Source organism: Mesorhizobium temperatum (assembly GCF_002284575.1).
GTDB classification, from domain to species: domain Bacteria; phylum Pseudomonadota; class Alphaproteobacteria; order Rhizobiales; family Rhizobiaceae; genus Mesorhizobium; species Mesorhizobium temperatum.
Genome location: NZ_NPKJ01000073.1, coordinates 113,796 through 169,737 on the forward strand (window position 1 = coordinate 113,796; position 55,942 = coordinate 169,737).

The following is a 55,942-nucleotide window of genomic DNA, read 5'->3' on the forward strand; positions in this document are numbered from 1 at the left end:
GTGGCATCGAAACGACGAACGAGGTTTTCGGAAATCGACATCGTCCTCCAATTTTTTTTCAACGGTTGAGGCGCAGGGCGCGGACGTTCGCAAACCTATCGAGTCATCTCCGCCGGTCGCCGCCCCTCCCCGCTTGATCCCATCTCCCGCTCAGCCGCGACCAGCATCTCCACAACATCGTCACCTTGGGCGCGCGGAAGCGCGCGGCGGGGTAGACTGTGTAGATGCCTCCGGAGGGCAGCTGCCAGTCCGGCAGGATCTGGACGAGCCGCCCCGCGGCCAGTTCTTCCCGCACCAGGAAATCCGGCAGCACCGACAGCCCGGCGCCGGCGCGGAATGGCGGGGCATTTCCGTTGTGAGCGCTGGGGTTCGGCCTACTATCTTGGTTCACCCTTGGTTCACCGCGCCTCAGCGCGGCGACAACCTAGTTCAGCCTCATTGCTTGAAGCAGTTCTCACGATGCCATTGCAAAAAGCGAGGGTGCGGACGTTCGAACTGTCGGCGAGGCGGAAGTGCGCGGCCGGTCTTGTTTATAAATGCCTGCACGCTGTCGAGGTCATTGACCTGTCGTGAGATTAGGATTGCCAAGTCATCGGATAGGCTGATCAATCCGCGATCGAACATCCAATGCGCTGTACCGGAAAGTGCGATCCCATTGTTGATCACATCAGGCCCGCTCGCCTCGACCGGTCGAATATGCGCGGCGGAAACCTCGGCCCGACCGCCGCCATTTATCAACTTGAGTCCTGTAATCGCGCACCGCTCATCATAGGCGCGCAAGACGATGCGACGGAAAATGCGGTCCCGTACGATTCGCGATCCGATGTAGTTTACGCGATCACGGCTCTGCTCGAATTCGAATGGCGCCTGCTCATCCTGAAAACCAGCAGATGCTTCGACCTCATCAACGCGCGGCAGCAACAACTCATTCGTGTCCAGGCCCAGATCGATGATGCGGTTGAAATCGACTGGGCTGATTGGGCGGACGGCCGATTGGGCGCGACCGGAAATCCGTCCTTGGTCGTTGAGCAAGCCTCGTTCAACGAGACCATCAGGTCCGTTAAATGGAACAGGATTGACGAAATCGAGGTAGGTTCCGGGCTCGATCAGAGCGAGGTACATATCAGGCGCCACAGGATCGGGAATGATCTGTTGGACTTTGGCTACGGCGTAATAGCCACGGGTATCGTTTATCTTGCTGGGCTCGTAATAGATGATCCAGTGGCTGACGCATGCTTCGACGCGGCTTAGATACGAGCGGGGAAACTGGTACTGCACTGCGGGACGGTCATTGTAGATCGAATCTGAGCGGTGAATGAAGATCCCGAATCCCATGATCTTCCTGCAATGCGCTCTTTGGGAATATCTGCCTCAGATGTAACAACAAAATCCGATCTTGGGAGATTCGTCCAGACCGGAGAAGCTTTTCCCCAATGATATCGGTCCTTTGGAGGCGAATAGGGAAAGCCCCCTACAATGCGCCGGTATTTTTCCCAGAGCATGTCACAAAAGGCCAGCGCCATCCGTCCTCTGACAGAAGGAGAACCCCCATGCGAAAGCTCATCGTCACCGAATTCATCAGCGTCGATGGCATCGCCGAGGTCGAGAAGCTGCCCGGTGTGACCTGGAACGATGAAATGCAAAGGTTCAAGGAAGACGAGCTTGCCGACAGCGGCGCCATGCTGTTGGGGCGCACGACCTATGAGATTTTTGCCGGCTCGTGGCCCAACGAAACCGGAGACTTCGCCGACCGGTTCAACGCGCTGCCGAAATATGTCGCGTCAACGAGCTTGAAGGAGCTCGACTGGAAACCGGCCGAGTTGCTGAAGGGCGCGCTGCCTGATGCGGTCAGGGAACTGAAGCAAGGCAGCGGCGGCAACATCTATGTGCATGGCAGCCTAAGCATCGCCCAGCAGCTGCTGAGCCACGGCCTTGTCGACCGCATCAGGCTGCTCAGTTATCCCGGCGCCGTCGGCCAGGGCAAGCCGCTGTTCTCGCCCGGCGAGCAAGTGCCGCTCGAGCTGATCTCGGCCACGCAATTCAGCAACGGCGTGGTGGCGCTTGAGTATGCGCCGGTTGTGGGGAAGTCGTGAGACGCGTAACGGTGCAATGTACGATTTCGTTGATGACTTGACGGGACAGCGCCCCCCTCTGCCCTGCCCCCTTTGCCACCACTTGGCATCTCCCCCACAAGAGGGGAGATCGGCAGTTCGGGCCTTGGCGCTCATCTTGCAACGCTGGTGATTGGCGAAGGCGCCGATGATAGCCAATCTCCCCCCCCCCCGTGAGGGGGAGATACCCGGCAGGGCAGAGGGGTCGGTTCGATCGGGCGCGACCTCCTCTCTTGCGACAGTGGAGGTTGGCGCACTACGCGAGACAACCCCCTCTGGCCTGCCGGCCATCTCCCCCTCAAGGGGGGAGATCGGCAGCTTCGGCCTCGGCGCGTCAAGCTCGCCCGTTTCGGCCATCAGCGCCTCGCCCCAACCTTACCGCTCTCGCCCTCCCCGCCTGACGCCACCTTCTGCTCAGCCGCAACCAGCATCTCAACAAACCTCGTCACCTTGGGCGGCCGGAATCGCGCGGCGGGGTAGACTGTGTAGATGCCTCCGGAGAGCAGCTGCCACTCGGGCAGGATCTGGACGAGCCGCCCTGCGGCCAGCTCATCCCGCACCAAAAAGTCCGGCAGCACCGACAGACCGGCGCCGGCTGCCGCCAGCACGGCCGGGGTCGCGTCGATGGCGATCGTTGCCTGCATGCGCACGGCTTGGTGCTCGGCGTCGCCGCGCGAAAATTGCCATAGCAGCGGTTCGCGCAGCGCCATGTTGGCGACGAAGGGCAGGCCGGCCAGGTCTTGCGGTTCGCCGGCCTTGAAGCGGCCGGCAAACTCGGCGCCGCACACCATGAACTGCCTGAAAGTGCCGATCCGCCGCGCCTGCAGGCTGGAATCGGCTAGCCAGCCAACGCGGATCGCCACGTCCATTCCACCGGAAGCCAGGTCGATCGTCTCGTCGCCCAGCGTCAGTTCGACCCGGCAGGCGGGATAGCGTGCGCTGAAGGCGGTGACCACCGGCACCGTGCCGGTCGGCTCGGCGGCCGCCTGCGCGAGCTCGTCGCTGGAGCGCTTCGCCTCGACCGTTGCCGAGCCAGCCCATGAAGCCGGGAGACCACTTTGCAACGAGGCCTGGGCTCTGGCTTGAAACGAGAACAAGCCGCCCCAATTCCCTCCAGCAAAGTCAGCTTGTATTCGGAGGGCGCCGATGGACGTCTTTTCCCCTAAGGCCGGGTTCCTTTCCGCTAGAATTGGGCTTCTCGCTCTCGTCTCGGTCGCGGCGGCCGCCTCTGGCGTCGCTCTCGCCCTCGGACCCGCGCGGGCTGAGGTTCTCGCCCGCGCTCCCGCCGCGCGAAATGGCGGTCTGCGGCAACGTACTGTTCGTCGGAACCAAACGCTCCTCGGTCTACGCGGTGCCGGTGTCCGGCGGCCGCGCCCGGCGGGTTGCCTCCGGATTCTCCGCTCCGAATGGAGTCGCATGCTCACGCGGTCGTTTGTTCGTAGCTTCGAGGGACCGCGTGACCGCGTTCGACATCGGGCCGGGGGGCGCTCTGAGCGGCAGGCGCGACATTCGCCGAGGGCTGCCGAATTCGGGAGCCCACAGTCTTCGCTATATTGCCGTCGGCCCCGATTCCCGGCTCTATGTCTCGTTCGGATCGCCTTGCAACATTTGTTTGCCGCGTGGACTGCAAAGCACGATCGTCAGCATGAACCAGGACGGGTCCGATCTTCGGCGCGTCGCTTGGGGCGTTCGCAATTCGGTCGGCTTCGACTGGCGCGGCGGCACCATGTTCTTCACTGACAACGGCGCCGACCGAATGGGCGACGATATCCCGCCGGACGAACTGAACGAGCTTCGGCCGGGCGGCTTTTATGGCTTTCCCTACTCCGGGGGCCGAATTCGGCTTAAAGGGTTCCGGGACGCACGGCCGCCCGCGCAGCAGATTCCGCCCGTCTTCGAATTTCAAGCGCATGTCGCAACCCTCGGAATCCATTTCTTCCGCAGCCTCGGCGGCGACGCTCTGGTCGCCGAGCACGGCAGTTGGAACAGGTCAGTTCCAGTGGGGCGTCAGGTCGTGCGCGTGCGCTTCAAGGGCGGCCGGCCGGTCTCGGTGACGACTTTCCTCAGAGGCGTCGGCCGGCCCGTGGATGTCAAGGAAGCGCCGGACGGTTCCGTGCTCGTATCCGACGACGCCGGAGGCGCGATTTACGTCTTCAGGCAATGACGCCCGACGTTTCCTTTCAGGCGAAGCGCTTCAGGTTGGCGGATTGGTTTGGCGGTTGAGCGCTTCGAAGTGGTCGGATTGAAGTTGCCGAGCCTGCGGCGGACTTTAAGAGGCTGCGTAGGGCCTAGCACCGGTCCCGCATCGCGCTTTATGCGACTTTGACAATGGTCCGTCTGACGAACGGTCTTCCGCTTTGCGTTTCGAAAGGCGCAGTTCCGCCCCTTCCAGACCCATCTACAGCAATGAAGTAACGGCCGCGTTGGGTCAGGAGCATTGGTCCCTGCAAACGTAGTCTTCGGGCAAGCGATTGAGAGTCGGTAGGTCCTGAATAGGATCAGTACCGGCGCGGGGAACACCAGGGCGGCGCAGACGGCATCTCAAATCAGCAGTAGCTGGAGCTTCAGCAATAAGCGGTTAGCCCGGCCAATCGAAACTTTGGGCAGCTCGGACCATTGCCGCCGTCGAGGCGAGTCCCTATCGCCCCTCCGACTTGGTCTTGAGCGAAGAACATCCCGCTAAAGACGCGCGCGACCTGTTCTACCGCGCGCCTTCTCGTCCCTCCCCGACCGGCCCCATCGTCTGCTCAGCCGCAACAAGCATCTCAATAAACCTCGTCACCTTGGGCGGGCGGAAGCGCGCGGCGGGGTAGACCGTGTAGATGCCTCCGGAGGGCAGCTGCCACTCGGGCAGGATCTGAACGAGCCGCCCGGCGGCGAGCTCGTCCCGCACCAGGAAATCCGGCAGCACCGACAGGCCGGCGCCGGCGCGGACGGCCGCGAGCACTGCCGGCGTCGCGTCGATGGCGATCGTTGCCTGCATGCGCACGGCGCGGTGCTCGTCGTCGCCGCGCGAAAACTGCCACAGCAGCGGTTCGCGCAGCGCCATGTTGGCGACGAAGGGCAGTCTGGCCAAGTCTTGCGGTTCGGCAGCCGTGAACCGCCCGGCAAACTCGGCGCCGCACACCATGAATTGCCGGAAAGTGCCGATCCGCCGCGCCTGCAGGCTGGAATCGGCCAGCCAGCCGACGCGGATCGCCAGGTCCATCCCCCCGGAAGCCAGGTCGATCGTCTCGTCACCCAGCGTCAGCTCCACCCGGCAGGCGGGATAGCGCGCGCTGAAGGCGGTGACCACCGGCACCACCGCCGACGTGCCGTAGTCGTTGGGCGCCGCGATGCGCAGCGTGCCGGTCGGCTCGGTGGCCGCTTGCGCGAGCTCGTCGAAGGCATCCTCGGCCTGCTGCAGGACTTGCAGGCAGCGGGCATGGAATGTCCGGCCCGCCTCGGTCGGATGGACGCGCCGCGTCGTGCGGATCAGCAGCGTCGTTCCGACATCGCGCTCCAGCCGCGCCACCTGCTGGCTGACGACCGCCTTGGTGATGCCCAGCCGCTCGGCGGCCCGCGTGAACGAGCCGGCGTCGACCACCGCGGCGAAATAGGCCAGCCGGTTCAGGTTCATGCGTGGTCCATGGCAGGTGCGACCTTATTGTCAGTCAATGGCTTACATTACGTCTATTTTGTCGGCCTTCAATACGCATTCCGCTTTTGCCATCTTCCAGACATCGAGGCTGCGCGGGAGATGCGCCGCCCCGAATTCCGCATTCGAGCCCCAGGAGACATCCATGTTCACACGGAGAGCCATCATGAAAACCACCCTCGCCGCCGGCACCGCCGCCGTCTTCGCTCCCGCCGGGTTTGGCCATGCGGCCGCAGGGCTTTCCTGGAAACATTTTCCGGCCGGGGAAAACGGCTTCTTTCGCGCGCCCCGGTGCTGATCACCGGCGCCTCCGAGGCTCTGCTGATCGACGGCGGTTTCACCTACTCCGACGGCCGGGCCGTGGCCGACGCGATCAAGGCGACGGGCAAGACGCTCACCACCATCTATGTCAGCCAGTCCGACCCGGACTATTATTTCGGCCTCAAGCCGATCAAGGAGGCTTTCCCGCAGGCACGGGTGATCGCCGCAGCCGAGACGGTGGCCGCCATCAACGGCAGCGTCGACAAGAAAATCGCGGTTTGGGGGCCGCAGCTCAAGGAGAACGGCCCGCAGGCGCTCGCCGATGTCGTCATCCCCGAGACGTTCGACGGCAAGACGCTCACCGTCGATGGCGAGACCATCGAGATCGTCGACGCGGAAGGCCTCGCCAACCGGCGCTATCTCTCGGTGCCGTCGCTGAATGCGGTGTTCGGCGGGGTGATGATTTTTTCCGGCGTGCATGTCTGGACCGCCGACACGCCAACCAAGGAACAGCGCGCCGCCTGGCTCGCCAATCTCGAAAAGATCGTCGCCGCCAAACCTGAAATCGTCGTGCCCGGCCACATGACGCCGCAGGCCGCCACCGACCTTTCGGGCGTCGAGCACACCAAAACCTACCTTATTGCCTTCGAGGAAGAACTGGCCAAGGCCAAGGACGCGGCCGCGCTCAAGGGCGCCATGGAAGCCCGCTTCCCCGGCCTCGGCATGGGCGTGGCGCTCGACATCGGCTCCAAGGTCGCCACCGGCGAGATGAAGTGGGGCTGAGGGCACGACCTGGGTTCCTCGCCCCCACCGAAAGGTGGGGGAGAGGTGGCCGCGAAGCGGCCGGAGAGGGGGCTTTCGTAAGGCGCAGTCCCCCTCTCCGTCTCGGCTTCGCCGAGCCACCTCTCCCCACTTTCGTGGGGCGAGGAACCCAAGCTGGAATGAAGCCGCGCCGCCCTCACCCAACATCTGCCCGGTAGGGAATCGCTTCAGACAACCATTCCGGAGTAGACCTATCAAGACCTGGGTTCCTCGCCCACCGCGAAGCGGGGGAGAGGTGGCCGCGAAGCGGCCGGAGAGGGGGCTTTCGTAAGGCGCAGTCCCCCTCTCCGTCTCGGCTTCGCCGAGCCACCTCTCCCCCACTTTCGTGGGGGCGAGGAACCCAAGCTGGAATGAAGCCGCGCCGCCCCTCACCCCACATTCTGAATCCGCCCCCAGGTGCTCTTGGTTCCCCAGATGCCGGAGCGCAGCGCTTCGAGCTGCACGATCTGGCTGTGGTCGACGAACAGGTTGACCTCGTTGCCGTAGTTCTTGACGTANCCGCCCCTCACCCCACATTCTGAATCCGCCCCCAGGTGCTCTTGGTTCCCCAGATGCCGGAGCGCAGCGCTTCGAGCTGCACGATCTGGCTGTGGTCGACGAACAGGTTGACCTCGTTGCCGTAGTTCTTGACGTACCATTCGAAGACCGCCGGGTCGGCGGCTTCGAACATCACCGCCTCCAGGCCGAGCTCGTTGATGATGCGGGCCACCACGTCGGTGCGCCAGGACGTCACGTTTTCGGTGATCCCTTCACTTTCGATCATGATGATGTCGGCACCGGCATCGAGGGCACGCCGGGCCTGTGCGACCAGCCAGCCGGCATCCCTGGTGCCTTCGGCTTCGAGCTCCCTGGCCGACGTGTCGCCACCGGCCCCGAACTGGATGCCGAGCTCCGGCTTGGCCTTGAGCCCGGCCTTTTTCACCGTGTCGACCAGGCGCAGCAGCGCCTCCGTCGGCAGGCTGATGAAGCCGGTGGAGATCTCGATCACGTCGAACCCGAGCGCCTTGGCTTCTTCGATGTAGCGGTCGACGGCGTCTGGGCCGAAGCGGAGGACATTCTCGATCCAGCCGCCGGTCGACACATAGGCATCGTGATCATGCGCCAGCCTGTTGATCGATTTCACCGTTTCGGGCGGCATCAGGGCGAATGATCCGCCGGCAAACTTGATGCCGTCGATCCAGTTGCCCATGATTTCCAGGACGTCGGCCAGATGGCGCGGCCCATAGGCGCTGTAGTAGGGCCCGCGAATCTCGGTCAGGCCGGTCTTGCGCGGCTTGGAAGAGCGCGCGGCGCGCGGGATGAAGGAGAAGGCTGTGTCGGTCATTTTTTTGGGGCCTCGGCGGGCGATCTCTCCTGCGTTAACATCGGTTCTCCTGCGTTAACGACTGGGCGCGCGATCCGATCCGCGCAAATTGGGCTGGGAACCCTCAGGCTCACCGGGTGTTGGCACGGAGGAGATCCGAGAGCGATGCCGCAGATTGCAAGCAATGCAACCGAACGGCCCGTCCGAAGCAGCGCAAAACTGTTCCTGTGCGGCGACGTCATGCTCGGGCGCGGCATCGACCAGATCCTCGCCAGTCCGGGCGATCCGCACCTTAGCGAGCGCTATGTCAAATCGGCGACGACCTATGTCGAGCTTGCCGAACGCATCAATGGCCCGATCCCGAGAAAGGTCGACGATGCGTATGTCTGGGGCGATGCGCTCGCCGAACTGGACCGTGAAGCGCCGGACGCGCGGATCATCAATCTCGAGACCAGCATTGCCACCAGCCTGTCGTTGGCGCCCAAGGGGATCAATTACAAAATGAACCCGGCAAACATCGGCTGCCTGGCGGCGGCGCGGGTAGACTGCTGCGTACTCGCCAACAACCATGTGCTCGACTGGGATGAGCCTGGCCTGGTCGAAACCCTCGATACGCTCCGGCTTGCCGGCCTCGCCTATGCCGGGGCCGGGCTTGACGCGGATGAGGCGGCGGCGCCTGCCGTCATTGAACTGGCCGGCGGCGGCCGCGTGCTCGTCTTCGGCTTTGCGCTCGAGACGAGCGGCGTTCCAGCTTCATGGGCAGCCGGGGCTTACAAGCCAGGCGTCAATTTGCTGGCGGATGTCTCGGCCCGGTCGCTCGCGCAGATCGCCCGATCCGTCGAGGCCATAAAACAGCCTGGCGACCTCGCGGTGGCCTCGATCCACTGGGGCGGCAACTGGGGCTACCAAGTCCCGGCGGAAGAACGCGCGCTTGCCCATGCTCTCATCGATGTTGCAGGTTTCGACGTCGTGCATGGGCACTCCTCCCACCATCCCAAGCCGATAGAAGTCCACAACGGCCGGCTGATCCTTTATGGATGCGGCGACTTCCTCACCGACTATGAGGGGATAACAGGGTACGAAACCTTTCGCGGTGAGCTTGCGCTGATGTACCTGCCGCGGCTCGCGATACCGGACGGTACGCTTGTTTCGCTCGACCTCGTGCCGTTCCAGCTCGCCAGGTTCCGGCTAAACCGCGCCCTGCGCGAAGATGCCGCCTGGCTCGCGGCCATGCTTGAGCGCGAGTGCTCGCCTTTCGGCACGCATGTGGCGCTAGGGAATGATCACCGTCTCGCCGTTCTTTGGTGAAGCGCCTGCGGTCAGCAGGCAATGGCACTAATTTTCAAGCCTCTCAGGCCGTCCTCGGCCAAGCGCACCGTCGGCGCGGGCCTGCAGGTAGGCGTAGATGTCGTCGATGTAAGGAGCAACGTTAGGGTCGTCGGCGAAGCCCTGCATCACCGAAGGGCCGCTGCGCACGCCGTCGCGAACATTGCGCCGGAAGACCTCGAGGTCGGGCAGCCGGTCGACAAGGGCCGAGGCGAAGGTCGAGCCCATGCCGTCGGGGCCATGGCAATGATTGCAGCTGCCATGATAGCGGCGGAAGCCGTTGTAGGTTCGCGCATCGACCTTGCCGCCGACAATCTCGTAGAACTTGCCCGCAGCCAGCTCAGCTTGGGAAGACGCGCCGAAGCCGGCGGCAAGGGTAAAGGCGACGACAGACGGGAGGACGAGCCACAGGGACATCGTCTGTCGCCCACGTTGCAGGCTCATCCAGCGCCGCCGCAACGCGCCCGCCCCCGGATCACGCAACCATCGATCACACTACCCTCGCTCACTCGACCCCCCAATCACTCGACTTGGGATCAGTCAACGGCGGCCTTCGGAGAAGAAACCACGATCCCGTCTATCGCCTGCGGGCTGACGACAAGCTTGCCGCCGACACGCGATATCTCGATGATCTGGTCCGACTCTCCCAGCTTGCCCGGCACGGAGACCGCGACTATCTGGTTCTCGGTGAGTGTCGCCACGAAACGCACTGGCAAGCCAGCCTCGCCCTGCGCGATTGTGGTGACCACCCGATAGCCGTCCTCCTGAGGCGTATAATAGACGACCCCAAGGAAGCCGGCGAGATCGATGCTTTCGGCCTTCATGGCTCCAAGCTCGCCGGCATGCGCGGGCATCGCCGCCATGCAAAGTGCTGCAAAAGCAATGTACCTGTACATAATACTGCTCCATCCCGAATTGTCCGAGCCGAGCCCGGCTTAACGTTTCAGCAATAGGCGGTCGCGCGCCGTGATAGTTGGCGCACGCAGGCAGAATTCTTGATTATTCCCCCGGCTGCATCGCAGTGGCTAAGGTCCGCGAGCCGAGAACGCGCTGAACCCCACTGGTTGTCACAGTTAAGTGTGACGTTCTTCTGAAGCGCGAGTATTTCACCGCCCGGCTGCTTGCGCATCCCCTGTTTGGGGGAGATAATCGGAATTTAAGCGATCGCTAAAATTTGGAGGGGCGAGAGCACCTGTGAGAGCGCGCGGCGTTCCGCGTCGGACGCGCTGTCGACATGCGGGGGGCCGTCGATGGCCAAGGCATTGTCGCATCATGATCTGTCGAAGCTGATCGGCTCGATCTACGATTGCGCACTCGACCCGGGGCGATGGGAGCACGCGCTGGCTGGGATCAGGGATGCGCTCAACGCCCAGACTGCGGTCCTGCACCTTGACGACCTCGCCAACGATCGGCTGCTGATCTACAGGACCGTGGGAATAGAGCCATACTGGCTGGAGCAACAGGCGAAATATATCCCCGAGATTCACGCCCGGCTGCTCGAGGATCTCTCGACATGGCCTTCGCTCGATGTGCCGCATGTGGTCTCGCGTCATACCCCTCAAACCTATCAGGAGACCTCCCGATATTTTCAGGAGTGCCTGAAGCCGCAAGGCCTGGTCGACGTCATGTCGTTCTTCCTGATCCACACCCCTACCCGCCTTGCCGGCTTCGCCGTTGCCCGACACAAGCGGCAAGGCATTATCACCGAGCGCGAAATCAAGCTTGGCAGACTGTTGCTGCCGCATGTGCGCCGCTCGGTGATAATCAGCAACATGCTGGACATCGGCACTGTCGAGCGCGCAGGAATGGCCGAGGCGCTCGATGCGCTCACATGCGCCGTGGTCCTCACCAATGAACGTGGCGCCGTCCTGCACGCCAACCGCTCGGCCAAGCACATGCTGCGCAGCGGCGGCCCGATCCAGGATGTCCGGGGCATTCTGCAAGCGAAGATCCCGTCGGCTTCCAAGGAGCTTCACAGCGCCATCATGCTTGCGGCTCAGGATGAGGCCAGCATCGGCAAGACAGGGCTTGCCGTCCTCCTTAGCGAATCCGGCCTGCCACCCGTCTTCGCCCGCGTGCTGCCGATGGCCGGCGGCGACCTGCGCGCCGGCATGGAACCCGCGGCGGTAGCCGCGGTGTTCATCGGCAATGCACCGGACGAGCATGATGCCGCCGGAATGCTGGCGAGAGCCTTTGGGCTTACGATGGCCGAAACCCGCGTGCTCGCCAGCCTGGTGGCCGGGCACACCTTGGCCGAGACCGCCGCCAGCCTTCACATTGCCAACGCGACCGCCAAGACGCATCTCGACAATATCTTCCAGAAGACCGGCGCCTCCCGCCAGGCCGATCTGATGCGCCTTGTCATGCAGATCGTTCCGCCCGCGGGGCAGCCTGGCCCCTGAATCACACTCATTCAGCGTCTTGGATACAGGTATCCCACACCGCGGATCGTCTTGATCAGTTCCGGCTTGGCTGGGTCCCTTTCGAGCCGGCGGCGCAGCCGGGTGATGCGGCTGTCGATGCTGCGGTCGAACGGCTCGTCGCCCCTGGGCGGCGCAAGATCGAGCAATTCGTCGCGACCAATGACCTGGCCGGCCCGGGTGGCGAAGGCTGCCACCAGATCGAGCTCCATCGGCGTCAGCGGAATGGCTACGCCGTCGGCGTCGATGAGGTTTCTCGCGCGAGCGTCGAACACATAGGTTCCGAAGGCGAATTGCCCGGCCGGCAAAGCGTCGGCACCGTTCGACCCCTTCGGCATGCGTCTGCGCAGCACCGCGGCGATCCGCGCTTCCAGCTCGACCGGTGAAAACGGTTTTGCCAGATAGTCGTCGGCGCCGATCTCGAGGCCCGCCACCTTGTCGAACACCGAATCGGCACCGGTGAGCATAAGGATGCCGGTGTCGTGATGTTCACGCAGCCAGCGGGCCAGGCTAAAGCCGTTCTCGCCCGGCATGTTGAGGTCGAGAACGACAAGATTGGCCTTCGCCGCCGCGATCGCCTCGCGCAATTCGGCACCACCGGATGCCGTGCGAATGCGGTAGCCTTTCGCCTGCAAATAGTCGGCGATCATGAACGCTACGTCGGTTTCGTCGTCCACGATAATAATGTCGGCCATGCGTTCCCCCGCGGCGAGCGACGCTCCAAACCTACAGGGCACGTTCACCCCGGGTCAATCGGCCCCGGCTGCTGCCGATTTCGGACTGGTTCGACACAATTGAAACAATAGAAGCCGGGAAATCGGGCGTGCGGCATCATTGTGAAACATCCTTGCGGTTATGTTCAACGACGTCGGATGGCCGGGCAGGCCGGCTTGACAGGCCGCGGGCCGTTCAGTCCACTGGCCCGCACGGGAACAGCAACCGTCGTGACGGCGCATCCGTCTGTGGAGACCTCGCCGTGACGACCTCCTCGAAGCTGTCCAGGCATTACGCGTTGTTAATGGCGGCCAGCGTTTTGCCGCTGCTCGTGCTCGTCGCCGGCATCGGCTTCTATCAGTCCTACGCCCTGCAACAGTCGTTTTTTCCTTACGCGCTCATTTTTGTCGGGTCGCTTGTCTGCGTATTCGCTTTGCACGGAGTGCTTCTGAGGGAGATCGTCGATCCTGCGACCTCGCTCGTCGACCATATCCGCTCCGGCGCCACCGGCGAGCCCACCGACAACCGCGGGGCCGCCATCAAAAGCTCGGCGCTTTGGCAGCCCTGGATCGACATGGCCTCGAGCATCTTTGCCGAAAACCGCACGGCCCTTCGCGAACTGGCCGACAGCGAACAGCGCTACCGCAATGTTGTCGAGGCACAGACGGAATATATCATCCGGGTCGCGCCGGATGGGCGCATGAGCTTCGCCAATGACGCCTATTGCCGCCTTGTCGGCAAGACACGCGAAGAGTTGCTGAGCCCGGACTGGCACTATTTCAACTCGTTTTCCGCCGATTTCGGCAGCTTCGACGAGATCATCGGTCGAGTGACCCCCGAACGGCCTGTCTGCGAAGTGGAAGAGGCCGGCGCCCTGAGCGATGGCCGCGAGGTCCATATCCATTGGACCGATCGCGGCATCTTCGACGAAAGCGGCAAGCTCATCGAAATACAGTCCATCGGACGCGATGTTGCCGAACAGAAACTCGCCCGTCAGGCACTCGAAGCCAGCGAGCAGCGCTACCGCAGCGTGGTCGAGCTGCAGACCGAATTCGTCGTCCGGATGTCGCCGGAGGGTCATTTGAGCTTCGTCAACGACGCCTATTGCCGGGCGTGCCGGATGACGCGCGAAGAGCTTCTCGACCCGTCCTGGTGCGAACTCGATGTGCTGCCGCCCGACGAAAGGCGCAGGTTCCTGGATCACCTTGCCCGCCTGACCCCGCAGGCGCCGGATGCCAGCATGGAACTTCTCAATGCGATGCCGGATGGTGCGCGGCGATGGCTCGCCTGGAACGATCATGGCATTTTCGACAGCGACGGGCGCCTTGTCGAAGTGCAATCCGTCGGCCGCGATATCTCGGACCGCGTCCTGGCCGAGCAAGCCAGACTGGAAGCCGAGAAGCTGTTGGCCGAAAGGGAGGCGCAGTTTCGCGCCATCGCCGAAGGCGTGCCGCTGCCGATCACCATCTCGGCAATCGAAGGCCCCGAGATCCTGTTCGTCAACGAACCGGCGCGCAAGGTGCTCGGCATCGAGGTCGGCCAGATCGGAGCCGAAGCGACGTCGACCTGGGAAGATCTCTCACGGCGAGACGATCTCCTGCAGCTCTTGCTGAGGGATGGAATCGTCGACGCATTCGAAGCCGGCATGACCAATATGCAGGGGTCGAGAATCGATACGCTGGTTTCGGCGCGCCTGATCACGCAGGCTGGCCGTTCGGCCATGCTTGCCGCCGTCACCGACATCACCCGCCAGCGCGAGGCCGAGGCGGAGATCGCTAGCCAGCGCGAGACGCTGTACCAGTCGGAAAAACTCGCCGCTCTCGGTTCGCTGCTGGCCGGCGTGGCGCATGAACTCAACAATCCGCTGTCGGTCGTCATCGGCTACAGTTCGATGCTGAAGGAATTCTCGACGGACGAGGCGACCGTGGGGCGCGCCGACAAGATCCACGCGGCGGCCGAGCGATGCTCGCGCATCGTCCGGACCTTTCTGGCGATGGCCCGCAAGAAACCGCCGACACGGGGCGCCGTCGACATCAATGAAGTCGTCGTCGCTTCGCTGGAACTTGCCGCCTACAGCCTGCGCTCGGCCGGGATCGAGATCCGCACCGAACTGGCGGAACCGCTTCCCAATATCTGGGGCGACAGGGACCAGCTTCATCAGGTGGTCACCAACCTGGTGGTGAACGCGCAGCAGGCTTTGCTGCAGGTCCCGCACCCGCGGCGGCTGACCATTGTCACCACCGGAGAAGACGATGTCGTCGAGATCGTTGTCGCCGACAATGGCCCAGGCATGCCTGAGACGGTCCGCTCGCGTGCTTTTGAGCCTTTCTACACGACCAAAATGGCCGGTGAAGGCAGCGGGGTCGGGCTATCTGTCTGCCAGGGCATCGTGACTGCCCACGACGGCAGCATAGAACTGGATTCGACGGAGGGCGGCGGTGCACGGTTTACGATCCGGCTTCCGAGCGGCCGAGCCGAGACGCTCGCTCCGCCCGAAGCTGCCGGCAGGATGCCGCCTGCGACCTCGGCCGCACGAATTCTGGTGGTCGACGATGATGCCGACATTGCCTCAATGATCGCCGAAATATTGCGCCGCGATGGCCACGACGTCACCATCGCCGACGACGCGAATGCCGCCCTCAAGGCTGTGCGTGAGGAAGGAATCGGCCTTTTGATCAGCGACATACGCATGCCCGGCCTCGACGGCCCCGGCCTTTACCGCGCGCTGGAACAATTGCGCCCCGGGCTCACCCGCCGGCTGCTGTTCGTGACCGGCGACACGCTGGCACCCGAGATCGATCGCTTCATCGGCGAGACGGGCGCGCCGGTGATCGAGAAACCGCTCGATCCGCAAACCTTTCGCAGGCTCGTGCTGGAACGACTGAGCGCAATGGAAGAGGCCGAAGCGTGACAAAACAGAAATTGCTCATCGTCGACGACGAAGCGCCGTTGCGCGAGATGCTGTCGGATTACCTGCTCATGCACGGCTTCGATGTCCGATCCGTTCCGGATGGAGCGGGAATGCTGACCGAACTCGACCGCTTTAGCCCCAACCTGGTCATTCTCGACGTCAATCTCATCGGCGAAAGCGGCTATGACCTCGCCCGCGAAATTGCAAAGCAGAGCCGCGCCGGCATCCTGATGCTGACCGCCGTCGGTGACCTGCCGCATCGGCTCGAAGGTCTTGCCGCCGGCGCCGACGACTATATGGCCAAGCCGTTTGAGCCACGCGAACTTCTGGCGCGTGTCAGGAGCGTCATCCGGCGCCTGGGCGAGGAAGAGCGGACGCCTGAGAACCGCATCCGTTTCGGGGGCTGCGTCCTCGATATGGACGGCCGCACGATGGTCGACCTGGACGGCGCCGACGTGCAGTTGACGTCCATGGAATTCGACCTGTTATGCGTCTTCGCGCGCCATCCCCGGCAGGTATTGTCACGCGACCAGCTGTGCAGGCTGGCCCACAACCGCGATCTCGAGCCGGGCGACCGGAGCATCGACATCCGCATCACGCGACTGCGCAAGAAGTTCGAGACCGAACCCGACACTCCGACCGTCCTGGTGACGGTTCGCGGCGAAGGCTATGTCTACGAACCTGCTTACGATGAGGCACGGCGCCGCTAGATACGGAGCTTCAAAGAGGCTGAGCCGTCCAGCCGGTACGGTTCATGGCTTCGCCTTACGCGACCGGCTTGCGCGCTCGGCGAAATTCCCGTCGCAGGCTTCGAACAGTGTCCCGCACGACAGGAATGGTCCAGCGCGCTGTCATCGTCGCGATCAGCAGCCCGGCAACCGGGTCGATGAAGCGGGCTATCATCGTGCCTTCCCAAATCATGGCTGTTGCGAGCGACGCGGCAATGAGCAGGTTCGACGAGAGCTTGTCCGAGAAGAGGCAGATTTGTGCGCGGGCCAGCGCAGAAGCGGCAAGCCTGTTGCGGGCCTTCCATCGGCGCAGTATCCACAGGTTGATCACCGCGTAGGCCAGGTTCAAGTTCATGGCGAGAACAACGCCTTGGCCTTGGGGTTCGACACCGCCGGCCGCGATCCGCTGGACCGCGATGCTGGCGACGACAGCCATTGAAAGGCACATGCCCAGCGCAGCGAACGCATTGGCGAGCGTCTCAGCCAGGGCCGCCTGACGCTCGCGACCGGTGCCCTCGTTCCTGCGGCTGCCAGTCACGATCGCAACGGTGATCAGCACCAGCATGTCCATCAGTGTCAGTGCGAGATCGGCGCGGATGGTCAGCGACGTGGACGTCGCCGCCGCGTATGCCGTCAGCAGCAGGCCGGGGGTGCCCGCCAGCACCGCCAGACGTGCCGTTCGGGCAGCCGTCGCCTCGCCGTTCGATCGGTCATTGGTTTTTCGCAGAGGTTGCATCGCCAGAAATCTCCTTGTTTCTGGCGTCCCCAATGACGCGGGGATGTTGCGCGGATTTGCCGATTTGCCGGCTGAAGGTTTCCTTTGTGTCGCTGCGCCGGACGCACGCCGCGATTGTCACCATCTCACAGGCTACGCACGCGAGCCGTCATGCCAGCCGCATCACGACAAGGCGGACACGCTTGCATCAAGCCCACCGCCGGGATCGCAACAACTGAAACAATTCGGACGGATTTCGGCATTCGTCCGAAACAGACGGGAGCGAAAAGCCGCCCCATGGAGCGAACCCGAGAGGACGGCTCCGCTGAAAACGAAAAGGAAATCAAGATGAATCGCTTCAAGACTTACCTGGCTGCTGCCTCGGCAATGGCCTGCCTCGTCGCACCGGCCAGCGCCGGGGGCCCGGAAGGCGTGAACGGCAAATCGCTGAACGGCCTGGAGAAGAATTCGCTGACAAGCAATTCACTGACCAGCAACGGCCTCGGCGTCCTTGCGCTCAACGGCGTGCATGCCGATGGCATCGTTCTGGCGAAAAGCCTCGCTCCGGTCGGCAAGTCCATCATTGACCCGAACGACCGCTCCGTCGTTGACCCCAACGACCGCTCAATCGTTGACCCGAACGTCCGCGGTTTGCCGGCTGTCCAGAAGAACAATGTCCGGTCATCGACCGCTGGCAAGAAGAGCAACGGCCTTCCGTCCGGCCAGCACGGCACTGGCAGCGGCGCCGGGACCAACCATGACCGGCCGAGCCCCGCGCCGAGGCGCTGAGGCCCAGACCTCAGGCGTCCGTCGTCAATGGAACGGATGGCGTTGTGCTGTCCGTTCTCTTTGGCCGCGCCTCACTCGCAAGATATGCCGTCAGGAGCCAACAATGTCAGCCTACAGGAACCGCCTCGCCGATATCGGCCGCCGCGCATTGGTGGCCCTCGCTACTGCCATTTCCAGCATGGCCGCGGTGTCTCTTGCGAAGGCCGGGACCGGGCAAGCGATCAGCTCGATCTCCGTCGTCGGTACAAGATTCGAGGTTACGACGGCAGACGGCCGCGTTGTCACTCAAGAGGATCTCGTCGGCGCCGTTCTGACGATTGCTGACGGACAGGAACGGATGCCGTTGCGCATCGATGCGGTCGAGACCGATCCGAGAAATTCGGATGGCGGGATCATGCTCTACACCATGTCGACCCGCGACCCAGCTACCGGCGCATGGCGAAACATCTGCGAACCGGACATCGAGGGCCGGCGCATGGGCTTTCCGCTCGCCGGCACCTGGACGCAGGACGGCCGCCATTTGCCGTCCGACACGGCGTTCAGCATCACCTGCACCGGCGGGGCGCAGGCGAAATGCGTGCGCTTTGGATATCGGCCCTGGGAAAAGTCGCCGGACGGCACGCCGCTCTGGGATCATCATCAGGCATGCACCCGCATGATCCGCGCCGATTATTGCGGCGATGGCGTCGGTCACACCCGCAACGGCACGCCGATCGTCATCTACGATCGCAAGGGCATTCAACAGGACGAGGCCGCGCCTGATATGTCGTTCGAAGCGGCGTGGGATGCCGACGGTGCGCTTTGCGTCAGCCGCACGAGAATACCCGACGTGCTCACGATGGAGGGACTGGCGGCGATCTGCCCGGGCGTGCGGCAACAGCCGCGAACAGCGTGCGAAAGCCGTGCCGGGGCGCTGATCCTCAACCGTTCGATCGACCGGCGAACGGTTCAGGCCGCGACGGAATAGTCATGCCGCGGAAGGTCTGCTGGGCTTATCGGAGTGCGGAATGTTCCAGATGTTCAAACGCATGCGCTGGAGGCCGCCAGGCGTCAGACTTTCCGCGCCAACCCACCCACCTGCTTGGTGCGCTTGCTCGTGTCGACCTTGGCGCGCGCCTCCACCGCCTTCTCGATCTCCCGCTTCAGCTCGTCTTTGATATCAACCGTTTCGGCCATCAAGGCGTCGATCTTCATGAAATCGAGCACGCGGTATTTCGACACCGCCGGCCTGACCAGTATGTCCGGCTGGCATTGCCTCAGCTTGGCGGCGATGATCGACTGCATCATCAATTGCGTGGCGCCGAACATCAGGTCGACGGAGGTCGGGTATTTGCGCCCGCCTTTGGTCGGCGCGCCAACGACGTCGACGGCGATGATGATGTCGGCGTCGTGCTCGATCAAGTCGAACGGCACCGGATTGTAGATGCCGCCGTCGATCAACAGCCTGCCGTCGCGCATCACCGGGCGGAATACCGCGGGAATAGCCGCGGAGGCGGCAAGCGCCGAATGCAGGTCGCCGTCGCTAAGCACGGCGAGCTTATGGCCGAAGAAATCCGTCGCCGTCACCTTCAGCGGTATTTTCAGCTCGGCGAAGCTTTCGGGTATGGCGTCGGGCATGAATGCCTTGAGGATGCGCTCGACATTGAACTGGGTGACACCCAGCCCGCCCTGCAGCGCCTCGGCAAAAGTGCCTGGCCGCGCCCGCCACATGCGCGCCGCCACCTCGGCGCGGCGGCCGAGGATCGAGCGCATGTAGTCGTGAATGTCGCTGCCGGCCATGCCCGAAGCCATGCCGGCGCCCATGATGGCGCCGATCGACGAGCCTGATATCGCGACCGGCCTTATACCCAGCTCGTCCAGCGCCTCGATGACATGGATATGCGCCAGCCCGCGCGCGCCGCCGCCGCCGAAGGCGATGCCGAAGCTCGGGCTCATCCCTTGCCCCCCATTTGGGCTCATTCCTTCTTGGCCTCGCCGTGCTTCGGCCCGACGATCATGATGGCCGGCTCGGCGGAGAGCAGTTTATTTGCCGCCGCCTTGACCTGATCCAGCGTCACCGCGTTGATGAGGGCGGCGCGGCGCTGCATGTAGTCGATGCCGAGTTGGTCGAGTTGCAGTTCGAGCAGCGTCGCGGCGATCGCGCCGGAGGAGTTCAGATTGTTGATGGCATAGGCGCCGATCAAGTATTTCTTGGTCGCCGCCAGTTCCGCTTCGGTCGGCCCCTCCTGCGCCATGCGCTTCACCACCTCGCGCACGACAGCCAACGTCTCGGCCGCCCGGTCCGCGCGGGTCGCCGTGGTGATGGCAAGGGCGTTGGCGTGCTGGTGGTCGACCAGGTCGGAACTGGCGCTGTAGGCCAGGCCGCGTTTTTCGCGCACCTCGTCGAACAGCCGCGAGGTGAAGGCGGTGCCGCCGAGGATCTCGTTCATCAGCACGGCGGCGAAGAAATCCGGCGCACTCCGCTTGACGCCGGGATAGGCCAGTTGCAGCGAAGTCTGGGGCTGGTGGTAATTGACCTCGAGCTGCTGGTTGAGTTTCGGATCGACATCGGCGACGGGCGCGAGCGCCTGATGTTGCGGCAGGCCGCCGAAGACCATATCGAGCTTTTTCTTCAACGTCTCGGCATCGATGGCGCCGACCACCGCCACATGCAGGCCATCGCGGGCGACGTTCGCCCTGTGAAAGGCGATAAGATCGTCCGGCGTGATCGTGGCGATGCTTTGCCTGGTGCCTTCCTCGGGCCGTGCATAGGGATGAGTGCCGTATAGTGCCTCCAACCATTTGCGCTGGGCGAGCGTGTCGGGGTCAAGCTCGTTGGCGATGATGCCGGATAGCACCTGGGCGCGGATGCGGTCGATTGGCGCCTGGTCGAAACGCGGCTCGGTGACCGCCAGCCGCAACAGGTCGAACGCCGCGTCTCGCTGCTCGGCCAGCATGCGCATCGAGCCGTAGGTGCCGTCGCGCGCCGCCTCGAAGCTCAACTCGGCGCCGACGTCGTCCAGCTTTATCTGGAAGGCCTCGCTGTCGAGATTGCCGGCGCCCTCGTCGAACAGGCCGCTCATCAGATTGGCAAGCCCTTCCTTCCCGGCGGGATCCTGCGTCGCGCCGCCGTCGAAGACGAAGCGGATGGCGACCAGCGGCACGGAATAGTCCTCGACCAGCCAGGCGGTGATGCCCTTTGACGACGTCACCTCCTGGATGCTCATGGCCGCACGAGCGGAAAGCGCCGGCAGGACGAGGAAGAGCAAGGAGAGGAGCAGGGTGGCCAAAGGGGTGATGCCACGCTTCAGGACAGTCGCTTCGGACAAATGGTAGCTTCCAACTGATGTTCGAGACGAATAGCTGTCGGAGTCAGCGCCGCCCCTCATCGCCCTGCCGGGCACTTCTCCCCGTATAGTGACGGGGAGAAGGGAGCTGGCCGCACCATTGGCGCCTTTCTTGCAACGCTGGTGATTGGCGAAACCGCCGACGAGAGCGCCCCTCTCCCCGTCACTATACGGGGAGAGGATGCCGGCAGGCAGGTGAGGGGCAGCACCAACGCTCAAGTTCGTCATCGATCAATTCCCTGCCTGTGTCTGCGGCAAGAGATAGCCTGATGTCGAATGGTTGAGATTGAGATAGCGCGCGGCAACGTCCCTGACTTCGTCGGCGGTGACCTTGCGGATGCGGCCCGGCCATTCCTCGACGTCCCTGACGCTGCCGCCGGTGGCGAGCGTCGCGCCGTAAATGTTGGCCATCGAATCCTGCTTGTCACGGGCGAAGATCATCGAGCGGACGAAACGATCCTTGGCCTTCTCCAACTCGCCTGATGTGACGCCGTCCTTGGCGATGCGGGCGACCTCGACCTCGACCGCCGCCTGGACATCGGCCAGCTTGGCGTCGCCGCGCGGCGCGCCATAGACGGTGAAGTTGGTGGCATCGAGCATGGTGCCCTGGAAGAAGGCGCCGGCCTCGGCGGCGATGCCCTGCTTGACGACAAGCTGCTGGTGGAGCCGGCTGCGGCTACCGCCGCCGAGGATCTCCGCCAGCAGGTCCAGCGCTTCGGCTTCGCCCGGCTTTGCAGTGTGATAGGAGGGAACCACCCACTGCGTCGAAAAGTTCGGCACGCTGACACGCGCATCAGTGAGCGTCACCGTGCGCCTGGTGTTCTGCTCGGGTTCGACCGGACGGATGCGCGGCGGCAGGTCTGGACCACGCGCAATCTTGCCATAGGTCTTTTCGGCCAGCGCCTTGACCACCTCCGGGTCGACATCGCCGGCCACCACCAGCACGGCGTTGTTGGGCGTGTAATATTTGTCGTAGAAAGCCTTGGCGTCGGCGCGGTTCAGCATCTCCATCTCCTGCATCCAGCCGATCACCGGAATGCGATAGGGCTGGTTCTGCCAGAGCGTGGCGTCGACCTCCTCGCCGAGCACCGCCTGCGGGTTGCTGTCGATGCGCGAGCGGCGTTCCTCGAGGATCACGTCGCGCTCGGTGGCGATGACGTTGTCGTTGAGGATGAGATTGCGCATGCGATCGGCCTCGAAATCCATCATCTGCTCGAGCGCCTGCGGCACCACCGTCTCGTAAAAGGCGGTGTAGTCATAAGAGGTGAAAGCGTTGTTCGAACCGCCGATGGCGGAGACGGCGTGGTCGAATGCGCCGGCCGCCTGATTGGTCGTCGCCTTGAACATCAGATGCTCGAAGAAATGGGCGATGCCGGACTTGCCTGGCGGCTCATCCGCGCTGCCGATCTTGTACCACACCATATGAGTGACGATCGGCGCCCGGTGATCGGGGATGACGACGACCTCCATGCCGTTGTCGAGCAGGAAATTCGTCACCTTGCCGTCGTCCGGCTTGTTGTCGGCCAGAACCGGGCCGGTCATTACGAGAGCCAGCGCCAAGAGCGTTCCGCGCAGCCATTCAGCCTGAGATGTCATCAATGGCTCCGGTTGTCATGGGGTGGGACGATAAGCGGGGGTGTTGCCACAGGCAAATTGATTTGTTCGTCATTTTCGAGGCGCTCGGTTCCTCGCCCCCGCGAAGCGGGGGAGAGGTGGCTCGGCGCAGCCGAGACGGAGAGGGGGTCTGCGCCGACAAACCGAGGAGGAGCTGACTTGAACGTCTCGAATGGTGGAGGGTCGCACAACCGTCCCCCTCTCCGGCCGCTTCGCGGCCACCTCTCCCCAATGAAGGATTGGGGGCGAGGAAGCGCCAATCGCCGCCGCGCTCACCCAACCTCGATAAACCGGATGACCGTCTCGCCATAGCTGCGCTCGTCGACAACCGAAAAGCCGGGCCCTGGCTCGAACGGCGCCACTGCCGCCTCCTCGACGACGCAGAGCGCGCCGGGGGCGAGCCAGCCGCCGGCCTTGGCCGAGCGCAAGGCACGCTGGCCCAGGCCCTTGCCATAGGGCGGATCGGCGAACACCAGGCCGAACGCGGCCATCGTGCCCGCCTCGCCCAGAGCCGTAGCGTCGCGACGGAATATCTTGGTACGCCCGGTGAGGCCGAAGGCCTCGACATTGGTGCGGATCAGGCCGCGCCCTTCCGCTGATTCTTCGATGAAGACGCCATAAGATGCCCCGCGTGACAGCGCCTCGAGGCCGAGCGCGCCGGTGCCGGCGAACAGGTCGAGCACGCGGGCGCCGACCAGCGTATCGGGAAAGCGATGCGCCAGCACGTTGAAGACAGCCTCGCGGGTGCGGTCGGTGGTCGGGCGGATGGCGCTTGAGCGGGGCGTCGCCAGCGGACGCCCGCGAAACTCACCGCCGACGATCCGCATTGCCTCCCCTTGATCCTCCAGGGCCACTGCGCGGCCGGTCGCTGCCCTTGGCACCGTCACCCTCGGCACCACGCGGCTTGCCGAACGGCTTTGCGCCTCCGGGCCTGGCGGGCTTGCCATAAGACGGCTTGAACGAGGCCTTGCGTTCCTTGGATTCGGCCGCCTTGGCGGCATCAGCGTCCGCCCTGCCCTTGCCGATCGGTCGTGCGCCTGGCGCCATCCAGACATTGGCCTTGCGCTGGCCCGGCGGCTCGATCGGGCGCTGCTCGCGTTCGGACTTTTTCCCGCCGCCCGGTTTGCCGCCAAAGCCGCCCGGCCTGCTACGTTCAGATTTGGGGCCGCGATCGCCAAAGCCGCCGCGTTCGGGGCCGCTGCGTTCAGATTTCGGGCCACGCTCACCAAAGCTCTTTTCCGGCCCAAAGCTTCTGCCGGGACTTGTCGACAGCTTGCCCAGCGCCTCGTCGCGGCTGCCTTCGCGGCGTTTGCGGTTCTTGATCAGCCCGCCTTCGCCGATCGGGCGGCGTTCGCCGTCGCGGGTGAATTTCGGCCGCTCCGGTTCCTCTTCCCGCACCGCTTCGCGCCGCACCGGCCTGTTGGAAAACGGCTTGGTGATCTCAGCATCGAAATTGGCGCCGGACTCCTCGACCAGGCGTTCGCCGAGTTGGTCGCGCAGCACCCGGCCCTTGATCTCCAGCACATGGCCCTCGGGCAGGTCGTCGAGCTGGAACGGTCCGTAGGAAATGCGGATCAGCCGTGTCACCTCGAGGCCAAGCGAACCAAGTATGTTCCTGACCTCGCGGTTCTTGCCCTCGCGCAGGCCGAGCGTCAGCCAGGCGTTGGTGCCTTGCTCGCGGTCGAGCGTCGCCTCGATGGCGCCATAGAAGACGCCGTCGACGGCGATGCCTTCGCGCAGGCCGGCGAGCGCACTTTCCTCGACCTTGCCGTGGACGCGCACGCGGTAGCGCCTGAGCCAGCCGGTCGCCGGCAGTTCGAGCACGCGCGCCAGCCCGCCATCGTTGGTGAGCAGCAGCAGGCCTTCGGTGTTGATGTCGAGCCGGCCGATGGTCATCAGCCGCGGCAGGTCAGCCGGCAGCACGTCGAAGACGGTCTTGCGGCCCTCGGGATCACGGTTGGTGGTGACGACGCCGGCCGGCTTGTGGAACAGGAACAACCGGGTGCGCTCGATCGGCGGGATCTCCATGCCGTCGAGATGGATGATGTCGCCGGGCATCACATTGAAGGCGGGCGAGGACAGCACCCTTCCATTGACCTTGACGCGGCCGGCCGCGATCAGCTCCTCGGCATCGCGGCGCGAAGCAAGGCCGGCGCGGGCCAGCCGCTTGGCGATGCGCTCACCAGCCTCTTCCGTCGCTTCGGCGGGACGCGGGCGCGGCTTGAAGCCGCCGCCCGATGCCCCCTGGGGCCGATCACCGGCAAAATCGCGCTTGGGACGATCACCGAAGTCGCGCTTGGGGCGATCGCTGAAGTCTCCCTTGGGACGGTCGAAGCGCCTTTCGCCGCGCTCGCCTTCGGCAGCCGCCGGCCGGTCGCCGCGCGGCGCGTAGGGCTTGCGCGGAGCTTCGCGTTTCTTGTAAGGCTTGCCTTCCGGACGCGGCCCTTTGCTGAACGGCCTGTCGCCGGCTTTGAAGTCGCGCTTCGGCCGCTCGCCGTCGGCTGCCATCGGCCGGTCGCCGCGTGGCGCATAGGGTTTTCGGGGGCCCTCGCGCTTTTCATAAGGCTTGCCTTCAGGGCGCGGCCCCTTGCTGATCGGCCGGTCGCCACTCTTGAAGTCGCGCGTCGGCCGCTCGCCGTCAGCCGGCATCGGGCGGTCGCCGCGCGGGGCGTATGGCTTGCGCGGCCCCTCACGCTTTTCATAGGGCTTGCCTTCAGGGCGCGGCCCCTTGCTGATCGACCGGTCGCCGCTTTTGAAGTCACGCTTCGGCCGCTCGCCGTCAGCCGCCATCGGGCGGTCGCCGCGCGGCGCGTAAGGTTTTTTCGCGCCGAAGGACGGCTTACCGCCTTTGCCGGCAGCGGCATCACGACCACGCGGGCCCGACGGTTTCGGGCCGCTCTTGCGCGGGAATTTCTTGTTTTTGTCGTCCATGTGGCCTTTGCTCGTTTGGGCGGGTAGATAACAGGATCACGCCTCAGTAGCGAGGAGATAATAGGAATGGAAACCGCTTGAAGCGGCCGGATTTCATGGCGCTGGCGCTGAAGGAGGCCGAATCCGCCGCCCTGCGTGGCGAAGTGCCGGTCGGCGCGGTCATCGCCAGCGGCGATACGGTCGTTGCCAGTGCCGGCAACCGCACCCGCGAGCTTTCCGACCCCACCGCCCATGCCGAGATGCTGGCGATCCGCGAGGCCTGCCGCAAGCTGTCGAGCGAGCGGCTCACCGGCCACGATCTCTATGTGACGCTGGAGCCCTGCGCCATGTGCGCCGGCGCCATTTCCTTCGCCAGGTTGCGCCGGCTCTATTTCGGCGCCGCCGACGAGAAGGGCGGCGCCGTGGTCAACGGCGTGCGCTTTTTCGCCTCACCGACCTGCCACCATGTTCCAGACATCTATCCAGGCATGGCCGAGAGCGACGCGGCGCTGCTTCTGAAGGATTTTTTCAAGGAGCGGCGCGAACTGTAGCGTCGCCAGCTTTCCCTAGCGCCGGCAGCTTACCACGGCAGCCAGTCGAACATGCCGCCGCTCTTGTTCTTGGCGGCCGCTTCCTTCTTGAGGCGGCGTGCTTTCTTGTACTCGTCCTCGCCAAGGTCGTCCACCGGCGCGGTGGTGGCAGCGGCGCGGTATTGCACCGGCGGCTCGCTCAGATATCTGCGGGTGTTCGGGTCGCCCTGCTTGCCTTCGGCGAGGCGGCGCTTGACCTCGGCGGCGCGGCCCTTGTCCGAATCCGCCGGAGTCCAGGCCGGCGGATGACTGGAAGCCGACTGCGCCATCGCAGCCTTGATCGCCGACGGATCCGTCTGGACGTCATCGACGATCTGCGCCTGGTAGGACGGATCGTCCTGATGGAGCGTGGCCTCGGCACGCAGGCGCGCGCGGCGTTGCTCGGGCGATTCCGGCCAATCGGCGCTTGCCGTCGCGATGCTGTCCTGCGGCGGCGGCAGTTCCTTCTGACCCGGCGCCGGCTTCACCAGTTCGGGGCGCGGCTTGTAGTCGATCTTTTCCTTGTTCTTCGGCATGACTGAAAAAGCGCTGGTGAGATCGCCGGCAAGCTGGGCGGAGGCGGTCTTGTCGGTCCCGTAAGTCGGCGAGCCCATGCAGCCGGTCAGGGCCAAGCCGGATACGACAAGCGGCGCCAGCAGCGCAACGCGCGCGCAAGTTCTTTCGGTCATGCCAAAAAGTCCCACTCTAGACAGCCTCTCGATCGCCACCGGCCAAAGGTCCGGTCCCCATCGCCTATGCTCTTCCGACGGAAATCCGGCGACAATTTGTCGTCCGGAGTTTCGCGTGTTTACCTCAACCACTCGTTAAGGGCAACGAGCGGGGGCTGATCAGCCGCCCGCCGTGGCATTTGTGCACCGCCTTATATACGACCAAGCGCCTTCAATTCATGCAGAACCGCCGCGTCCCGCGCCGAAACGTCGGGGAATTCCCTGTCCTGCCCGACATCGGCCGTGTAGCGCCATGAGCGCGCGCATTTGACCAGGCCACGGTCCTCGGCCTTCTCGACCACCACGGCGACGCCCTTGACGTCGTCCAGCGCGAAGGCACCAGAAGGCGCGTCGCCATGCGCAATGACCAGATCGCTGGTGATCGCCATTTCGGCCATGTCGACGTCTGAAATCGCTGCTTCGAGCGCCGCATCATCGAGTGTGACGACCGGCACCGCTTCCAGCGACGAGCCGATGACCTTCTGGGCGCGTGCGATCTCCAGCGCGCCGGTGACGACGCGGCGGACCTGGCGCACCTTGCGCCATTTTTCCGCCAACACCTCATTCTTCCAGTCGACGGGGATTTGCGGGAACTGGTCAAGATGCACCGAGACGGCGTCCGGATGACGGTCGAGCCAGGCCTCCTCCATGGTGAAGGGCAGCATCGGCGCCAGCCATTTCACCAGGCAGTCGAACAGATGGCGCACCACCTGCACGGACGCCTTGCGCTTCACGCTGGAGGGCGCTTCGCAGTAGAGCGCGTCCTTGCGGATGTCGAAATAGAAGGCCGACAGTTCGACCACCATGAAGTCGAGCAGCGTGCGGGTGATGCGCTTGAACTCGAAGGCGTCATAGCCGGCGCGGACGACTTCATCGAGTTCGGAGAGCCGGTGCAGCATCAGCCGCTCCAGCTCCGGCATCTTATCCAGCGGCACTTCCTCGCCGTCGTCATGAGCAAGCGTGCCCAGCATCCAGCGGATGGTGTTGCGCAGCTTGCGGTAGGCGTCGATATTGGTCTGCAGCACGTTCTTGCCGAGCCGCTGGTCTTCCCAATAATCGGTCGTCACCACCCATAGCCGCAGGATATCGGCGCCCGACTGCTTGATGACGTCCTGCGGCACGACTGTATTGCCGAGCGACTTCGACATTTTCCGCCCCTCCTCGTCCATGGTGAAACCATGGGTGACGACGGTGTCGTAAGGCGCCCTGCCCCTGGTGCCGCAGCTTTCGAGCAGCGAGGAGTGGAACCAGCCGCGATGCTGGTCGGAGCCTTCGAGGTAAAGGTCGGCCGGCCATTTCAGGTCCGGGCGATCCTCGAGAGTAAAGACATGGCTCGAGCCGGAATCGAACCAGACGTCGAGGATGTCCATCACCTGCTGCCATTTCGAGGCATCGTGGTTGCCGAGGAAACGCTCCTTGGCGCCGGCCGCGAACCAGGCGTCGGCGCCCTCCTTCTCGAAGGCGTCCATGATGCGCTGGTTGACCGCCTCGTCGTTCAACACATTGCCGTCGGCATCGGCGAAGACCGCGATCGGCACGCCCCAGGCGCGCTGGCGCGACAGCACCCAGTCGGGGCGCTCCTCGATCATGGCGCGGATGCGGTTCTGGCCGGCGGCCGGCACGAAGCGGGTGTCGTCGATCGCCTTCAAGGCACGGCTGCGCAGCGTCGTGCCGTCGCCGAGCTCTTTGTCCATATAGACGAACCATTGCGGCGTGTTGCGGACGATGATCGGCTTCTTCGACCGCCAGGAATGCGGATAGGAATGCTTCCACCGGCCGCGCGCGAACAGCGCGTTGCGCTTGATCAACTCGTCGATGACCGCGTGGTTGGCATTGCCCTTCTTGCCGTTGTCGTCGATGACGCGCGTCGCTCCGCCCTCGCGGTCCGGGCCAAAGCCCGGCGCGTCCTTGGTGAAGAAGCCGGCATCGTCGACGGTGAACGGGATCGCGGTATCGATGCCGCGCTGGCGAAGGTCCGACGCGGCATCCATCCAGGCGTCAAAATCCTCGCGGCCGTGGCCCGGCGCGGTGTGGACGAAACCGGTACCGGCATCGTCGGTGACGTGCTCGCCGGCGAGCATCGGCACGGGAAATTCGTAGCCGCCGTTCAAACCGTTGAAGGGATGAGAAAGCGTAAGGCTTCCAAGCTCTTCGGCCGAAACGTTACGGAGACGATTCATCGTCACTTTGGCTTTGACCGCAGCCTCTTCGGCCAGCGCGTCGGCAAAGATCAGCTTTTCGCCAGGTTGCGGGCCGAAAGCATTCTCTGCTGCCATGACCTCGTAAAGACCATAGTTGATGCGGGGCGAATAGTTCACGGCGCGGTTGCCGGGGATAGTCCACGGAGTGGTCGTCCAGATGACGACGTGGGCCTCCAGCAAGTCCAGTGACGTCTGCGTCAGCTTTGGATCCAAGGCTGGTTGCCCATCTTCGACGCTGGTGACTTGCCGGGCAAGGCTGACAACCGGAAACTTCGCCCAGATCGTGTCGCTCTCATAGTCCTGGTATTCGACTTCGGCTTCAGCCAGCGCGGTGCGCTCGACAACGCTCCACATCACCGGCTTGGAGCCGCGATAGAGCTGGCCCGACATGGCGAATTTCAACAGTTCGCCGGCGATGCGCGCCTCGGCGTGGAACGCCATCGTCGTATAGGGATTGTCGAAGTCGCCAACGACACCCAGCCGCTGGAATTCTGCGCCCTGCACCTTGATCCAGTGCGCGGCGAACTCGCGGCATTCCTTACGGAACTCGTTGACCGGGACCTCGTCCTTGTTCTTGCCTTTGGCGCGGTATTGCTCCTCGATTTTCCATTCGATCGGCAGGCCGTGACAATCCCAGCCGGGCACGTAGTTCGAGTCATAGCCGCGCATCTGGAACGAGCGCGTGATGACGTCCTTGAGGATCTTGTTCAGCGCATGGCCGATATGGATGTTGCCATTGGCGTAGGGCGGGCCGTCATGCAGCACGTATTTTTCGCGGCCAGCGGCGTTGTCGCGCAGCTTGCGGTAGAGGTCCATATCCTGCCAGCGCTTGACCAGCAGCGGCTCTTTCTCGGGCAAGCCGGCGCGCATCGGGAAATCCGTCTGCGGCAGATAGAGCGTTTTGGAATAGTCGATCGTTTCAACAGTGTCGGTCATTGGAGTATCGGTCATTGGTCTGCCATATGCATTGCCCGGCGGCAAAGGAGCCCGGGCGTTGAACTATCATGATCTGGAAAAAGCGCGAGAGGCCGCGCGCAAAATTCCCGGCGGCTCCGGCGGCGCTCAAGCCGCCCGAAACACCGGGCCTGTAATTCGTATCGCAAGCGCGAAAAGGCGCGAAAAGCTCGTCATGGCTGGGCTTTTAACCGAGACGGCCGATATTGAAAAGCCCGAACTCTCGGTGCCTTCCCTGCAGCTTGTGAGGTCACAATGCATCCGGCCGATACGCGATTGCCGGGCCAAGGGCCACTCACATCGAGAAATCGAAGCGATAGGTCGTCGACACGCCGATCATGAACTGATCTCTTGAGCCGCGCTCCTTGACCAGGCTGGAATCGGCCGCCGGGCCCATCAGGCGCGAATATTCGCCGAACAGGCTGGCCGTCATCGGCTCGGTCACTTTCCAGGTCACCGCGCCGCCGAGGCCCGCCGACTTCACGCCGCCGCCCGGACGGTACTGGCTGAGGCCCGAAGCCACGGCTTCCTCGGCGTTGACGCCGTAATAGGCGTCGAAATAGTCCGACGAGGCGAACGAAACGCGCGGCCCGCCCGAAATTCTGACGTCCTGCGTCACATCATAGAAGGCGTCGGCGGCGATATCGGCGACAAAGCCGCTATGGGCGCGAATGCCATGCCGCAGTTCGGCGCGGGCGCGCAACCAGTCAAAAGGATAGAATTCGAAGAAGCCGCCGGCCTCGCCACCCCAGCGCACCGGGTCGAGGCCTTTCAGCTCGTCGGCGTCGTCGCCATCGCGCGAAAACAGCAATTTTCCGGCCAGTCCGGCGCGGAGGCCGCCTTCGTCGATCAACCCCAGCGAGATGTTGTCGTTGCGCGAGGTGAAGCGGGCCGCAGGACCGGCCTTGCCGAGCGAGATGATCGGCGAGGCGCTGAGCAGGTACTTCTTGCCGCCCTCGAAATTCGGCGCGACCATGCCGGTGGCGCCGACCGTCAAATACCAGTCGCCGGACAGCCAGCCCAAGGCGCCCTCACCGGCTTCGGCGGCACCGGGCGCGCCCAGCATGAAGCTGGCCAAGACCGCCTGAAACACCCTGACAGAACGCATCGTCACTCCATACGCACGAAACACCGGCGGGAACAACCAGCCTGGCCAAGAGCCATGGCGCCGGTTCAGTAAACTTTGATTTAAATTCGAAACGCTGCCCCGCTTTTTTGGCGTGCTTCCGGCGCGAGCTGCTCGCTGGACGGGCAAGGCCTTCGGCGCTACCTTCCAAATCGGCAAGTTGCCAGGCGACGATGGAGATGGCGGCAATGACCCTGCAGGGCGATGCTTTAAAGGATGCAATCGGTCAGACGCGGGCGAAATGGGGATGGTTCGTCGGGCTCGGCGTGCTGCTGCTGATCCTCGGCGGCATCGCCTTCGGCAATCTGTTCATCGCCACGGTCGCCTCGGTCTACGTCGTCGGCTGGCTGATGCTGATGGCCGGTGTCATCGAGATCATGCATGCCTTCGGTGTGAAGACATGGAACCGGTTCTTCTTTTGGCTGCTCAGCGGTCTTCTCTATGCCGTCGCCGGGTTCTTTGCCTTCTACAATCCGCTGCTGGCCTCGGCGGTGCTGACCTTCCTGCTGGCGGTCGCCCTTCTCGCTTCAGGCGTGCTCAGGGCCTGGGTCGGGTACAAGCACAGACCGGAAAAAGGCTGGGGCTGGCTGGTGGCGGCCGGCATCATCAGCGCACTGGCAGGCCTGGTCATCGCCATGGGCTGGCCAGTCAACAGCGTATGGGTGCTGGGGCTGTTTCTCGCCGTCGACCTGATCTTCCAGGGCTGGGCCTTCATTGCGGTCGGCCTGGCGCTGAAAAAGTAGGTCCTTGTTTTAGCATGATCTTGTCCGAAAACCGGTTCCCACTTTTCGGGATCATGCTTAGAAAGCAATGGCCGCGTCGAGATCGGAAAGCGGGCTGACGCCGGCAAGCAGCGCCCTCGCCTCGACTTCGTCGCGCTTCATCTGCACGACCAGCGCGTCGAGCCCGTCGAACTTCACCTCGGCGCGCAGGAAACCAAAGAAGGACACCGCGCATATCTCGCCGTAGAGATCGCCGGAAAAATCGAAAACGAAAGTTTCCAGAAGCGGTGCGCCGTTGTCATCGACGGTCGGGCGGCGGCCGAAGCTGGCAACACCATCATGAAGCGTGCCGTCGGCGCGGCGGAAGCGGACGGCGTAAATCCCTTCCTTCAGAGTGGCTTCCGGCGAAAGCCTCATATTGGCGGTTGGAAAGCCGAGCGTCCGGCCAAGCTGCTGGCCGCCGATCACCTCGCTTTCGACCGTGAAGCGGTAGCCGAGCAGGCCGGCTGCCTCGGCCACCGCGCCTTCGCACAGCAGCGCGCGGATCCGGCTCGACGACACCACCTCGGCGCCCTCGTCGCGAAACGCGTCAACCAGGGTGACGCCGAAGCCGTGGCGTTCGCCGGCCGCCATCAGATAGGCCGGGCCGCCTTGCCTGTCCTTGCCGAAGTGGAAGTCGAAGCCGGTCACGGCGTGAATGATGCCGAGATTCCTGTCCAGCACGTCGGTCACGAACGCTTCCGCCGACAGGGCGGCGAAGTCGCGCGTGAACGGCTGTTCGACGAGTGCGGCAAAGCCTAGATACGACAACAGCCGTGCCTTCATCGGTGGTGGCGTCAGCACGAACAGCGGTATCGCAGGCCGGAACACCTTTCTCGGATGCGGCTCGAAGGTCAGCACCAGAGCCGGCACGCCGCGCCGGCGGGCCTCGGCAAGCGCGCGCTCGAGCACCGCCTGGTGGCCGCGGTGCACACCGTCGAAATTGCCGATCGCCACCACGCCACCCCGCAAATGGGCCGGCAGCGGCGAGATTGCAGAAACGCGTTCGAAGGCTTCCGTCATCGAGCGACCCTACTGCAGTCTCGGAATGACCGCGACCGGCCAGTAGCCGTGCCTTTCCAGAAAGGCAATTAGCCTGGCCGGATCCGGTTGTAGCGGATCGCCGTAGTCGCGGGCATGGATGCCGCCCGACACATAGAGCACATCGAAGCCGTTGTCGGCAGCACCCTTGATGTCGGTCATCATGCCGTCGCCGATGGCCAGCACGTCCGAGCGCTCGACCGGATGGCCGAGCAGGTCGGCGATCTCCTTCATCGCGACGTCATAGACCGGGGCATAAGGTTTTCCGGCGATCAGCGTCCGCCCGCCGAGCTGGGCATAGTCGCGGGCCAAGGCCCCGGCGCACCAGATCATCCGCTCGCCGCGCTCGACCACGATGTCGGGATTGGCGCAGATGAAAGGCAGGTTCCTGGCGCGTAGCCGTCGCAGAAGATCGGCGTAGTCCTCCGGCTTCTCGACCTCGTCGTCGAACAGCCCGGTGCAGACCACACCGGATGCCTCGAACTCCTCGACCAACTCGACGTCAAGACCGTCATAGAGCGTGAAATCGCGATCGGCGCCGATATGGAAGATCCTTCGCGGGCCCTCGATGATCAGGTCGCGGGTCACGTCACCGGAGGTGACGACGCGGTCGTAGGCCGCAGAGGGCACGCCGATCGCATTCATCTGCCCCACCACATCGGCGCTGCGGCGTGGCGAATTGGTGATCAGCACCACAGGTATCTTGGCTTCGCGTGCGGTCGCCAGCGCCAGAGCCGCGGCCGGAAAATGCCGTTCGCCATTGTGGACCACGCCCCAGACATCGCACAGAATGGCAGAATAGGCTGCCGACAAATCCGCGAGCGAGCCGATGATATCGGGCGAATCCGCCATTTCGTTTCCCAGGTCATGATGGTTGCGAGCGCCGCCGCCGACGATCCGCAGCGACCGGACCGCATTAACCGAAGCTCTTGACCCTGTCACCAGCTTTCGCCGCGTTCAGCATCGCCGCCCCGAAATGAAGGCATGATCGCACGGCACAAAAATTCTCGTTTTCCAGAGCTTTAGCCGATTCTGGGGGGCTTCGCGGCGGTCCCGATCGCGGGCGGCATTGCCTCCAGCGGCGGCGTGGTTAACGAGCTTTGAAAAAGTGTGTCGGACTTGGACATAGTTTAGCAATCTGAAATTCAAGGATTGGTGGCATCACTCGCCGACAAGGGGTTCTGGCGGGGTGCTGAAGGCAATGATCCGAAAATTCGGTAGGGACCGGCGTGGCAACTATACGCTGATGACGGTCATCACCATGGTGCCGCTCATGGGCGGCCTGGCGCTCAGCGTCGACTACTCGGAACTGCTCCGCCAGAAGAGCGCTACGTTGAATGCCCTGGACGGCGCCGGCCTCGCTACCGCTCATAAGATCGTGTCCGGCGCAACCGACGACGCCGCGAAGGCCTATGCCAAGACTTTCTTTGAAGCCAATCTCGGCCCCGTCGATCCGGCCAATACGTTGCTTACCGTCACCCTGCCCAACAGCAATGCGGGTGGCGGCACGTTGAAGCTCTGCAGCAGCCTGACGTATCGCCCCTATTTTCTGCCGGCTGCCGCCATGCTGACGGGCGGTACAACCTTCACGGCGTGCTCGGAAATCCGCCTCAAGAACACGCTGGAAGTAGCCCTTGTGCTCGACAATTCCGGTTCGATGAACGACCTTGGTTCCGGCACCGGCGCGAAGCGAATAGACCTGCTGAAGACAGCCGCCAAGCAGCTTGTCGATACGCTGGCGCTGCAGGCACAACAGATGAAGCAAGTCAGCAAACCGGTGCAGTTCTCCCTCGTGCCGTTCGCTGCTTCGGTCAATGTCGGTCCCACCCATGACCAAGATAGCTGGATGGACCAGGACGGCATCTCCCCGATCCAGCACGAGGATTTCGACTGGACGATGATGACCCCCGCCAACGATCCGGACAAATACGCCGAAAAGTTCAACGGCGTCTGGTACAAGCGCGGCATCGGCTGGGGCGACACCCAGGATCAACCACTGACCCGCTTCAGCCTCTACGCCGACATCACCGTCGAGTCCGGCCGCGAAGAAGTGCCCAACACCAAGCAATATATCTGCGAAGAATACAGGAGAAACGGCACTTGCCGGACCGGCCACTGGACAACCCCGGAATATATCTACACCACCAGCCGCTATGCGAGCTGGCAGGGTTGCGTGGAGGCGAGGCCGCACCCGTATAACAACGACGACACCACCCCGAACACCGCCACGCCTGCGACGCTGTTCGTGCCGATGTTTGCACCGGACGAGGCTGGCACCCTCTGGCTCGATTTCAACCGCGACGGTGTCAACGACGTCGGCAGCACGTTGTATAATTACGGCAACAACTGGTGGGCTGACTGGCCCTATTACGCCGACAGTCCAACCGCTTCCCAGCGGCAGTCGGACATGCGCAAATATTTCCTGGTCAAGCCCTACGGCTCGACGTCGGCCGCCTCGGGCGATGGCCCGAATGCGTCCTGCACGACCAACCCGATTACGACGCTCAAGGACGTGAGCCAGCTTGCCGAGAAAGAGGAGATCAAGAGCGCCATCGACGCCATGGCGCCGAACGGCAACACCAACGTGCCGGAAGGTCTTGCCTGGGGCTGGCGGACGGTATCGAGCAACGAACCTTTCACCGAGGGCCGGCCGAACACTGAAAGGGGCAACGACAAAGTGGTGATCGTGCTGACTGACGGCGCCAATACCTACAGCGCCGTCAGCGACAGCGGCTATGCCAACAACAGGTCGACCTATGCCGCTTACGGCTACACCGGTCTGACATATCCGGGGTCTGGAAGCGTGACGCGCCTGTTCATGAACACGAGCACCGACATCGGCAAGACCACCTACACCGGCGCCAACTACACCGCCGCGCTGGACGAGCAGATGCAGACCCTTTGCGCCAACGCGAAGAATTCGAACATTCTCGTCATGACCGTCGCGCTCGACCTGTCGACCAGCGATGCCGGTGACAAGAAAGCACTCGACGCGCTGAAGGCATGCTCGTCGGACTCGCGCTTCCGCATGGATCCCACCGATCCGACCAAACCGGCCAAGCTGTTCTGGAACGCGACCGGGGCGACGCTGTCGGACAATTTCAAGGAAATCGCCAATGAATTGTCGAACCTGCGCATCGTCGGCTGAAGGCGATGGGACTGGTGACTTGAGGGAGAGGCTGGCGCCAAGGATCGCTGACCTAATCGTCCTTCCGGCTGACAGCGGCGCTGGCGCAAAGGCTCCTGCCCTCATGCTCTTGCGGTGATGAAAGCATATGGTGAGTGTTCTCACCGCCATCCGGAGATGCACCTGTGCCCGAAGCCACCAACCATCTCGCCTTCGCGCTGGTCTGCCTCGGCATGGTGCTGACGCCTGGCCCGAACATGATCTATTTGATCTCGCGGTCGCTGTCACAGGGACCGAAGGCCGGCCTGATCTCGCTCGGTGGCGTGGCGCTCGGCTTTGTCTTCTACGTGTTGTCGGCGGCATTCGGCATCACCGCGCTGCTGCTTGCCGTGCCTTACGCCTATGATGCGCTGCGCTTTGCCGGCGCGCTCTACCTTTTGTGGCTTGCCTGGCAGGCAGTGAGGCCAGGCGGACGCTCGCCGTTCCAGGTCCGGGAACTGCCGAAGGACAGGCCGCGCAAATTGTTCGCCATGGGCCTGATGACCAATCTGCTCAACCCGAAGGTGGCGGTGCTTTATCTGTCGCTGCTGCCGCAGTTCATCAGCCCCGGCAAGGGTCATGTGCTGGCGCAGCTTCTGGTGCTCGGCACCACGCAGATCGCGATCAGCCTCACCGTCAACGCGATCATCGCGGTTACGGCCGGCTCGATCGCCGTCTTCCTCGCCGGCCGGCCGCTATGGCTGGTGATCCAGCGCTGGATGATGGGCACGGTGCTGACCGCACTGGCCCTGAAGATGGCGACCGACGCGCAGCGTTAGTGCTGCTCGAGCCTACATCGGCCGCCGGTCCTGCTGCGCCCGCTCCGGTTCGACCACCCTGCGATAGAGATGCCACGTCGCATGGCCAAGCACCGGCATGACGACGGCGAGCCCGGCAAACACCGGGATCGAGCCGATGACCAGCAGCACCGCGACGATCAGGCCCCACAGCGCCATCTGCAGCGGGTTTGTCATCACCGCCCTTGCCGATGTCTCGATTGCCGAGACCGCGCCGACATCGCGGTCGAGCAGCAGTGGGAAAGCGACGACGGTGGTCGCCAGCACGATCGCGGCGAAGACGAAACCGGCCGCATTGCCGAGCAGGATCAGCGTCCAGCCTTTGGGCGTCGTCAGCACCTCGCGCACAAAGCCGCCGATCGAGGCGGGCGGCTGATTGCCGAACAGGCCGGTGTAGATCGATTGCGCCGTGTACAGCCAGAGCAGGAACAGGGCCACCAGCATAGCGCCGATGACCGCGATCGCCGGCAGTGCCGGCGAGTGGCGCACGTCGAGCGCGTGCCACCAGGACGTGTCCATGCCGAGCTCGCGGCGGCGGCTGATCTCGTAGAGACCAATCGCGGCGAAGGGTCCAAGCAGAGCGAAGCCGGACATCAGGGGATAGAGGAGCTGGATGGCGTTGGAGCCGGATGTCGTCCACCGCGCCAGGATCAATCCGACCACCGGGTAGATCAGGCACAGGAACACGTAATGCGATGGCTTTGCCCAGAAATCCTCGACGCCGAGCCGCAGCACATCCATCAGGTCCGCCGTGGTGATGCGCCGCACCCTGGGCTGCACGTGCATTCCACGCGCGTCCGACATGACATGAAAGCTGGCCATAACCATTCTCCCGCGGGTCGGGGCGGTCACCGCCAGGATGGCCGCCCATAGCTGCCACTTCTCGTACAAGAACTATGATAGTTGATTTAGGGGTGATTGTCGCCAAGTCGATGGTCGCGATGGTAAATCCGGCTATAGATTTCCGACGCCGCCATCGACGAGCAGTTCCGTGCCGACGACGAAGCTCGACTCATCCGATGCCAGAAACACCGCCGCCTTGGCGAGTTCCCAGGGTTTGCCCATACGGCCAATCGGCACCAGCGCGCGTATCCGATCGCCCAGCGCCTTCTCTTCTGCTTCGGGCAGACCCAGCTTGCCCAGGGCCGGCGTCTCGGTTGGGCCGGGGCTGAGGCCATTGACGCGAATACCGCGCTCGATCATTTCCCCCGAGAGGGTGCGCGCCAATGACAGGAGGCCTGCCTTGCTGGCGGCGTAGGCGCTGCTCTGGGGCAGGCCGATATGGGCACTCACCGAGCCGCACAGGATGATCGACGACGGGTTGGAAAACATCGGCAAGGGCCTGGATCAGAAAGAACGGCCCCTTCAGATTGGTCTGTATCAGGCGGTCGTAGACCGCCTGATCCCAATCCTGCAGCGGCTGGTGCACCACATCGCCGGCATTGATGTTGAGTATATCGAGCCGAGGCCAGCACTGCGCAAGCTCGGCGGCAAGCGCACGCTGATCGGCGAGGTTGCCGGCATCATTCCTGATCACCTGCGCCGATCCGCCCAGTTCGCGCTGCGCAGCTTCTAGCCCGGACGGGCTCCTGCCAGTGATTGCCACGGTAGCGCCCTCGGCCAGAAACTGGCGCGCGGTTTCGAGACCGATGCCACTGGTTGCCCCGGTAATGAGGGCATATTTGCCTTTCAAGCGACCCATGATTTGCCTTCCCAAAGAGATGAGAACGGCATTGTCGACACGATAGTATGCTTTGTATAGTAGGCACCGAATGGGTACTAAAGGAAATAATTTCATGGCACAGGCAAAAGCCATCGAGGCGCCGCCAGTCGAAGGCGGAAATAACGCGACCGATCGTTGCCCGATGATCGATTTCGTCAATCTGGTTTCGGGGAAATGGGCCATTCCCATTCTTTATCGCCTGATCGTCACCGGTTGTCCGATCCGCTTCGGCGAACTCCAGCGGGCCGTCGCGCCGATTACGCAAAAGGAGCTCACGCGGCAGCTGCGCCTGTTCGAACATCGCGGTCTGGTCTATCGGAAGGTCTATGCCGAGATGCCGCCTCGCGTGGAGTATGAGATAACGCCGATGGGCAGAACCTTGCGTGGCACGCTGGATTCGCTTGCCGACTGGATGCGTGTCAACGCATCCCACCTGATCACCTGACCGATCGTGGACGGATTGTTTGCCCTGCCCGGCCAAAGCCGCGGGCGGTCACCGCGCGGCGCCACACTGCGGCGCCGCGCAGCTGAGATGCGTGACAAAAACTAGGCCGCGAAGCGATCGATCACCTCGGCCAGCGGGACGTGGCCGAGGCAGGCGCCCGAACCAGCTGGGTTTTCACCATCCTCGATAGCCTGTGCGTAGCGTACGGACGGATCGGCTTCGATCCTGCCGCGCAAGGCGGCCAGTTTGGGGTAAGCCGCCCCGTCGACCGCCTGGTGGAATTCCGCCCAACGTGCCACGCCAATCAGCGTGGTGTCGGCAAGCGTCAGGCGATCGCCGACCAGAAAGGCGGTGTCGACGATCATCGCCTCAAGCCGGTCATGGCGCTCGGTAACGGCCTTGCGGCCAAAGTCACGCAAGGTCGCCAGCAGGACCGGCTCGGCCGATTCCATTTCATATGCAGCCCAGAGCGGGGTGAAAGCGGCGGTGAAACCGGTGTTCACGAAAGCCATCAGCTGATGCATCCGGTCAGCTTCCGGCGAGCGAGGATCGAAGCTGATGCGACGTTGCGTGTCGCGGGCTTCGAGCCAAGCGGCAATCGCCATGGTCTCGGTGAGCACCCTGCCTTCGTCGGTGATCAACACCGGCGTTTCCTGACGGCCGTTGATGCTGGCATAGGCGTCGTTCTTCATTTCGGTGAGCATGTCGACCCGACACAGGCGGTAGGGCTGTCCGGCGCGTTCAAAAGCAGCGACTAGCCCCATCGAACTTCCCGCCGGGACACCGTAGAGGAGGATAGGTTCCATTTCTTTGTCTCTTCCATGTTTAGGGATCACGCTGCGCAGCGAAGCTTGACCCTAAACGCTGGTCGTCCCATGTAAATTACGCACTATTCTGTAACCAGGGACCCGCCATGAAAGATGTCGTCTCACGCTGCCCGATCGAAGAGACCATGCGTGTGCTCAGCGGTCGCTGGCCGACCTTGCTGCTCTACTATCTCAAGGACGGGACCAAGCGCTTCAGCGACCTGAGGCGTGACAACCCGACCGTGTCGCACCGCATTCTGGCGCTGGAACTGCGCAAGCTGGAGGAAGCCGGGATCGTGCGTCGAACGGCGTATGCCGGCTATCCGCTACGCGTGGACTATGATCTCACGGCAGCGGGTCTCAAGCTTGTGCCGCTCATCGACGCCCTGGGCGACTGGTGGGAAGATACCGAGGACGATCGGGCCGGCGGGGTCTCATCGACGGCGGAAACTAAGTTCGTGAAGGCGGCCTAGCCGGTGGTAAAAATCTGACGCTTGCAACCATAGGCTGTGCAACCGCTTGGGTCGGATCTGCCGTCCGGGCCGGATACCGGATGCGCGCGCAGCGCCAGAAGCCATCATTGCCGAGCAGATACTCTAACGTCGCGTTCGGGGCCGGAAGTTGACTGGCAGCTTCTGGCGTCGGAAAGTGGATAGCGGACATCCAGCCCGGTGGGACTAGGGTCTCAGACTGGCCCGAAGCGGACGATGTCCTTAACGTCGAAGGCAGCCCCAAATGCTGCCGCTCGCAGTGTGCTCAGCGTAGAATGAATGTGCAAAAAGCTGGGAATCAGCCGCCGATCCATTGAAGCACGGCCACCTCGTGCGGTGTGAGATCCGGATGCCAGAGGTCGACTATCAGCACCACGCGGCGACGTGCGCTGTCGTTCCAGACGCTATGGATGAAACTGTCGTCGAATACGGCGCAGCGCCCCTCCTGCCAGTGCCCGTCGACTCCCCCAACTGACATGCCGCATTCGGTAGGTACCTCAAGCCCGAGGTGCAAGCGCAAGCGGGTATTAGTGGCCCCTCGATGGGGGGCGATGCGCGTGCCCGGATCCAGGCAGGAGAAGTAGGCCACGCCGGCACCGCCGATTTCTTGGCGATGGGTTTCAAGCACTGCTGCGGTAGTGGGGCAGAGGTTGCATACCTCGTCCCGTCGTACCCCATTCTTTTCCAAGAAAAGCACACTCCAGCGGCCGGTGCGAGCAATGTCCTCGGCCTCGTCGCAAAAGAGTTCGGGGCGAAGTGCCGCGAACTCCAGAGCGATGGCGCGAGCCGAGTTTTCGAGTGCGCAAGCGATGGGAAATCGCTCTGCCGAGTGCCAGGGGCGCGCAGTGAGGCCGGGGTACATGCTGACGCCGACCCGCGTCTCTGAGTCAGAAGCCTGACGCGCGAGGTAGGCTCGGAAGCGCGGGGGAAGCGCGGGCTTGTCCGCTCCGATATTGTACCGCGCAGCAGCGTCAGGCGTGGCCAGGTTGGCCAGCGCCAAAACGAGATCGCGCGGGGACGCCGTCACTGCATCGAGCGCCGTGGCGAGCGTCGGCCCTTCATTGCGTCGCGACGCAAGACACTCGGCGAGACCCACCCATTCCGAGAGTTTCAGACGCTTATCCCAAGGTGTGCCCCATTTTTGCATCAGCATCGCGCCCTCCGCAGCAGCAATCCTTGCCGCCGCGGCTTCGCCGGCAACGAGGTAAAGCGCGCCCAGCCAAATCAGCGGCTCGCCAACCCATGGTAAATACCGCGAGGCGAGTTCAAGCCACTCGACGGCCGCTGCCCGGTCCCGCGCCACGAAGCGCAGCGCGGTGTCGTATGCTTCGAGTCCCACCTCTTCCGCATCGGTCGAAACGGTCGCTCGGCAATGATCGAGGACCGGTGGTACTACCTCGGCCCGGCGCGCCGCCAAGACGGCGAGCTGCGAGGCAGAGGCGAGCCAGTAAGTTGGCCCGGCATCGCTCATGCAGGCCTGATCGGCCACATTGGCGAGGTAGATTACCAGAAGGTCGCCGATGTCGTGCGAACTCAGTTTCAGCGCGGGACCGCCCCGTCGATCGGGGAGGCTAAGGGTCTGGCGTCCGCTGGGCGGACCCGACCCAAGCGTCTGGAAAAGCTCGTCACGCGACAGGCCGCCGAACTGGTGAACCAGCTGCTCGGCTTCTGCCCCGATGAGGCCGCGGACCACATTGCGTTCGGAGGGACGAAACATCGCGCCCGCGAAGGCATCGGTCGAATAGGCGTTGTGGAGAAGACCCGCGAGACATACCCGCTCCGGCTGCCCCCAACCTATCAATACGTCATACGTGCCCGTAAGGTGCCCTAGCACCGTGCCCCGCCCATGGCCTTCGCGGCCGGCTCCGCGTTCCGCCAACACCTGCAGGATCGGCTCTAGCTCGTGGGCTATCGGGCGAAATGCGTTACCGGACTGGAGGGCTGTGGTCATGATCCGGTGCTCCTCTTTCAAAATCAATCTCATTGTGCCGGTTTGCGCTCGCGGGCGGCGGTGGCGTGGATGAATTCGAGCACATCCATCCCCGTCTCAATGGTGTGCAGTCCACTGACCGCGATGATTTTCTCGTGGTGAGGCTTGAGAGGTATCCGGTCGATCAATTCGAAGAGGTCACGCCGGTGGTGTATGTCGAGGACCTCATGGCGCGAGATCGACCGGAACGCCGCTGGGGGGTAGCCCGTCGCCTCGGCCAGTCGGAGGGCAAAACCGGAAGGCGGATGATATGCCTCTATCGCCGCGATATGGCCAAGAAGCGCAACCGGATGGAAGTGACGAATCCAATAATACTGCGCGCCGACCATTGCCGCGACCGCTGGCGGCGGGATCTGATCTAGGGCCTCTGCCGGATCGTGCCCGGTCGCTGCCAAGTCCTCCAGAAGCCAGCCGTCGTGGCCGGCTTCTTCCTTCATGTGGTGAGCGTAGTAGGCAAGCAGCTCGGCGGTAAGCGGGGTCGTCTCGTCGCGTGCCCGCGCCTCGGCAAGCGCCGCTTCCATCAGCGGTACGGCCGATCGCACGACCGCGTGCATCACTCTGAGGTAGACCGGATAGACGTCCCGCACATCCGGGCCGCTCCAGAGTTTGCGCGCATAGGCCACGAAGGCGCCGTGAACGAGATCAAGCTTGGCTGAAAGGTGCGCGCTGGCCGTCCGACTCGTCACGGAACATCCTCCGTCTGAAGCTCGGCCATCGCCGCCACGAGCCGATCGGGCCGGCCGGCGTCAGGCATGCGGGCCAATACCTTCCAGCAAAGCTCGCAATTCGTGCCGAACTTTTCCTCCGCCAGGTCGCGCAGCTGAGGATGCTGGGTCAGGCCTCCAAAGCCGGTCTCGCCGATAACCCGAAGCAGCGGGTCGCCATGGAACGCGCCGACGGCTGCGGCTAGATCGCCAGCAGAGTCCACCCGCCGGCGCAGACGGGCCGGTCCGAACCCCATGATGACGCTTTCATTGCAGCAGGCACTTACAGTGCCGTCGTAGCGCACCATCGGGTTTCGCACGAGCGTGCAGGGTCCAAAGCTAGCGCCGGCGGTCCGCGCTTCGCGACTGAAGGTCAAGGCGCCGCGGCCGTTGGTGAGCGGCGCAATCAAGTTTACCTCGGCCGTGCGGCGCCAGTCAGGGCCAAGGGCCTCGGTTAGCAGTCTGTCGATGCGCGCTGCCGTCTCGGCGTCGTCGAGCCCCTGGATCACCAACCAGGGGCCCGCTGCCACTATTGCCCTTACGGCGCGGACAAACTGAGCGTCGGTGATCTGGCTCCCGTGAAAGGCGTCGGTGCTAAGGTAGACGCAGGCGCAGCGGTCGAGGACTTCCCGGATCCAGCCCGGCCCGGGGGTTTGGCGAGCCCAGACGCCGCTTGTGAACACCACGATCCGCTTGCCCGCTCCGCTCAGACGACGGCAGGCCAGCGTCAACCCCCGGCGCTCCACGAAGGGCTCTCCCCCGGAGATGCCAACAACGTCGAACCCACTGTCTCTCGCGATCCAGCCCACGATCTCCTCGAACAGCGCGAAATCCCGGATCGTTGGGCTGTCCGCGCGCGAGTCGACCGAGCAATGCCGACAGCCGACCGGGCACCGGTCGGTCAGGAAGAGGAGGATCGATCGGCGGCGCGCATGGCGGATGCGCTCGATCTCGAGATGCGTCAGCCGCGCATCAGTGCTCGGTGCCATCACGGTCATGCCGGTTCCCCCAGATGTGCCAATTCGGCATAGCGCGCGATGCCATGGCGACGGATGAATGCGTCCGCGCCTCCGTCGGCCAGCAGGGCTTGAACTTCCGCTTCGAGAATCCTGGTCGTAGGCCGCTGCATCAAGGCCTCAAGCGGTGGACCGGCGGCGTGGTTCTTGGAGAGTGCCATGCAGGTGCCGCAGTATCCGTCGCAACTCGAGGGCGTATTCCCCACCCGGCGCGCCGTCACCTCGGGTCCGTATAGACGGATCGCTCGCAGCACGTTCGATTGGAGCGAGCGCTCGCGTATGGTCTGCCAATCGTCGGTCGCAGCATGGCCTAGGATCAGGTGGCCGGGGCGTTCGTCGAGCGCGTCGTCATTACCGCAGGCGGCGATACAACCGTCGAACCCCACAACCGGCCAGGCGGCCATGGCGCAGGGATTGGCATCTTGGGCGCTCGTCTCCCCGCCGCGCGCTGCCCGGTCGTTCGGCAACCATGCGCGTGCGCGCCCGAAATAAGAAAGTGCGTTCACGAGCATCGGCACCGCCGTACCAAAGCGTGCCCGCACATCGCCGATCAGACGCTCCAGGTAGGGATCGTCGGCGTCGGTGCCAACGAGGTGGAGGCTCACATCCTTCCCCCTGGCGAGCACCTGTTCCAGCATGTCAAAGACTCGAGCCCTAGGCACTTCGCGCTCATGGAAGACATCGAGGCTGACTGAAAAATGATCCACCGCGTCGATTGCTTTCAGAATTGACGGGGGAATGCGAGCGGCACCGGCGAAGAAAAGACCCGAAAGCACACTGGTCCGCGTGCCAACGCGTCGCGCGCGCTCAGCCAGCATGCGCACCAGCTCGGGTCGCAGTAGCGCCTCGCCACCAGAGAGTGCGAGAATTTCCGGTCGGCTATCGGGGCGGAACGTGCTGACGAAACGCTCGAATATCCATTCCGGAGCCTGCTCGCTGTCCATGCTCGATCTTGTGGAGCAATGTGCGCAATGTAGTGGACAGCGACGGGTAATGCCGATCGAGACACCCGCGGCAACAGTGGGTCGAAGATTGAGGATCTCAATAAGATGCACGCTCGTCCCCTGGATCGAGTGACGACTGAAATCTTATCGACGCATTCCTGCTGAATGTTGCGGACGCGCGCCGTAACCGCTGAGGAATCGAGCTGGCTCCCCGGGGCGTGCCCGCAACCTAAGATGGCCTAGATCTTACCAGACAAAGCCGCCCACGGTGTCAGCGGCGTTCTTCAGGTTTTCTGCCAGGCCCCGATTGAGCTTTTCCTTCACCGATTCCAGGACTGCAATCTCGTCGTCGTCGAGAAGCGCCACCTGAGCCTTCAGCTCATCGCTGAGTGCATCGATCTGAAGGCCACTCTTGCGGATGCGGAGGGTGCGTGCACTAGTGAGTTCTTTTGATGCGGGCATGTAACTTCTCCGTTAATTAGAAGTTCACCAACAACTCAGTCCATATTCAAGCCGATCATGTTGCGCATAACTCGAAGTTGACCGCAAGTTATTTGTCGTTACTCGGAGAAAGTGACGGTTAATTTTCTTATTACGACTAACGCGAAGTTGTTATGATCGTCGCAATTTGAAACACTCTTGACATATTCCGGGATAACGCTGGCCGCTACCTCTTCACCGCCAGGCGCGACTTGCGGCGACGGTGCCACTCGACAAGAACTCTATGCGAGGATTTACAGGCGATTGATCTGTGGGGCGTCCACTAAGGGCAATTGGCGACCGCTGGAACATCGCGATGGCCTTGGCGGGAATCCTGTTTGGTGACGTCACCGAAACGATCAATGCATGAACCATACGACGTGATCACGCCATCGGCGTAGCCGGCCGGCATCCGAGGGACTCTTGACTGGAGCTGTCAAGAAGCAGTGGACGAGCTCGCCGCTAGGCGCAGACGGCAAGGCCGCTTATGGCGCAACGGAGACCTACAGCGTGTCCCCCATGATGTCCGCTTCGGGAAGCGGCAAAGACTCTCTCAATGGCCGACATGCGGCGCGAAACAGTCATTCGCGCACACCGGTGGAGGTCACCGATGGGTCAATCTGGTATTCCGTCTCGGTACGACGCGTCAGATTTCCCACTAGGGCGACGAACCGCAAATTTGTGTGAGCGAGATTTTTGAGCGCCTGCCCGGCAAAAGCCATCATCTCCGCCATGTCAGTCGGGCATGACCGTTGCCAAAATCGAAAATTCCGATGCCCGATCAAACTTTAACAGGCGAATGCTATTTAGGGCTGCCGGCCTTGCCGCACTGGTCGGGCTTGCCGCTTGCGCCACCGTGCTGCCCACCGGCGAAGGCGCCGGTGTCTCTGCCTCCGCCGCCGGCACACTGGCGGGCATCCGCGCCTCAGCCGGTCTTGGACCGCTTGTCGCCGACCCTCAGCTCGAACAGGCAGCCCTGCAGCAGTCCGGCTATATGGCGCGCGGCGGCCGCATGACCCACTCCACCGGCTGGGGCAAGGGATTTGCCTCGCGCGTCAAGGGCAACGGCATTAGCGATGCTGCCGCTGAAAACATCGCCGAGGGCCGTTTCGATCAGCAGAAGCTGTTCGACATCTGGATGCATTCGGCCGGCCACCGCCGCAACATGCTCGACCCGCGCTTCACCCGCTTCGGCCTGGCCTATGTCCGCGATGGCCGCGACAGCTCGCTGCGCTACTGGAGCCTTGTTCTGGGCAAGTAGGAGGCGTGACCGGTACGTCGACGAGTCGTCAGTCCATATGCGCGGCGGGCGCCCCGCCGGTGGTCGGACCAGCCTTTGGCTTGCGCAGCAGAAAAACGAACGGGATGGCAATCAGCGTCATCATCATCAGCAGCTTGAAGTCATTGACGTAAGAGATCATCATCGCTTGGATATTGACCATGCCGTCCACTTGGGAAAGCGCCGTCGGATCGCCGCCCGCCGCTGCCGGTGACGCCGCCCAGAGGTTGGAATTGAACGGATTGATGTAGGCCGAGAGCTCGGCATGATTGACCTGCGTGTTGCGTACCAGCAGAACCGTCACCACCGATACGCCGATCGACGAGCCAAGATTGCGCACCAGGCTGAATAACGCCGTGGCATCGGTGCGGAAGCGTGCATCCAGCGTGGCGAAGGCCACGGTCGACAGCGGCACGAACACCATTCCCATTCCAAGGCCCTGGATGACGCCGGAGCTGAGGATGAGCCAGTTGTCCATCTGCGGTGAAAAGCTAGACATGGTGTAGAGCGATTGCGCGGTCAGCAGGAAGCCGATGACGACGAGGATTCGGGCATCGACCTTGTGCATGATGCGGCCGACGACGAGCATGGCAATCATCGTGCCGACGCCGCGTGGTCCTAAGACGATGCCAATGGTGAGGGTCGGATAGCCGAAGATGGTCGACAGCATTGGCGGCAGCAGCGCCATGCTCGCCAGAATGAGCACGCCCATGACAAAGATGAACGCCAGTCCGGTGACAAAATTGCGGTCGAGGAATATCTTCGGGTCGATGAAGGGCTGCTCCGCCTTCAAGGTGTGAATGATGAACACCCAGAAGCCGGTGATGGAAAGACCGAGTTCGATCCATATCTCGACCGAGGAAAACCAGTCGACCTCGCCGCCACGATCAAGCATCAGCTGAAGCGCGCCGACACCAAGCGAGAGCATGGCGAAGCCGAAGAAATCGAAGCTGCGTATCCGCCTTGCAACGGCCGGCAAGTAGGCGGCCATGCCGAGGAAGGCGATGATGCCGACCGGCAGGTTGATGAAGAACACCCAGCGCCAGTTGAAATTCTCGGTCAACCAGCCACCCAGAGTCGGGCCGAGGATCGGTCCCAGCATGATGCCGGCGCCCCAGATAGCCATCGCCTGGCCGTGGCGTTCCCTCGGATTGATGTCGAGCAGGAAGGTCTGCGACAGCGGCACGATCGCCGCGCCGAATACGCCTTGCATGAGACGGAACAGCACCATGGTTTCAAGGCTCCATGCCAGACCGCACAGCATGGAGAAGATGGTAAAACCGACCACCGCCGTCAGGAACAGCTCCTTGCGGCCAAAGCGGTCGGCCAGCCAGCCGGTCACCGGCGTCATGATCGCTGCGGCAACGATGTAGGAGGTCAAAACCCAGTTGATATTGTCGGGGGAGGCGCCGAGGTCGCCGGTCATGGTCGGCAGCGCGACGTTGGCGATCGTGGTGTCGAGCGCCTGCATGATCGTCGCCAGCATCAGTGCCACGGTGATCAGGCCGCGATGCGGCACTTCGCGAAAGGGTTCTGGCGTGCTCATGATGTGGAACTTCCGGCAGGTAACAAGAACGTGTAACCAGAGCGACGTGCGTCCATTTGGACGCAAAAAGTACGCTCTAGTACTTTGAGTCTGCGCATCGTGCTTTCCGAAAATCGATTCCGATTTTCGGGCCGATGCGCCAGGCTTCCGGGCGGCGAGGCCTTCGGTGTGGAGAGACCCTCATCACGGTGGGACGCGAAATCGATGTGGGGGTTATATCGACCGAGCGTCTCGATAACGGCGCCTGCCGCCCGGAAACCTGAGGGCCGAAGGGGCCTGCGTCGGTTGTTCAGGCTTCGATCTGGCCGCGACGCAGCCCGGTCCGAACCCCAACCCTCACCGCATCCCCGATCGGACCAATCCTGTCAGCTGCGTTCCTCTCCCTGCGCGGCCTGCATTCTACTTGTTGCGTCTCAGACCTCATCATCCAATGGAACGAGGTGGTCTATAGCGCCTCACCTGCCGTGGCGTGGCCGAATATGCTCGGAAAGCCGCGGGAAACGCCGGTGTCCACCGTGACCGTCGCGCTCATGCCGGTGCGCAGCACCATCTTGGCGTCGGCATCGGCCAGCTGCAGGCGCACCGGAATGCGCTGGGTGACCTTGACCCAGTTGCCGGTGGCGTTCTGGGCGGGCAACAGCGAGAACTCGGCTCCGGTGCCGGCGCCGATCGCCTCGACCGTGGCTTCGAACGTCTTGCCCGGATAGGTGTCGACGACAATTTCGGCCTTCTGGCCGGGCTTCATATGGGTGAGCTGGGTTTCCTTGAAATTGGCATCGATCCAGGTATCGCCGGTCTCGACCAGCGAAAACAGCGGCGTACCCGAGCCGACATATTGGCCGACCTTGAACGAGGCAGCCTGGCTAATGATGCCGTCGGCCGGCGCCGTGACCGTGGTCTGCGCCAAATCGTAGGCAGCCTTGTCGCGCGCGGCGAGCGCCGCCATCACGGTCGGATGCTTGTCGGTCTCGATATCGGGATTGCCGCCAAGGCCCGCCTTGGCGCTGAGGATGCCCTGCTCGGCCACGGCCAATTGCTGCTTGGCCTTGTCGAGATCGTTCCTGGCCTCGTCCAGCGACGACTCGGCGTTGATGCCCTTGCGGGCAAGGTCGGCGGCCCGGTCGTATTGCGACTGCGCGTAGTCGACCTGGCTGGCGTCGGACTTCTCCTGCGCTACCGCCTGGCTAAAGGCCGCGCGCAGCTGCTCGACATTGAGGCGCGCGCCGGCCACCGCCGCATCGGCCTGGGCAAGTGCGATCCGGTAGGGCTCGGGATCAATGGCGAACAGCACGTCGCCCTGCTTGACAGACTGGTTGTCGAAAATGTCGACCTGAACGATGCGGCCCGCCGTATCGGCGGCTATCGAGACCTTGGCCTGCTGCAGATTGGCGTTCTCGGTTTCCTGATAGCGGCCGCCGGTCACCCAGACGTAGCTGCCGCCGGCGATCAGTGCCACGGGGAGCGCAAACATCAAAAGGAAGCGGCCGGCACGGCGCTTCTTCTTCGGCGCCACCGCCGCCGGTTCTACCTGCGGAGCGACCGTAACCGGAGTTGCCGCCGGCTGCGCGGGAGCTTCCATCTCCAGCTTGGTCGCATTCTCATCTACCTTGGCTACCGCGTTCATGCTGCTGCGCCTTCTGTACTCTCGGCTTTTTCGCCGGACGCCGTCTCGCCGTCCGCCAGGTTTTTGGCCATCGCCTCCAGTGCCTTGATCAGGACACGGCGATCTTGCGGCGACACGCCGGTCAGCGATTCTTCATAGACTTCGCCAGCAAGGCTCTTGATCTCGGCGTAGGCCTCGCTCGCCTTGGCGGTCGGGAAGATCATGCGAACGCGGCGGTCGGCGGCGTCGGCACGGCGCTCGATCCAGCCGCTCTCCTCCATGCGGTCGACCAGGCGCGACACGCTGATCGGCTCGATCTCGAGAAGTTCGGCGAGCCGCGCTTGCGTGATGCCTTCTTCCTTGGCGACGCGGACCATGAGCCGCCATTGCGCCGAGGAAAGCCCGAGCCCGCTGGCCCTCTCCTCGAAGCGCTTGCGCATCAGGCGCTGCACGTCGTGGATCAAAAAGCCCAATCTGTCGATGCCGTCGGAAACCATAAGCGGCACATATTATAAGCGTGCTTATCATTCAAGATGCCGCATTGTGCCAGAAGCCTGCAAGTGTGCATGGCAGCCATGCAGCGGCGATCATGGTTAGCGATTCATGGATGGCAATGAAGCAAACCCCGCGTTCCCTTGACTTCTGTTTTGTACCGACGCCGGACTCATCCAATGGAACCGATAGTCATGCTTGAACCAGTGCTTACACCACCGATCTCATCCAGTTGGAAAAGGCCTCGATGTGCGGCTGCAGGGGGTGATCAGGTACGCATACGAGATAGAAGCCGTAGCCGGGGAGAGAGAGATCGTGTGCCTTGACCAGCGCTCCACTTTTGAGTTCGCGGCTAACGACCACGTCGCTGCAGATAGCGATCCCCTGTCCCGCCGCGACCGCGTCGATGGCATGCAATTCTTCGCGAAAGCTCAGGTCCCATGCTTTGTTGGTATCCGGGATGCCGGGATCGACAGAGCGTGCCATCGCCAGCCATCGCGACCAGGTCGGTGCTTCGCGATCACGGTTCATCCAATCAAAATGGATGAGCGGATATTGCAGCAAATCGGCGGCCCGCTCGATCTGCAGGGGCCCCTTCGCGAGCAATTGCGGGCTGCATACCGGAAAGAACCTGTCCCGAAAGATTTCTTGAGCAGCAAGGTCAGGAGGCATCCTGCGTGCATAACGGATAGCAACATCGGCATTGCCGGCGCGCAGGTCCAGCACCGAGTCGGTTCCGATAATCTCCAGCGGAATTTCCGGATGCTCTTCCCGCCATTTTGGCAGGCGCGGCACCAGCCATCGGCTGGCAAATGCATTCGGGCTCGTCACCCGCAGCGGGCGTTGGCCGACGCCGGCCGAAGCTGATGCAATTGCGGTGGCAAAGGCGTCGAAACCGTTCCGAACTACCGGGAACAGCCGTTCGCCCACGTCCGTAAGCACAAGCGGTCGCGGGCGCCGCCGAAACAAGGGTTGTCCGCAGATGCCCTCAAGCAATCGAATCTGGTGGCTGATAGCCGTGGGCGTCACACCAAGTTCGATTGCAGCCTCCCTGAAACTCATTCGCCTGGCGGCAGCCTCGAAGGCGCGAAGAGATCCGAGCGGCGGAAGTTTTCTCATTCATCCAGTCTAGATGAATCCAGCTCATCTAGCGACTGAGATATTCGACTTTGCGGCGAATGAAGGCCCATGAGATCATGGAGCCTAGCCTGTCCCCGGATCACGAAGGGAGTCCCTCAATGAGCATGCTCAAGCTTGCGGAGAATTCCGGGACCGAGCCAGCTCTGCAGGCATCGGACATCACGCGCCTCAGGCAGACAATTCGCGGGGATTTGATCCTTCCGGATGATCCTGGCTATGACCTGGCACGCAGAGTTTGGAATGGAATGGTCGACAAACGACCGGCAACGGTGATCTATTGCGTCGAACCTCAAGACGTCGTCACAGCCGTCAGCTTTGCCAAGTCGCAAAACCTTCTCGTCGCCGTTCGCGGCGGTGGTCACAACGTCGCCGGCAGTTCGGTATGCGATGGCGGCGTGGTAATTGATGTGTCGCGCATGAAGCGGATCGAGGTCGACCCGGTCCGCCGGGTTGCGCGCGCAGAGGCCGGCTTGAACCTGGGAGAGTTCGACGCCGCCACGCAGGCCCATGGTCTCGCGACGACCATGGGCGTCAACGCCGATACCGGCATAGCCGGACTGACACTCGGTGGCGGGTTCGGCAAGCTTGGCCGCAAACATGGACTGAGCTGCGACAATCTCATAGCAGTCGAAATCGTGACGGCGGACGGACGGCTGCTCAAGGCAAACGCGGCGGAAAACGCGGATCTTTTCTGGGGCATACGGGGCGGCGGCGGCAACTTCGGGGTCGTTACAGCCTTCGAATACAGGCTTCATCCCGTGGGTCCCTTGCTCATCGCCGGCTCCATGCTGCACCGCTACGATCATGCCCGCGAAGCAATGCGGTTCTACCGCACGTTTTCAAGCAAGGCTCCGGATGAACTGAGCCTGGATGCAGCGCTTGTGACTGCGCCCTCAGGCGAACGCTTCTTCAGTATCTCGGCGTGTTACATCGGCCCGCTCGGCGAGGGCGAGCAAATTATCCAACCGTTGAGAGAACACGGCACGCCGGTAGAAGACCGGATTGCTGCGGTCTCGTATCTTCAGATCCAATCGGCTGGGGACAGCATCTTTCCGCGCGGACGGCGCTACTACTGGAAGGCGCAGTTCATGCGCGAAATTACAGATCAGGCGATCGATACGCTGCTCGCGGCTTACGCAACCGCGCCCAGCGAGTCGCTTCTTGTCCTGCAGCAGGTTGGCGGCGCAATCTCGCGTGTGCCGACAGCCGAAACCCCTTACGCAAACAGAGACGCGCTTTACGATTGCTTCCCGATCTCGATCTGGAATGATCCGGCCGATGACGAAGAGCACATCCGGTGGGCGCGTGGCTTATGGGACGCGATGAGACCGTTCTCGACCGGCGGCGTCTATGCCAACAATCTCGGCGAAGAGGGCACGGACCGGGTTCTGGCAGCTTACGGCGAGAATTACCCGAGGTTGGCTGCATTAAAAAACAAGTATGATCCTACCAATTTCTTCCGCTTGAATCAGAACATCAGGCCGACGATCTGAGCGATTTCCGCCGCGGCTTCGGGTCCGAAAGCGGACTTAGTACGTCGACTGGTAACCCGATCGACAAGCGACAAGCCTTGGGTTGGCAACACGCCCGGCTTCATCGACTACAACTCAATTCAATATGAGCATGAGCGTCGGCGGCGCTGACGATCATCATCGTTTCAATTTTGCGCGATGCGCAATTTCGATCAAAAAGACTGTGCAAGCAGACGGCACAATGATCTGGCCAATGCGAAGAGGAGCCATATGAACCCAACCGAAAAAGCGCTGTGGTTCGTCGAAAGCCATCTGCCGGAAGCAGTGTCGCTCGACGATGTCGCCAAGAGCAGCGGCGTGTCTCGCTTTCAGGTGACGCGGGCTTTCGGCGCGGCCACCGGCCGTTCGGTGATGGGCTACCTGCGCTCGCGCCGGCTCACCGAAGCGGCGCGCAGGCTCGCCGCCGGCGCACCCGACATCCTCTCGGTCGCGCTCGACGCCGGCTACGCCTCGCATGAGGCCTTCACCCGCGCCTTCCGCGACCAGTTCGGCACCACGCCGGAACTGGTGCGCGCGCAAGGCTCGCTCGACAATCTCGATCTCGTGGAGCCGATCCTGATGGACCAGTCCTTCCTCGCCAATCTTGAGCCGCCGCGCTTTGAAACCAGCCGGCCGTTTCTCATCGCCGGTCTCGGCGAACGCTACAGCTGCGAAACCAGCGCCGGCATCCCGATGCAGTGGCAGCGGTTCGGCCCTTATATCGGCAACATTCCAGGCGAGATCGGCGACGTCGCCTATGGCGTCTGCGTCAACGGCGACGACGCAGGCAATTTCGACTATATCGCCGGCGTCGAGGTGTCCGATTTTTCGGACTTGCCGAGGGAGTTTTCGCGCGTGCGAGTGCCGGCGCAGAAATACGCCGTGTTCGCCCATCGTGACCACATCTCGACCATCCGCCGCACGGTCAACACGATCTGGAACAAATGGCTGCCGGCCTCCGGGCACGAGGTCGCCGACGCGCCCGAATTCGAGCGCTACGGCCCCGAGTTCTATCCGCGCAGCGGCGATGGCGGGCTGGAAATCTGGATACCGGTCAAGGCATGAGATGCGGCCGGCCGCAGGCCCGACGCCGAAGCGCAGGAAGCGCTGCTACAGCTCCAGGTTCCAGTTCTGGCCGACCAGATCCTTGCCGAAGGCGTGGTGGCGCTCTTCGTCGGCCAGCTTGAAACCGGCCGCCTCATAGATGCGGCGCGCTGAGGTGAGCACGTCATTGGTCCACAGCGTCAACCTCTTGTATCCCTTCGCACGAGCAAAGACGATGCATTCCTCGACCAGCCGCCTGCCGATGCCGAGACCGCGCGCCGAGGGTTCGACATAGAGCAGGCGCAGCTTCGCCACCGCGTCCGACTGGCGCACGACAAAGACCGAGCCGACGACTTCCCCTTCCCGCTCGGCGAACCAGCTGCGTTCCCATTTCGGATCGAAGGATTTGACAAAGGCGCCGAGGATTTCGGCGACCAGCGCCTCGTAGGTTTCGTCCCAGCCATATTCCTGCGCGTAGAGCAGGCCCTGGCGATGGATGACCCAGCCGATATCGCCGACCTGCAAAGGCCGCAGCATGTAGGGAATTTTGGGCTCCGCGCCATCGCCCAGCAGGCTCTGCACCGTCTGCATCGCCTTGACCAGCCTGTCCTGTTCCGGAGCGGGAAGCCGGTCGAGCAAGGCCGCGACCTGGTCGTGCGAACCCTGGTTCAGCGGCGCGAACGCCACCCTTCCCGCCGGCGTCAGCGCGATCGACGAGCGCCGCGCATCGGCTTCCGTCGCCGCGCGCTCGACCAGGCCGCGCTCCTCGAACTTTTTCAACAACCGGCTGAGATAGCCGGGGTCGAGACCGAGATCGCGCACAAGATCGGTGGCGGTCAGGCCATCGCGATGCGCCAGTTCATAGAGTACACGAGCCTCGGTCAGCGAGAAGGCGCTTTTCAGCAGCCCTTCGTCGAGCAGACCGATCTGGCGGGTGTAGAAGCGGTTGAAGCCCCGCACCGCATCGATCCGCTCCTTGCCGGGTTGATGGATCGTCATGGCATCCTCCTACAGCACAAGATCAACCACTTACTTGACTTAGTCAAGTATATCATCGACGAGCCGGGGCAGCTGGTTCGACGAAGTGCGCATCGTGCCGACCGGATCCCATCCGCTGGCGGACGGTGCCGTCTTTTGGTGCTTGCTTCGCCGAGGCGCAGTACTTCATCGCCGGGCGTCGATCGGCTCACTCAGCGCCTTGACTCTCGCCAGCCACCGGCTTATCTCACCGCCACGTTAGCACTCGCCATTGGTGAGTGCTAAGCGTAGGTCCGGCGTCGCCGGACGGAGGAACTGTTCTCACCATTCTCATCGAGGAATAAAAAATGGCAAAGTCGAAGTTCCGCCCGCTTCATGACCGCGTGGTCGTACGCCGGGTTGAATCCGAATCCAAGACTGCCGGCGGGATCATCATCCCCGACACGGCAAAGGAAAAGCCGCAGGAAGGCGAAATCATCGCCGTTGGTTCCGGCGCTCGCGACGAAGCCGGCAAGCTCGTCCCGCTGGACGTCAAGGCCGGCGACCGCATCCTGTTCGGCAAATGGTCGGGCACCGAAGTCAAGCTCAATGGCGAAGACCTTCTGATCATGAAGGAATCCGACATCATGGGCATCATCGGCTGAATATCGGCCTCACCGTCACTTAAATCTTCGGGCTCAATTCAAGCCCCTGCCAGGAGCTAAAAATGGCTGCCAAAGACGTAAAATTTTCTCGCGATGCCCGTGAGCGCATGCTGCGCGGCGTCAACATCCTCGCCGACGCAGTGAAGGTCACGCTCGGCCCCAAGGGCCGCAACGTG

50 protein-coding genes and 3 pseudogenes are annotated in these 55,942 nt (G+C 63.2%); 20 read left to right on the forward strand and 33 right to left on the reverse strand.

Features of this window, described 5'->3' with window-relative positions:
• Window positions 1-95: 95 nt before the first annotated feature.
• A pseudogene (locus tag CIT26_RS31530) lies at window positions 96-331 on the reverse strand (LysR substrate-binding domain-containing protein); the annotation flags it as partial.
• Between the two features lie 104 nt (window positions 332-435).
• Window positions 436-1,335: an HNH endonuclease gene (locus tag CIT26_RS31535; protein ID WP_095496191.1), complete on the reverse strand. Its 900-nt coding sequence runs from the start codon at window positions 1,333-1,335 to the stop codon at window positions 436-438.
• A gap of 215 nt (window positions 1,336-1,550) precedes the next feature.
• Here CIT26_RS31535 and CIT26_RS31540 point away from each other — a divergent pair, with 215 nt between their 5' ends.
• On the forward strand, window positions 1,551-2,093 hold the full coding sequence (locus CIT26_RS31540) for a dihydrofolate reductase family protein (protein ID WP_095496192.1): 543 nt from the start codon (window positions 1,551-1,553) through the stop codon (window positions 2,091-2,093).
• Window positions 2,094-2,467: 374 nt separating this feature from the next.
• On the opposite strand, the gene CIT26_RS31545 is transcribed toward CIT26_RS31540, so the two are convergent.
• The gene (locus tag CIT26_RS31545; protein WP_245319629.1) at window positions 2,468-3,175 is read right to left on the reverse strand and encodes a substrate binding domain-containing protein; all 708 of its coding nucleotides are present in this window, start codon (window positions 3,173-3,175) and stop codon (window positions 2,468-2,470) included.
• A 230-nt stretch (window positions 3,176-3,405) separates the two neighbouring features.
• Between CIT26_RS31545 and CIT26_RS31550 the strand changes: the two genes are divergently transcribed.
• On the forward strand, window positions 3,406-4,275 hold the full coding sequence (locus CIT26_RS31550; RefSeq protein ID WP_245319630.1) for a PQQ-dependent sugar dehydrogenase: 870 nt from the start codon (window positions 3,406-3,408) through the stop codon (window positions 4,273-4,275).
• A 537-nt stretch (window positions 4,276-4,812) separates the two neighbouring features.
• Here the strand turns inward: CIT26_RS31550 and CIT26_RS31555 are convergent.
• Window positions 4,813-5,730, reverse strand: coding sequence for a LysR family transcriptional regulator (locus CIT26_RS31555; protein ID WP_095496193.1), 918 nt, complete (start codon window positions 5,728-5,730; stop codon window positions 4,813-4,815).
• 163 nt (window positions 5,731-5,893) lie between these two features.
• On the opposite strand from CIT26_RS31555, the pseudogene CIT26_RS31560 reads away from it, so the two are divergent.
• Window positions 5,894-6,792: pseudogene (locus CIT26_RS31560) on the forward strand (MBL fold metallo-hydrolase).
• Between the two features lie 407 nt (window positions 6,793-7,199).
• Here the strand turns inward: CIT26_RS31560 and CIT26_RS38970 are convergent.
• Together CIT26_RS38970 and CIT26_RS31570 are read right to left on the reverse strand one after the other, a co-directional pair.
• Entirely contained in the window at window positions 7,200-7,340 is a 141-nt protein-coding gene (locus CIT26_RS38970) for a phosphosulfolactate synthase (protein WP_206072838.1), read from the reverse strand.
• A complete protein-coding gene (locus CIT26_RS31570) occupies window positions 7,337-8,155 on the reverse strand; it encodes a phosphosulfolactate synthase (RefSeq protein ID WP_095496195.1) in 819 nt (272 codons plus the stop codon). The genes CIT26_RS38970 and CIT26_RS31570 overlap by 4 nt, the downstream gene beginning before the upstream one ends.
• 144 nt (window positions 8,156-8,299) lie before the next feature.
• Between CIT26_RS31570 and CIT26_RS31575 the strand changes: the two genes are divergently transcribed.
• On the forward strand, window positions 8,300-9,442 hold the full coding sequence (locus tag CIT26_RS31575; RefSeq protein WP_095496196.1) for a CapA family protein: 1,143 nt from the start codon (window positions 8,300-8,302) through the stop codon (window positions 9,440-9,442).
• 27 nt (window positions 9,443-9,469) lie between these two features.
• Here CIT26_RS31575 and CIT26_RS31580 read toward each other — a convergent pair whose 3' ends face one another.
• Together CIT26_RS31580 and CIT26_RS31585 are read right to left on the reverse strand one after the other, a co-directional pair.
• Window positions 9,470-9,904 carry a c-type cytochrome gene (locus CIT26_RS31580; protein WP_425350391.1) on the reverse strand — a complete coding sequence of 145 codons (435 nt, stop codon included), beginning with the start codon at window positions 9,902-9,904 and terminating at the stop codon, window positions 9,470-9,472.
• Window positions 9,905-9,996: 92 nt separating this feature from the next.
• Window positions 9,997-10,356, reverse strand: a complete 360-nt coding sequence (locus CIT26_RS31585) for a hypothetical protein (protein ID WP_095496198.1) — start codon at window positions 10,354-10,356, stop codon at window positions 9,997-9,999.
• Between the two features lie 354 nt (window positions 10,357-10,710).
• Between CIT26_RS31585 and CIT26_RS31590 the strand changes: the two genes are divergently transcribed.
• Window positions 10,711-11,862, forward strand: coding sequence for a helix-turn-helix transcriptional regulator (locus CIT26_RS31590; protein WP_095496199.1), 1,152 nt, complete (start codon window positions 10,711-10,713; stop codon window positions 11,860-11,862).
• Between the two features lie 11 nt (window positions 11,863-11,873).
• Here the strand turns inward: CIT26_RS31590 and CIT26_RS31595 are convergent, their stop codons facing one another.
• Window positions 11,874-12,575, reverse strand: a complete 702-nt coding sequence (locus CIT26_RS31595; protein ID WP_095496200.1) for a response regulator — start codon at window positions 12,573-12,575, stop codon at window positions 11,874-11,876.
• A gap of 281 nt (window positions 12,576-12,856) precedes the next feature.
• On the opposite strand from CIT26_RS31595, the gene CIT26_RS31600 reads away from it, so the two are divergent.
• Together CIT26_RS31600 and CIT26_RS31605 are read left to right on the forward strand one after the other, a co-directional pair.
• A complete protein-coding gene (locus tag CIT26_RS31600; RefSeq protein ID WP_095496201.1) occupies window positions 12,857-15,505 on the forward strand; it encodes a hybrid sensor histidine kinase/response regulator in 2,649 nt (882 codons plus the stop codon).
• Window positions 15,502-16,215, forward strand: coding sequence for a response regulator (locus tag CIT26_RS31605; protein ID WP_095496202.1), 714 nt, complete (start codon window positions 15,502-15,504; stop codon window positions 16,213-16,215). The genes CIT26_RS31600 and CIT26_RS31605 overlap by 4 nt, the downstream gene beginning before the upstream one ends.
• A gap of 55 nt (window positions 16,216-16,270) precedes the next feature.
• Here the strand turns inward: CIT26_RS31605 and CIT26_RS31610 are convergent, their stop codons facing one another.
• On the reverse strand, window positions 16,271-16,969 hold the full coding sequence (locus CIT26_RS31610; RefSeq protein WP_095496203.1) for a cation diffusion facilitator family transporter: 699 nt from the start codon (window positions 16,967-16,969) through the stop codon (window positions 16,271-16,273).
• A gap of 327 nt (window positions 16,970-17,296) precedes the next feature.
• Here CIT26_RS31610 and CIT26_RS31615 point away from each other — a divergent pair, with 327 nt between their 5' ends.
• Entirely contained in the window at window positions 17,297-17,737 is a 441-nt protein-coding gene (locus CIT26_RS31615; protein WP_143747961.1) for a hypothetical protein, read from the forward strand.
• Window positions 17,738-17,840: 103 nt separating this feature from the next.
• On the forward strand, window positions 17,841-18,704 hold the full coding sequence (locus CIT26_RS31620; protein WP_095496205.1) for an ADYC domain-containing protein: 864 nt from the start codon (window positions 17,841-17,843) through the stop codon (window positions 18,702-18,704).
• A gap of 83 nt (window positions 18,705-18,787) precedes the next feature.
• Here CIT26_RS31620 and CIT26_RS31625 read toward each other — a convergent pair whose 3' ends face one another.
• From CIT26_RS31625 to CIT26_RS31650, 5 genes are all read right to left on the reverse strand, one after another.
• The gene (locus CIT26_RS31625) at window positions 18,788-19,672 is read right to left on the reverse strand and encodes a patatin-like phospholipase family protein (protein ID WP_095496206.1); all 885 of its coding nucleotides are present in this window, start codon (window positions 19,670-19,672) and stop codon (window positions 18,788-18,790) included.
• A 20-nt stretch (window positions 19,673-19,692) separates the two neighbouring features.
• Window positions 19,693-21,045 carry a M16 family metallopeptidase gene (locus CIT26_RS31630; protein ID WP_245319631.1) on the reverse strand — a complete coding sequence of 451 codons (1,353 nt, stop codon included), beginning with the start codon at window positions 21,043-21,045 and terminating at the stop codon, window positions 19,693-19,695.
• A 249-nt stretch (window positions 21,046-21,294) separates the two neighbouring features.
• Window positions 21,295-22,659: a M16 family metallopeptidase gene (locus CIT26_RS31640; protein WP_095496208.1), complete on the reverse strand. Its 1,365-nt coding sequence runs from the start codon at window positions 22,657-22,659 to the stop codon at window positions 21,295-21,297.
• A 290-nt stretch (window positions 22,660-22,949) separates the two neighbouring features.
• On the reverse strand, window positions 22,950-23,504 hold the full coding sequence (gene rsmD, locus CIT26_RS31645; RefSeq protein ID WP_095496209.1) for a 16S rRNA (guanine(966)-N(2))-methyltransferase RsmD: 555 nt from the start codon (window positions 23,502-23,504) through the stop codon (window positions 22,950-22,952).
• Entirely contained in the window at window positions 23,485-25,608 is a 2,124-nt protein-coding gene (locus CIT26_RS31650; protein WP_095496210.1) for a pseudouridine synthase, read from the reverse strand. Before CIT26_RS31650 ends, rsmD begins: the two co-directional genes overlap by 20 nt.
• Window positions 25,609-25,685: 77 nt before the next feature.
• Between CIT26_RS31650 and CIT26_RS31655 the strand changes: the two genes are divergently transcribed.
• On the forward strand, window positions 25,686-26,138 hold the full coding sequence (locus tag CIT26_RS31655) for a nucleoside deaminase (RefSeq protein WP_095496211.1): 453 nt from the start codon (window positions 25,686-25,688) through the stop codon (window positions 26,136-26,138).
• A gap of 29 nt (window positions 26,139-26,167) precedes the next feature.
• Here CIT26_RS31655 and CIT26_RS31660 read toward each other — a convergent pair whose 3' ends face one another.
• Together CIT26_RS31660 and ileS are read right to left on the reverse strand one after the other, a co-directional pair.
• Complete coding sequence (locus CIT26_RS31660; protein ID WP_095496212.1) at window positions 26,168-26,845, reverse strand: hypothetical protein; 678 nt, start codon at window positions 26,843-26,845, stop codon at window positions 26,168-26,170.
• A gap of 191 nt (window positions 26,846-27,036) precedes the next feature.
• Window positions 27,037-30,021: an isoleucine--tRNA ligase gene (ileS, locus tag CIT26_RS31665; RefSeq protein ID WP_095496213.1), complete on the reverse strand. Its 2,985-nt coding sequence runs from the start codon at window positions 30,019-30,021 to the stop codon at window positions 27,037-27,039.
• A gap of 58 nt (window positions 30,022-30,079) precedes the next feature.
• Between ileS and CIT26_RS36245 the strand changes: the two genes are divergently transcribed.
• The gene (locus tag CIT26_RS36245) at window positions 30,080-30,394 is read left to right on the forward strand and encodes a hypothetical protein (protein WP_143747962.1); all 315 of its coding nucleotides are present in this window, start codon (window positions 30,080-30,082) and stop codon (window positions 30,392-30,394) included.
• Here CIT26_RS36245 and CIT26_RS31670 read toward each other — a convergent pair.
• The gene (locus tag CIT26_RS31670) at window positions 30,335-31,147 is read right to left on the reverse strand and encodes a MipA/OmpV family protein (protein WP_095496214.1); all 813 of its coding nucleotides are present in this window, start codon (window positions 31,145-31,147) and stop codon (window positions 30,335-30,337) included. The genes CIT26_RS36245 and CIT26_RS31670 overlap by 60 nt on opposite strands.
• Window positions 31,148-31,353: 206 nt before the next feature.
• On the opposite strand from CIT26_RS31670, the gene CIT26_RS31675 reads away from it, so the two are divergent.
• On the forward strand, window positions 31,354-31,908 hold the full coding sequence (locus CIT26_RS31675; RefSeq protein WP_095496215.1) for an HdeD family acid-resistance protein: 555 nt from the start codon (window positions 31,354-31,356) through the stop codon (window positions 31,906-31,908).
• A 57-nt stretch (window positions 31,909-31,965) separates the two neighbouring features.
• Here CIT26_RS31675 and CIT26_RS31680 read toward each other — a convergent pair whose 3' ends face one another.
• Together CIT26_RS31680 and CIT26_RS31685 are read right to left on the reverse strand one after the other, a co-directional pair.
• Window positions 31,966-32,949, reverse strand: a complete 984-nt coding sequence (locus tag CIT26_RS31680) for a bifunctional riboflavin kinase/FAD synthetase (protein ID WP_095496216.1) — start codon at window positions 32,947-32,949, stop codon at window positions 31,966-31,968.
• A gap of 9 nt (window positions 32,950-32,958) precedes the next feature.
• The gene (locus CIT26_RS31685) at window positions 32,959-33,819 is read right to left on the reverse strand and encodes a TIGR01459 family HAD-type hydrolase (RefSeq protein ID WP_095496217.1); all 861 of its coding nucleotides are present in this window, start codon (window positions 33,817-33,819) and stop codon (window positions 32,959-32,961) included.
• 349 nt (window positions 33,820-34,168) lie between these two features.
• On the opposite strand from CIT26_RS31685, the gene CIT26_RS31690 reads away from it, so the two are divergent.
• Window positions 34,169-36,115: a pilus assembly protein gene (locus tag CIT26_RS31690; RefSeq protein WP_095496218.1), complete on the forward strand. Its 1,947-nt coding sequence runs from the start codon at window positions 34,169-34,171 to the stop codon at window positions 36,113-36,115.
• Between the two features lie 164 nt (window positions 36,116-36,279).
• Window positions 36,280-36,912, forward strand: coding sequence for a LysE family translocator (locus CIT26_RS31695; protein WP_095496219.1), 633 nt, complete (start codon window positions 36,280-36,282; stop codon window positions 36,910-36,912).
• A 12-nt stretch (window positions 36,913-36,924) separates the two neighbouring features.
• On the opposite strand, the gene CIT26_RS31700 is transcribed toward CIT26_RS31695, so the two are convergent.
• Window positions 36,925-37,752 carry a DUF2189 domain-containing protein gene (locus CIT26_RS31700; RefSeq protein WP_095496220.1) on the reverse strand — a complete coding sequence of 276 codons (828 nt, stop codon included), beginning with the start codon at window positions 37,750-37,752 and terminating at the stop codon, window positions 36,925-36,927.
• Between the two features lie 132 nt (window positions 37,753-37,884).
• A pseudogene (locus tag CIT26_RS31705) lies at window positions 37,885-38,632 on the reverse strand (SDR family oxidoreductase).
• Between the two features lie 94 nt (window positions 38,633-38,726).
• Here CIT26_RS31705 and CIT26_RS31710 point away from each other — a divergent pair.
• Entirely contained in the window at window positions 38,727-39,098 is a 372-nt protein-coding gene (locus CIT26_RS31710; protein ID WP_095496221.1) for a winged helix-turn-helix transcriptional regulator, read from the forward strand.
• A 101-nt stretch (window positions 39,099-39,199) separates the two neighbouring features.
• On the opposite strand, the gene CIT26_RS31715 is transcribed toward CIT26_RS31710, so the two are convergent.
• Window positions 39,200-39,904, reverse strand: coding sequence for a glutathione S-transferase family protein (locus CIT26_RS31715; protein WP_095496222.1), 705 nt, complete (start codon window positions 39,902-39,904; stop codon window positions 39,200-39,202).
• A gap of 107 nt (window positions 39,905-40,011) precedes the next feature.
• Between CIT26_RS31715 and CIT26_RS31720 the strand changes: the two genes are divergently transcribed.
• A complete protein-coding gene (locus CIT26_RS31720) occupies window positions 40,012-40,377 on the forward strand; it encodes a winged helix-turn-helix transcriptional regulator (RefSeq protein ID WP_095496223.1) in 366 nt (121 codons plus the stop codon).
• Window positions 40,378-40,693: 316 nt separating this feature from the next.
• On the opposite strand, the gene CIT26_RS31725 is transcribed toward CIT26_RS31720, so the two are convergent.
• The 5 genes from CIT26_RS31725 to CIT26_RS31745 all read right to left on the reverse strand — a co-directional run bounded on the left by CIT26_RS31725 (window position 40,694) and on the right by CIT26_RS31745 (window position 45,511).
• Window positions 40,694-42,346, reverse strand: coding sequence for an aspartyl/asparaginyl beta-hydroxylase domain-containing protein (locus CIT26_RS31725; protein ID WP_167391605.1), 1,653 nt, complete (start codon window positions 42,344-42,346; stop codon window positions 40,694-40,696).
• A 29-nt stretch (window positions 42,347-42,375) separates the two neighbouring features.
• The gene (locus CIT26_RS31730; protein ID WP_095496225.1) at window positions 42,376-43,071 is read right to left on the reverse strand and encodes an iron-containing redox enzyme family protein; all 696 of its coding nucleotides are present in this window, start codon (window positions 43,069-43,071) and stop codon (window positions 42,376-42,378) included.
• Window positions 43,068-44,087, reverse strand: coding sequence for a radical SAM family protein (locus CIT26_RS31735; protein ID WP_095496226.1), 1,020 nt, complete (start codon window positions 44,085-44,087; stop codon window positions 43,068-43,070). The genes CIT26_RS31730 and CIT26_RS31735 overlap by 4 nt, the downstream gene beginning before the upstream one ends.
• Complete coding sequence (locus CIT26_RS31740) at window positions 44,084-45,160, reverse strand: radical SAM protein (protein ID WP_167391606.1); 1,077 nt, start codon at window positions 45,158-45,160, stop codon at window positions 44,084-44,086. The genes CIT26_RS31735 and CIT26_RS31740 overlap by 4 nt, the downstream gene beginning before the upstream one ends.
• A 135-nt stretch (window positions 45,161-45,295) precedes the next feature.
• Window positions 45,296-45,511 (reverse strand): aroma-sacti cluster domain-containing protein, encoded by a 216-nt coding sequence (locus CIT26_RS31745; protein ID WP_095496228.1) that lies wholly within the window; start codon window positions 45,509-45,511, stop codon window positions 45,296-45,298.
• A gap of 763 nt (window positions 45,512-46,274) precedes the next feature.
• On the opposite strand from CIT26_RS31745, the gene CIT26_RS31750 reads away from it, so the two are divergent.
• Window positions 46,275-46,790, forward strand: coding sequence for a CAP domain-containing protein (locus CIT26_RS31750; RefSeq protein WP_095496229.1), 516 nt, complete (start codon window positions 46,275-46,277; stop codon window positions 46,788-46,790).
• Window positions 46,791-46,818: 28 nt separating this feature from the next.
• Here CIT26_RS31750 and CIT26_RS31755 read toward each other — a convergent pair whose 3' ends face one another.
• The 4 genes from CIT26_RS31755 to CIT26_RS31770 form a co-directional block, all read right to left on the reverse strand.
• The gene (locus CIT26_RS31755) at window positions 46,819-48,354 is read right to left on the reverse strand and encodes a DHA2 family efflux MFS transporter permease subunit (RefSeq protein WP_095496230.1); all 1,536 of its coding nucleotides are present in this window, start codon (window positions 48,352-48,354) and stop codon (window positions 46,819-46,821) included.
• Between the two features lie 445 nt (window positions 48,355-48,799).
• A complete protein-coding gene (locus CIT26_RS31760) occupies window positions 48,800-49,978 on the reverse strand; it encodes an HlyD family secretion protein (protein ID WP_095496231.1) in 1,179 nt (392 codons plus the stop codon).
• Window positions 49,975-50,454, reverse strand: a complete 480-nt coding sequence (locus tag CIT26_RS31765) for a MarR family winged helix-turn-helix transcriptional regulator (protein ID WP_095496232.1) — start codon at window positions 50,452-50,454, stop codon at window positions 49,975-49,977. Before CIT26_RS31765 ends, CIT26_RS31760 begins: the two co-directional genes overlap by 4 nt.
• 205 nt (window positions 50,455-50,659) lie before the next feature.
• Entirely contained in the window at window positions 50,660-51,568 is a 909-nt protein-coding gene (locus tag CIT26_RS31770) for a LysR substrate-binding domain-containing protein (RefSeq protein WP_095496233.1), read from the reverse strand.
• 119 nt (window positions 51,569-51,687) lie between these two features.
• Between CIT26_RS31770 and CIT26_RS31775 the strand changes: the two genes are divergently transcribed.
• Complete coding sequence (locus CIT26_RS31775; RefSeq protein ID WP_245319632.1) at window positions 51,688-53,082, forward strand: FAD-binding oxidoreductase; 1,395 nt, start codon at window positions 51,688-51,690, stop codon at window positions 53,080-53,082.
• Window positions 53,083-53,331: 249 nt separating this feature from the next.
• The gene (locus CIT26_RS31780) at window positions 53,332-54,165 is read left to right on the forward strand and encodes an AraC family transcriptional regulator (protein WP_095496247.1); all 834 of its coding nucleotides are present in this window, start codon (window positions 53,332-53,334) and stop codon (window positions 54,163-54,165) included.
• A 45-nt stretch (window positions 54,166-54,210) separates the two neighbouring features.
• Here the strand turns inward: CIT26_RS31780 and CIT26_RS31785 are convergent, their stop codons facing one another.
• The gene (locus CIT26_RS31785) at window positions 54,211-55,143 is read right to left on the reverse strand and encodes a bifunctional helix-turn-helix transcriptional regulator/GNAT family N-acetyltransferase (protein WP_095496234.1); all 933 of its coding nucleotides are present in this window, start codon (window positions 55,141-55,143) and stop codon (window positions 54,211-54,213) included.
• A gap of 326 nt (window positions 55,144-55,469) precedes the next feature.
• Here CIT26_RS31785 and groES point away from each other — a divergent pair, with 326 nt between their 5' ends.
• Entirely contained in the window at window positions 55,470-55,766 is a 297-nt protein-coding gene (gene groES, locus CIT26_RS31790; RefSeq protein ID WP_006203049.1) for a co-chaperone GroES, read from the forward strand.
• Window positions 55,767-55,942: the final 176 nt, after the last annotated feature.

Coding starts and splice junctions, on each gene's coding strand:
- CIT26_RS31535 (WP_095496191.1), bottom strand. CDS start 1,335: ATGGGATTCGGGATCTTCATTCACCGCTCAGATTCGATCTACAATGAC.
- CIT26_RS31540 (WP_095496192.1), top strand. CDS start 1,551: ATGCGAAAGCTCATCGTCACCGAATTCATCAGCGTCGATGGCATCGCC.
- CIT26_RS31550 (WP_245319630.1), top strand. CDS start 3,406: ATGGCGGTCTGCGGCAACGTACTGTTCGTCGGAACCAAACGCTCCTCG.
- CIT26_RS31555 (WP_095496193.1), bottom strand. CDS start 5,730: ATGAACCTGAACCGGCTGGCCTATTTCGCCGCGGTGGTCGACGCCGGC.
- CIT26_RS31570 (WP_095496195.1), bottom strand. CDS start 8,155: ATGACCGACACAGCCTTCTCCTTCATCCCGCGCGCCGCGCGCTCTTCC.
- CIT26_RS31575 (WP_095496196.1), top strand. CDS start 8,300: ATGCCGCAGATTGCAAGCAATGCAACCGAACGGCCCGTCCGAAGCAGC.
- CIT26_RS31580 (WP_425350391.1), bottom strand. CDS start 9,904: ATGAGCCTGCAACGTGGGCGACAGACGATGTCCCTGTGGCTCGTCCTC.
- CIT26_RS31585 (WP_095496198.1), bottom strand. CDS start 10,356: ATGTACAGGTACATTGCTTTTGCAGCACTTTGCATGGCGGCGATGCCC.
- CIT26_RS31590 (WP_095496199.1), top strand. CDS start 10,711: ATGGCCAAGGCATTGTCGCATCATGATCTGTCGAAGCTGATCGGCTCG.
- CIT26_RS31595 (WP_095496200.1), bottom strand. CDS start 12,575: ATGGCCGACATTATTATCGTGGACGACGAAACCGACGTAGCGTTCATG.
- CIT26_RS31610 (WP_095496203.1), bottom strand. CDS start 16,969: ATGCAACCTCTGCGAAAAACCAATGACCGATCGAACGGCGAGGCGACG.
- CIT26_RS31615 (WP_143747961.1), top strand. CDS start 17,297: ATGAATCGCTTCAAGACTTACCTGGCTGCTGCCTCGGCAATGGCCTGC.
- CIT26_RS31620 (WP_095496205.1), top strand. CDS start 17,841: ATGTCAGCCTACAGGAACCGCCTCGCCGATATCGGCCGCCGCGCATTG.
- CIT26_RS31625 (WP_095496206.1), bottom strand. CDS start 19,672: ATGAGCCCGAGCTTCGGCATCGCCTTCGGCGGCGGCGGCGCGCGCGGG.
- CIT26_RS31640 (WP_095496208.1), bottom strand. CDS start 22,659: ATGACATCTCAGGCTGAATGGCTGCGCGGAACGCTCTTGGCGCTGGCT.
- rsmD (WP_095496209.1), bottom strand. CDS start 23,504: ATGCGGATCGTCGGCGGTGAGTTTCGCGGGCGTCCGCTGGCGACGCCC.
- CIT26_RS31650 (WP_095496210.1), bottom strand. CDS start 25,608: ATGGACGACAAAAACAAGAAATTCCCGCGCAAGAGCGGCCCGAAACCG.
- CIT26_RS31660 (WP_095496212.1), bottom strand. CDS start 26,845: ATGACCGAAAGAACTTGCGCGCGCGTTGCGCTGCTGGCGCCGCTTGTC.
- ileS (WP_095496213.1), bottom strand. CDS start 30,021: ATGACCGACACTGTTGAAACGATCGACTATTCCAAAACGCTCTATCTG.
- CIT26_RS31670 (WP_095496214.1), bottom strand. CDS start 31,147: ATGCGTTCTGTCAGGGTGTTTCAGGCGGTCTTGGCCAGCTTCATGCTG.
- CIT26_RS31675 (WP_095496215.1), top strand. CDS start 31,354: ATGACCCTGCAGGGCGATGCTTTAAAGGATGCAATCGGTCAGACGCGG.
- CIT26_RS31680 (WP_095496216.1), bottom strand. CDS start 32,949: ATGACGGAAGCCTTCGAACGCGTTTCTGCAATCTCGCCGCTGCCGGCC.
- CIT26_RS31685 (WP_095496217.1), bottom strand. CDS start 33,819: ATGGCGGATTCGCCCGATATCATCGGCTCGCTCGCGGATTTGTCGGCA.
- CIT26_RS31690 (WP_095496218.1), top strand. CDS start 34,169: ATGATCCGAAAATTCGGTAGGGACCGGCGTGGCAACTATACGCTGATG.
- CIT26_RS31700 (WP_095496220.1), bottom strand. CDS start 37,752: ATGGCCAGCTTTCATGTCATGTCGGACGCGCGTGGAATGCACGTGCAG.
- CIT26_RS31710 (WP_095496221.1), top strand. CDS start 38,727: ATGGCACAGGCAAAAGCCATCGAGGCGCCGCCAGTCGAAGGCGGAAAT.
- CIT26_RS31715 (WP_095496222.1), bottom strand. CDS start 39,904: ATGGAACCTATCCTCCTCTACGGTGTCCCGGCGGGAAGTTCGATGGGG.
- CIT26_RS31720 (WP_095496223.1), top strand. CDS start 40,012: ATGAAAGATGTCGTCTCACGCTGCCCGATCGAAGAGACCATGCGTGTG.
- CIT26_RS31725 (WP_167391605.1), bottom strand. CDS start 42,346: ATGACCACAGCCCTCCAGTCCGGTAACGCATTTCGCCCGATAGCCCAC.
- CIT26_RS31735 (WP_095496226.1), bottom strand. CDS start 44,087: ATGACCGTGATGGCACCGAGCACTGATGCGCGGCTGACGCATCTCGAG.
- CIT26_RS31745 (WP_095496228.1), bottom strand. CDS start 45,511: ATGCCCGCATCAAAAGAACTCACTAGTGCACGCACCCTCCGCATCCGC.
- CIT26_RS31750 (WP_095496229.1), top strand. CDS start 46,275: ATGACCGTTGCCAAAATCGAAAATTCCGATGCCCGATCAAACTTTAAC.
- CIT26_RS31755 (WP_095496230.1), bottom strand. CDS start 48,354: ATGAGCACGCCAGAACCCTTTCGCGAAGTGCCGCATCGCGGCCTGATC.
- CIT26_RS31760 (WP_095496231.1), bottom strand. CDS start 49,978: ATGAACGCGGTAGCCAAGGTAGATGAGAATGCGACCAAGCTGGAGATG.
- CIT26_RS31765 (WP_095496232.1), bottom strand. CDS start 50,454: ATGGTTTCCGACGGCATCGACAGATTGGGCTTTTTGATCCACGACGTG.
- CIT26_RS31770 (WP_095496233.1), bottom strand. CDS start 51,568: ATGAGAAAACTTCCGCCGCTCGGATCTCTTCGCGCCTTCGAGGCTGCC.
- CIT26_RS31775 (WP_245319632.1), top strand. CDS start 51,688: ATGAGCATGCTCAAGCTTGCGGAGAATTCCGGGACCGAGCCAGCTCTG.
- CIT26_RS31780 (WP_095496247.1), top strand. CDS start 53,332: ATGAACCCAACCGAAAAAGCGCTGTGGTTCGTCGAAAGCCATCTGCCG.
- CIT26_RS31785 (WP_095496234.1), bottom strand. CDS start 55,143: ATGACGATCCATCAACCCGGCAAGGAGCGGATCGATGCGGTGCGGGGC.
- groES (WP_006203049.1), top strand. CDS start 55,470: ATGGCAAAGTCGAAGTTCCGCCCGCTTCATGACCGCGTGGTCGTACGC.